This window comes from Oceanisphaera submarina (assembly GCF_046521305.1).
Classification (GTDB): domain Bacteria; phylum Pseudomonadota; class Gammaproteobacteria; order Enterobacterales; family Aeromonadaceae; genus Oceanimonas; species Oceanimonas submarina.
In genome coordinates, this window is record NZ_JBKGFN010000011.1 from 57,672 (window position 1) to 113,747 (window position 56,076).

Below are 56,076 nucleotides of genomic sequence, written 5' to 3' on the forward strand. Positions count from 1 at the left end.
CCAGTATTTTAGCCATTGTCTTGCGATCCGGTGTCAGATCCCCAAAAGAAGATAGCCCCGATGTTGAGTAACGACTGAAGAGGTACCCCAGCGCCATCAAGGTAACGACACTTTGTGCTGTTACTGTGGCGATGGCTGCCTCATCCGTTTTCCGGATGGGTGAGGTGGGTCATGTCACGTATAAGCTGGAACCTTGATCAACTGGAAGCCTTTGTGACGGCGGCGCAAACCGGATCATTTACTGCGACAGCGCGTAAGCTGGGCAAGGCGCTGTCGCGCATCAGTACCGCGATTGCCAATCTGGAGGCCGATCTGGGCTTCTCGTTGTTTGATCGAGCCGGGAAGTACCCGACCTTAAGCGATGATGGTCAAAAAGTGCTGCATGATGCGGTTTCGGTATTAACACAATGTCAGCGGCTTCAGTCGCGGGCGTTGTCTGTATCATCTTCCAGCCCGGTACAGCTCACCATTGCCATGGATGAGACGGTGCCGATCGAAAATTTTGCAGTGCTCTATGCCAGGCTGGCAAATCAATATCCGGATCTGAGCGTGACGCTGTTAAATGGTTCCCAGGAAGATATCGCCAGTTGGGTTGACGAGGGCAGGGCGGACATGGGCTTTATTTTACAGGACCATGTGTTGCTGGACTCGCCGGAGCGCTTTACGATTGTCCGCAGTGATCAGGCATTGATTGTATCGGAAAACATCCACTGGCGGCGATTCCGGCCCCGACAGAAATCCAGCTCATTGAACACCGGCAACTGGTTATCCGGGACCGAATGGGCAATGCGCTGGGTAAACCGCTGTCGCCCAGTTACTGGCACGTGGACAGCTTCTACCTGATATCCTCTCTGGTGATGCGTGGTATTGGCTGGGCCTTTGTTCCCGAGCACGTGGCGAAAACAGACTGGTATGAAGTCAAGACGCTGTCGACGGAAAACATTCCTTATCAACAGGATTTCATGCTGTCTGCCATTAAACGAAGAGATGTGGGGTGGAACGTGGTACTGGAGTGGATGTTGACGGAGGCTCAGAGGGTGTTTATGGAATAACACCGCCGGCAGCGTGGTGTCTTGGGTTTGCTTATTGAACGAAGCAAACGTCAGGATCCATATCTTTTCGGGTCGTCAATGTCGAAAACATTCGACAAATAGCATGCTGGCGTGAGCCTTTTCATGGTTCATACAAAGAAGATTTTACATGACTACATGACCGGGTTACTTCCATCATCGTAACCGCTGAAAGCGGCTATCCTCTTCTATCATCACCGGCAATGTCATGAGTTTGCCCGCTCGCAGCAATGTCACCCGAATTTCGGTGCCGGGTCGGGTTTCGGCAATCTTGTCCATGGCATGGCGCATGTTGCGAATAGCCTCATCACCGAGCCTCAGCAATACATCCTCCGGCTGAATGCCCGCCTTGGCTGCGGGCCCTTGCTCGTTGACTCTCTCCACATAGATTCCGGTGCGATCTTCCAGTTTAAGCAGCTGCGCCTTCATCGGCGGAATATCGGCACCGCTGATGCCAAGATAACCACGTATCACCCGACCGTTGACGATCAGCTCCTGCATGATGCGGTGGGCCAGGGCATAGGGAATAGCGAAGTTGATGCCATAGCTTTCCTGATGGGCCAGGCTCTGAAAGGAAGCTGTATTGATGCCGACCATCTCGCCGTAGACGTTGACCAGGGCACCGCCGGAGTTGCCGGCATTGATGGCGGCATCGGTCTGCAGCAAATCCTGACGGCCGTTGCTGTCTGGCCCCATGCTGGACAGGCCGGTGCGCCCGGTGGCACTGATAATGCCCTGGGTAATGGTCTGGCCCACGTTGTAGGGATTACCAATGGCCAGCACAATATCGCCGACCTGAGGTGAGAGCTCGTCATCCTGAGGGATCACCGGCAACTGGCCGGCGGTAATTTTAAGTACTGCCAGATCCGTGGGTACATCGAAACCGGTGACGTCACCGGCGAGAATGCGACCGTCCTGCAACGCGACTATGACCTGGTCCGCATCGGCAATGACATGATAATTGGTGAGCACATAACCCAGATCCGACATGATGACGCCTGAGCCCAGACCGGTGGCGCTGAGTTCGGGTGACTCACTGCCTCGTTGGAAACTGCGGGTATAAATATTGACCACGGCGGGACCAGCCCGGCTGGCGGAATAGGAAAAGCTGGACACACCCACCTGCTGGTTGCGCCACCAGTGCTCGAAAGGCTGGGTCTTTAGTTGCGGAAACAGCAATAGCAGGATCAGGGCCATCAGGACGCCTAAGGCCCCGGCCTGAAGCAGAAACTTGAGAGAAGAGGCTAGCCGCATGGGATGTTGTGATTGTTGTCGAATGACTACAGCATAACATATTGGACCATGAGGAGTGAGAGGTGAGGCGTGAGGGGGCAAGCCCCCTCACGCCATGCTGAATTACCTGAGTACCAGATAGATGGAAGAGTTGCCGCGCTGTATGTTGAGCGCCAGTACTTCCGGCTTGTCCTGTACTATCTGACGCAGATCGTTCAGGTCTTTTACCCGCTGGCGATTGACGCCTATGATGATGTCACCTTTTTCCAGACCGGACATGGCCGCAGGAGAGCGGGAGGTCACCTCGGCTACCTTGACGCCCTGCACTTTGTCTTCGGCGTCGGTCTGGGCCAGGAGGGCGCCTTCCAGCGATTCATTCAGGGTATTGGCTTGAATACTCTCTTCATCGGCCCGGGACAGGGTCACTTCGATCTTCTGCTCTTTACCATCGCGGAACAGTCCCAGAGTGACGTTTTTGTCGGCGCCCATGGTGGCCACCTTGGCGCGTAACTCACCGAAGGAACGGATGGGTTTACCATCCAGGCTGATGATGATATCACCCGCTTGCAAACCTGCCTTGGCGGCGGAAGAGTTTTCCAGCACCTGGCTGACAAAGGCGCCGTGCTGGCTGCGGTAACCGAAGGTTCGTGCCAGCTCCGAGGTCAGTTCCCCCCCCATGACGCCCAGCACACCGCGGCGGACTTCGCCGTATTCGAGGATTTGATCGGCCAGGCTCTTGACCATGTTGGAGGGAATGGCGAAGCCGATACCGATATTACCGCCGCCCGGGCCGAGGATGGCGGTATTGATACCGACCAGCTTGCCGTCCAGATCCAGCAGGGCGCCACCGGAGTTACCCGAGTTGATGGCTGCATCGGTCTGAATGAAATTTTCCAGATTCTCCACGTTCAGGCCGGAGCGTCCCAGGGCGCTGATAATGCCGGAAGTAACGGTCTGTCCCAGACCGAAGGGATTGCCGATGGCGATGGCAAAGTCACCCACCCGGAGCCGGTCGGAGTCGGCAAATTCGACTTCTACCAGGTTCTTGGCATCGACTTTTAACAGCGCTATGTCGCTCTGTTTGTCGCGACCGATCAGCTCTGCTTCGTATTCCTGACCGTCTGTCAGGGTGATGATTATCTTGTCGGCGTCTTCGATGACGTGGTTATTGGTAATCACGTAGCCTTTTTTTGCATCGATGATCACGCCTGAGCCCAGCGCCTGAAAGGGCCTTTCCTGCATCTGATCACCGGGAATACCGGGGCCGAAGAAAAAACGGAAGGGCTCGGGCAGTGCCTGGCGGCTGACCTTGCTGCCGGACACCGAAATATTAACCACGCCGGGAGTGACTTTTTCCAGCACCGGAGCCAGGCTGCGGATGTCGCTACCGGCACCGAATGGCAGAGCGGCCTGAGCCTGGGGCAGTGTGGCCAGACCCAGGCTCAGAGCCAGGACGGATACCAGGGGGAGTCGACGTTTCATGCAGATGCTCCTAAATCGATGGGTTCTTCAAGAAAGAGTTCATTCTGACCTTCGTCATGGAACAAGAGTTCCGATTCGGTCTGTATTATTTATTGTGGTTTTTGCTGGCGAGATCAAGTCCCGGTCTCTGGCAGCGCTTGCCCGGACAGGGATGGCGCCTTTACACTGGCGGTCACCACACGTTATTAGCCAAGTTGCTATATACCCTAATGACCCCGAGTAAAAAGTACCAGTCCGACCTCAGTCGCCACGATTTTGTCCGCGATCCGGCCCAGGCCCTAGCGGTGTCGCATCTGCAGCGGCTGTTTGATGAGCTGATGGTTCCGCCGCCGGATCAGCCCAGGCTCAGCCTGTGGCAGAAACTGATCGGCAACAAAGCTGCGCCGGTGAGTGCCGTTCAGGGGCTTTACTTCTGGGGGGGCGTCGGCCGGGGCAAGACCTATCTGGTGGACACCTTCTATGATTGCCTGCCCTTCGATAACAAGCTCAGGGTGCATTTTCATCGCTTCATGGTGCGGGTGCATGACGAGCTGCAGAGTCTGAAGGGACAGGAGGATCCGCTCGAGCTGGTGGCCGAGCGTCTGGCCCGGGAAGCCCGGGTGATCTGCTTCGACGAATTCTTCGTGTCCGACATCACCGACGCCATGATACTGGGCACCCTGTTCCAGTATCTGTTCGGTCATGGGGTTATCCTGGTGGCGACCTCCAACATTCCGCCGGACGAGCTGTACCGCAATGGCCTGCAGCGGGCCCGCTTTCTGCCAGCCATCGCGCTTATCAAACAGCATTGCGAGGTCGTCAACGTCGACTCGGGGGTGGATTACCGGCTGCGGACCCTGGAGCAGGCCGAAATCTATCATTCACCGCTCGATGCCCAGGCTCAGGCCAATCTGGAGCGGTATTTCGATCGGCTTACCAGCGAGCCCGGAACCAGAGGAGCCGAGATTGAAGTCAATCATCGCCGGCTCAAGACCCTCGCCGAAGGCGATGGCGTGCTCTATATCGATTTTCAGCAATTATGTTGCACGGCGCGTTCCCAGCTGGACTATATCGAGCTGGCTCGCTGCTATCATTCGGTACTGCTGGCCAACGTGGTACCCATGGGTCAGGGCAGCGATGATGCAGCCCGGCGCTTTATCGCCATGGTCGATGAATTCTATGAGCGGCATGTCAAGTTGATCATCTCGGCGGCGGTGCCGATGACGGAACTCTACGGTCAGGGCCGGCTCGGTTTCGAGTTCAAACGTTGCCTGTCGCGACTGACTGAAATGCAATCCCACGAATATCTTGCCAGAGAGCACCTTCCTTAGTCACAATAGCCGCCCCGGTATCAGGGCATGATGCCGGGAAGGGGCGGGCGGGCCTACTAATTTTAATGGGCATTAAAATTAGTAGGTGATTTTTACGGCAACTTTACCTATAATCGCCCGGCCCACGTTACACAGCTGTCGATGAGACAGCATCACTGTAAGCAGACTGGTGCTCGAAGGGGTACAGGTCTTGTCGTGTTTTGCGCATGTGCGCAAGTGTATGATTCATTTTAAGTAATTTGGGTTTATCCATGAAAACTTTTGTTGCTAAGCCAGAAACCGTAAAGCGTGACTGGTATGTTGTTGATGCAGAGGGCAAAACTCTGGGTCGTTTGGCCACCGAGATTGCTAGTCGTCTGCGTGGTAAGCATAAGCCGGAATATACTCCGCACGTTGACTGTGGCGATTACATCGTCGTGATCAATGCCGAGAAAATTCAGGTAACCGGTAATAAAGCCGAAGGCAAAATCTACTACTCTCACTCCGGTTTTCCGGGTGGCCTGAAGTCAATCAGCTTCGAGAAGCTGATTGTACGCAAGCCCGAGATGGTAATTGAGTCTGCCGTTCGCGGCATGCTGCCCCGTGGCCCGCTGGGTCGTGCTATGTTCCGCAAGATGAAAGTCTTTGTCGGCGGCCAGCACAACCACGCTGCGCAACAACCTCAAGTACTGGACATCTAAGGCGGGATTAGGCAAATGGCAGAAACTCAATACTACGGTACCGGTCGTCGCAAAAGCTCTACTGCACGTGTATTCGTGAAGCAGGGCAGCGGTAACATCGTTATCAATAAGCGTTCACTGGATCAGTACTTTGGTCGCGAAACCGCCCGCATGGTGGTTCGTCAGCCTTTAGAACTGGTTGAGATGACCGATAAATTCGATCTGTTCATCACCGTTGCCGGTGGTGGCATTTCTGGTCAGGCTGGCGCTATTCGTCACGGCATTACTCGTGCCCTGATGCAATACGACGAAACCCTGCGCGGCTCGCTGCGCAAGGCTGGCTTCGTGACTCGTGACGCTCGTCGCGTTGAGCGTAAGAAAGTCGGTCTGCATAAAGCACGTAAGCGTCCTCAGTTCTCCAAGCGTTAATTGGGATTGCGTTTATATCAAAGCCCGGGTTTACCCGGGCTTTTTTATATTTGAAAGAAATGGATCATTTTTATTAATAATTCCTTGTTTGATAACAAGTTATGTTGTGAAACAGTGAGTTGTTGACCCTTTACCCGTCCTTGTAAAAGACCGTGCTTTTCTTTAGAATTTCGGGGTTTTTTCGTGGCAATTGAAACCATAATATCCGCCGCAGTTGTCACAAGCCGTCTCGAAGCATGGAATGAACAATAAACAGGCGGAGACCAAATGGGAGAGTTTTTGGATGAGCAATGCGCCAGTTGATACCGGTCGCCGCAGATTTCTGACCTGGTCAACCACAGCTGTGGGTGGGGTCGGAGCTGCTTTTGCCGCTGTGCCTTTTATCGCGTCGTGGAACCCCAGCGCCAAAGCGAAAGCGGCAGGGGCCCCGGTAGAAGTAGATGTCAGTAAAGTCGAGCCCGGTCAGTTGATCCGGGTAGAATGGCGTGGAAAGCCGGTCTGGATAGTCCGTCGTCCCCAGGAAGTCCTGGACGCCCTGCCCAAACATGATGACCAGCTGCGGGATCCTGCTTCAGAGCAGCCGCAACAGCCCGGCTATGCCCAGAACGGTTACCGTTCTATCAAACCCGAGCTGTTTGTCGCGGTGGGGCTCTGTACTCACCTGGGCTGCTCACCGACCTATTTGCCCGATACTTTCGGCGAGCAGGTTCAGGGTGTCAGTTCCGGTTTCTTCTGCCCCTGTCACGGCTCCAAGTTCGATATGGCCGGTCGCGTCTTCCAGAGCGTACCGGCCCCGCTGAACCTGGTGATCCCCCCTTATTACTATGTCAATGATGCCACCATTCTGGTTGGTGCCGACAAGGAAGGAGCCTAAGCATGCTGGGTAAACTCGTAGCCTGGATTGACGAACGGATTCCGATGACGGCGACCTACAACAAGCACGTAGGTCAGTATCCGGCACCGAAAAACTTCAATTTCTGGTACTTCTTTGGCTCTCTGGCCATGCTGGTACTGGTCAACCAGATACTGACCGGTATCTGGTTGACCATGAACTACAATCCGTCCGGTGAAGGCGCCTTCGCCTCTGTCGAATACATCATGCGTGATGTGGATTACGGCTGGCTGTTGCGTTATATGCACAGCACCGGTGCATCCGCCTTCTTCGTGGTGGTGTATCTGCACATGTTCCGCGGCCTGATCTACGGCTCTTATCAGAAGCCCCGTGAATTGCTGTGGCTGTTCGGCATGCTGATTTTCCTGGTGCTGATGGCCGAAGCCTTCATGGGGTATTTGCTGCCCTGGGGTCAGATGTCTTACTGGGGGGCTCAGGTTATCATCTCGCTGTTCGGTGCCATTCCGGTGATCGGAGACGATCTGACCCTGTGGATCCGGGGTGACTACGTGATTTCCGGTGCCACCCTGACCCGCTTCTTTGCACTGCATGTTATTGCCTTGCCGCTGGTGCTGGTGATTCTGGTGTTCCTGCATATCGTTGCATTGCACGAGGTTGGCTCCAACAACCCAGATGGCATCGATATCAAGAAGCACAAGGACGAAAACGGCTGGCCGAAAGACGCTATTCCGTTCCACCCTTACTACACCGTCAAGGACGTGGTGGGCGTGGCCGGCTTCCTGTTTTTCTTTGCCTTCGTGATATTTTTCATGCCTGAAGGTGGTGGTTACTTCCTGGAAGGGCCCAACTTCGAAGCGGCCAACGGTCTGAAAACCCCGGAACACATAGCACCCGTGTGGTATTTCACCCCCTTCTACGCCATTTTGCGGGCGGTGCCTGACAAGTTGACCGGCGTTATCCTGATGGGTCTGTCCATTGCCGTGCTGTTCGTGTTGCCCTGGCTGGATCGTTGCAAGGTGCGTTCGTTCCGCTACCGCAGCAAGCTGCACCTGCTGAACATCATTCAGTTCGTGATCTGCTTCATCATTCTGGGTGTTCTGGGGGCCTTGCCGTCCACCTCGCTGCTGACGCTGCTTGCCCAGATTTGTTCGTTCGGCTACTTCGCCTTCTTCGTACTGCTGTTCTTCTACAGCAAAAACGAGAAAACCAAGCCGCTGCCAGAGAGGGTCACATTCAAATGAAGAAGTTAATCATTGCTGTATTTGCCTTTTTGCCGGCGCTGGCGATGGCCGCGGGTGGCAGTGTACACCTGGATAAAGCCGATTATGATCTGAGCGACAAGGCGTCACTGCAAAATGGTGCCAAGCTGTTCATGAACTATTGTTCCGGCTGCCACAGCACCCAGTATCAGCGCTATAATCGCGTGGCCGAAGATCTGGGTATTCCGGAAGATATCATGCAGGCCAACCTGAATTTCACCGGTGTCGGTATCGGTGAGCTGATGGAAAATGCCATTCCCGAAAAAGACGCTGCCAGCTGGTTTGGCGCACCGCCGCCCGACCTGACCCTGGTGGCCCGGGTACGTGGAGCCGACTGGCTGTACACCTACCTGCGCTCCTTCTACAAGGATGACAGCCGTCCGTTCGGGGTGAACAATCTGGTATTCCCGTCCGTGGGTATGCCCCATGTACTGGAGCCGCTGCAGGGTAGTGCAAATCTGAAAACCGTGATGCACACCGTGGACGGCCATGAGGTGGCAACACCTGTGGGTATCGAGACCGAAGGTAACGGCGAGCTGACCACGGAAGAATACGACAATGCAGTACTGGATATTGTCAACTTCCTGGTCTACTCCGGCGAGCCGGTCAAGCTGGAACGTCAGCGCATGGGCTACTGGGTTCTGGGTTTCCTGGTTATCTTCTTTATCTTTGCCTACATGCTGAAGAAAGAATACTGGCGTGACGTACACTGATTAGACATCGTCTAAGCCAGGCAGGGGAGCGGCAATGGGGCGAATATGCTTCCATTGCCGTTCCTATTTATGATTTGCGGAGGATTCAATGGCAGTTGCAGCTAATAAGCGTTCCATCATGACGCTGTTTTCAGGGGCTGAAGATATTTACAGCCACCAGGTGCGTATCGTCCTGGCAGAAAAAGGGGTGAGTGTCGAGATCAGCCATGTTGAACCTGACAGCCTGCCCGAGGACATGCTGGAGCTGAACCCCTACGGTACCCTTCCGACCCTGGTTGACCGGGAGCTGGTGCTTTACGAATCTCATATCATCATGGAATACCTGGATGAGCGCTTTCCTCATCCGCCGCTGATGCCGGTATATCCGGTTGCTCGTGGTACCAGCCGGTTGATGATGCATCGTATACAGCAAGACTGGTACTCGCTGGTCAAGCGTATCCAGCGTAATGAAAAAGCGGACGATGCACGTAAGGAACTGCGTGAGGCCCTGCTGGCCATAGCGCCGGTATTTGCCGAGTATCCCTACTTCATGAGTGAGGAATTCAGTCTGGTCGATTGCTACATGGCCCCCTTGCTGTGGCGTTTGCCGTCACTGGGTATCGAGTTGTCCGGTCGTGGCGCCAAAGAGCTCAAGACCTATATGATCCGTCTGTTCGAGCGAGAGTCCTTCCAGGCTTCCCTGACCGAAGACGAACGTGATATCGGCGGTAAGGTCTGAGCATGGACAAGATGACGCCCAGCCGGCCCTATTTGCTGCGCGCTTTCTATGACTGGCTGCTGGATAACGAGTTGACGCCTCATCTGCTGGTCAATGCCGAGGTGGCGCATACCACGGTGCCGCACCAGTATGTGCAGGACGGACAAATAGTGCTGAGTATCGCTCCCCAGGCGGTGGTCGGTTTGCATATGGATAACGAAGCGGTCACCTTCAGCGCCCGCTTCGGCGGCTCACCGTTCCAGGTGTACGTTCCGATGGCGGCGGTGGTATCGATTCAGGCGCGGGAAAATGGCGCCGGTACCTTCTTTCCGCCGGAGCCGGCCTATGAGGCCTGGTTGGCAGGTGCTGACGAGGCAGCGGCCGATGAAACGGACGTGCCGCCAGCACCGGAGCCCGTTGCTTCTGTGCCGAAGAAAGGCAAGCCCACCCTGAGGGTGATTAAATAAAAAAACGCAGCCGGCTGGCTGCGTTTTTTATGTGCCGATATCTCCAACCGGCTGCTTAACGGGTGCGAAAGCTGCTAATAATCCCTGTAAGTTGCTGCGTCAGTTCAGCTACTTCGTAGCTGGTTCGCATGTTCGCCTGTGCGTGACCAGACGTACTTTCAGCGGACTGACTGATCATATGAACCTTCTCGCTAATGTCACCCGACACGATGGATTGCTCTTCCGCGGCACTGGCAATCATTATGTTCAAGTCATTAATCATGCTGATATGCTGTGTGATTTGTTCCAGAGAAACTTCAGAGGTTTTTGTTTGTTCAACCGCATTATTTGCCAGCGTGGCGCTTTCGGCCATCACATCTACGGCTTTACGCGTCGTGTGCTGCAAGCGTTCTATAGTCTTTTCAATCTCGGCAATAGAGCCTTGAGTACGTCCGGCGAGGCTACGGACTTCATCGGCAACCACAGCAAAACCACGCCCCTGTTCGCCGGCACGAGCCGCTTCAATCGCGGCGTTTAATGCCAGCAAGTTGGTCTGTTCGGCAATATTACGGATGACCGTCAAGACAGTACCTATCTGGTCGCTGTCTTTCTCTAGTGATTCAATAATTTTCTTGGTTTTCAGTATATTGCTGGCCAGGGCTGAAATCTGTTCGCTGGTACGGTGGACATGACCTAGTCCCTCCGTTGTCATCTGGGTAGCTTCATTCGTACTGGTCGATGCCTCAGTGGTGTTTGTTGCAACTTCAGAAACGGTTGATGTCATTTCTTCCATCGCTACCGCTATCTGATCAATCTCCTGTTTCTGACGGCTAATTTCGGCTTGCGTAGCGGTCATTGATTGTTCCGACCGGCTTGCCTGGCCGACGAGCTCATCGGCGGCGTCACCCACCCGCCCTAGAGCGGTTTTCAGTTTTGCCTGCAGCACCTGAATGGTCAGCTGCAGTTGGCCGATCTCATCTTGTCGACCGGTGTAGATCAGCGTTGCCAGTTCATTATCGATCACGGTACGAGAGCTGCGCACCAGGTTGCGTAGTCCGGCGGTGAGATAGCAGATCCCGAACCAGGTGCCCGACAGGGTGATGGCGAATCCGACACCCAGTGCAATAAGGTTCTGTGGCATGACCAGAGTTAGACCACCAAAAACAGCGGCATACAGCACCGTCATCATGCTGCCGATTTTGCCGTGCAATCCGAGACGCGGCCATGGGTTGCGGTGTTTCGGCTTCGTTTTATTCGCTCCGGTTACGGCCAGCTTCGGATAGATTTTTTTAGCGCGTTCAACACATTCCGGCTTTGGCTCCGTGCGGATCGAATCGATCCCGACAAGCTTGCCCCCGTCATATTTAGGTGTGAAGTAAACATCGGCCCAGTAATGCTCGCCATTACGGCAGCGGTTTTTAAGAATCGCGATATAGGCCTGGCCTGCCTGCAGCGAAGCATATAAATCGGCAAAGACAGAAGAGGGGACGACGCCTGCACCCAGTTGCATCTGCGGCTGACCGATTACTTCCGCTGCGGAATAACCGGTGAAGTCATAGAGTTGCTCATTACAATAGGTGACCTTTCCTTCCAGATTACTACTGGAGATCAGTACGCCCGCTTGACTAATGGTGCGCTCCGTACCAGTGAGGCGCTGCCTGAGACGTCATAAAGGAAACTCCGTTTAATATTTTTTGCCTGCGCCGTGTGCCGTGAGCAAAATCGAGTGGGAGAACTGGCCGCTGTCGTACCAGGATACAGTCCACCCCAAGCTTGTATCCATACAAGGCTACAGTTACATATCTGAAATGTATAAATCAAGCCTTAACATGGGCAGCAATCAACGGAAATAAAAGACCTAAAACCGCCTTCTTGTTTATTCCAGCCTGCACACTTCCATTTGTACACGGGCCCTGTTGTCGCTGGATATTCGAGACAACAAAGCTGAACTGATGCTTAATCAGATGCGATTAAGGTGCTGCCTGCACAAATTCGAACACGGTGATCACGCGTTTCACACCGCTGATATTACGAGTCAGTTGTACCGAAATATCGGCTTCCTTGCGGGTGACGAGACCAATCAGAAACACTTCGCCGTTCTCGGTGACCACCTTGATTTTGGTGCCATCGAGGTTTTTTTCGGCCAGCAGGGTGCTCTTGACCTTGGATGTCAGCCAGGTGTCCTGACTGCGGCCCGCGAGCTCGACCGGTTGGCCGATACGAACCTCGTTGAATACCTCCGATACCCCGGGTACGCCCCGGACTATGTCCTCTGCCTGCTGACGATAAACGTCGGTCGGAGTCTGACCGATCAGCAGGCTCTTGCCGTTGGTGGTGATGACCGCGAACCGGCTGTCATCCCACAGCGGCTTGGTGGCGCCGAGGCGATGCAGGGCGCGCATATCGATGGTTTGATCGCTGATCTGGGTGCCGAAGGTTCTGCGGTCGGTGACGGAACCGACGCCGGTACCGGTGCCGACCAGCATAGCGCCGGCGCAGCCCTGCAGCAGCAGCGCCGAAGTCAGTATCAGCATATATCCTTGTTTCATCATTCATCTTCCTGTTGGGGGAACAGAGTGCGGTCGATCAGATCGCACAGGCAATGCAGGGTCAGCAAATTGACCTCATGAATACGCGGTGCCCGTAGCGCCGGGACCCGGATTTCCACATCGTTGGGGCCGAGCAGGCCCGCGAGCTCGCCGCCGTCACCGCCGCTCAATGCCACTATGGTCATGTCCCGGCTGAGCGCAGCTTCTGCCGCCTTTATCAGGTTACGGCTGTTACCGCTGGTGGAGATCACCACCAGCACATCGCCGGTCTGCCCCAGGGCCCGGATCTGGCGGGCGTAGGCTTCATCGAAGTGCTGATCGACCGCAATGGCGCTGATGCTGCTGGTATCGAGGGTCAGACAGAGGGCGGGCAGGGCCGGGCGTTCGGTTTCGTAGCGGTTGATAAGCTCGCTGACAAACAGCTGTGCCAGGGCATTGGAGCCGCCGTTGCCGCAGACCAGCAACTTGTTACCGTTGAGCAGACACATCACCATCATCTGGGCGGCGGCGAGAATATCGTCCGGTAGCGCTTCGGCGGCGGCGATTTTGGTCTGGATGCTTTCGGTAAAACTGGCTTTGATTTCTTCCTGCATGGGATTCCTTAAAATGCGTTGGGTATCCAGTGAACATTATTTCCTTCACAGGCGACCAAATCGAATCGACAGGACTGCCGTGATTCATTCAGTCCTTTTGATTGCATGTAACTGTGGGCCGTTCGTCGTAATCGCTGCTGTTTGGCCGGGGTCACCGAGGCGGCGGCGCCGCCGAAGTGGCTGTTCTTGCGATAACGGACCTCGATGAAGATCAGGGTGCTGCCTGTGTTCATGATCAAGTCAATTTCACCGAGCTTGCACTGGTAGTTGCGCTCGAGCAGGCAGAGCCCCTGCTCGAGTAAAAACTGCTCGGCCCGGCGTTCGAATTCATCGCCCCGGGCGCGGCTAGTCGCTGTCGGCTTGCCATTCGCCATCACGATACTCCATCCATTGCAGCCGGCGCTGTACCACGCCGCCTTCGCTCAAGGAAAGCTCGCCGGTCAGTGCCGGTACGGCCGGCGCACCATCTCGCAGCTGGGCCAGTTGCGGGATCAGGGCCAGGGCATCGTAGCCAAAGGCGAACAACCGTAGCCAGCTCGCCCCGACGGTGGGCCACAGGGTCTCTACTTCTTCCATCAACTGCGGTGCCCCGCCGAACAGCCAGGGCATATCGGCCAGTTGCAGGCCGTTCAGTTCGCTCATCGATGCTTCACCGCCGGGCACATAGCTGCGCGAAGTGACATAGGTCGGCAGCCGGGCGGCTCGACTGTCTCGGACGAAATCGAAATAAGGCAGAATAAAGCGGGTTTCGGTGGCATTGCTCACCATAAACACCGAGTCGATGGGGCCTGACGGTGGTGCTGTTTCGATGCTGCCTCTGATCACGCCGATACCCGCCGCCACAGCGGCGTTGCCATTTTTAAGGGCTCGCCGCACGTCGGACTCGACGGATTGCTGGTTGTTGAAATAGGCCAGCCGGGCCTGCTGCCCGCTCAGTTGTTGCCACCGGGTCCTGAACTCGGCGGCGACCCGCCGACCCAACTCGTTGCCGGGAGCGAATACCAGCGGCTGGCGGTGGCCCTGTTCCCACATATGAAGTGCCGCTTCGGCTGCTTCCGCTTCCGGTGACAGAGAGAAATAATAGCGGTGCGGCAGGTTCGGCTGATAGGCAGGCCTGTTGAGGGCGAACACCGGAATGACCGGATCCAGGCTGGTCAGGGCGTCGATGTCTTCTTTCAGCAAAGGACCCAGAATAAAATCGACTCCGGCCTGCTGAAGTTGTTGATAGAGAGTGGCCATGTCCCGGCCGTTGGTGTCGAAGAAGCTGAGGCGTGACGACTGACCCTGGTGAGCGCTCAGCATACCGTTGCGAATGGCATCCGCCTGCTCAGCCAACTGGCCGCTGAGCGGTAACAAGGCAGCGATATGAGCTGGCCGGAAGTCGTCCAGGGTGATGCCGGGCTCGATGCTGTCGGACAGATAACGGTGTCCGGGGTGATCCGGATAGGCCTTGCGCCAGGATTGTAGCTGCCAGCGACGCTGACCCGGGTCGGCATCCGTATTGTTCAGAATCGCCATCAGCCGCAGCCAGCCGTTGACCGACTCACTGTTGCCGGTATTCTGCGCCTTGCGCAAGTCCCGTGGTGATGATTGGGACAGCAGTTGATAAATGCGCTCCAGAGCGGCACTTTGCTCCTGAACGGCCAGTGTTTCATGGCGTTTAATCAGCATCCTGGCGGCGTCGATCGGCTGTTGTTGCTGTTCAAACCGATTGGCCTGCAGCAAGAAGTAATAACCGGCCGCGCCAGGAGAGAGGGCGTTGGGGTCAATCGCGGCCAGCCGCTGGCTGGCCAGCCCGGTATTGCCGCTCGCTAGGGCGGCGGCACCGTCCAGCAAGGTGAGCACCGGCTGTTGTGCCAGCGTGGCTTGCTGCCGCAGATGTGTCAGTTGGGGCTCGGCGGCGCCGACATTGCCCTGTTGCAGCCAGGCCCGAATGGCCAGTACCCGCCAGGAAAAGGCGTCCGGCTCGGGGGCTTGCTCGGCCTGGGCCAGATATAGCTCGGCACTGCGGTCTGTTATGCCGAACATGTCTGGTGCCGGCTCTAACGGCACCTTTTGCAGCGGGCCGATACCACAGGCCATCAGGACCGATGAAAGCACCAGGGTGCACAGCAGTCGTGTTACACTGTTACGTTGAATTTGTGTCGCCAATCCCTTTATCCCAAGCTGTGTCATTCTGGTCCTAAGTGTAATAGGGCCATGACGGTGAAACAATTGCTTGCACAGGAGTCCCTATGAGCCAAGCGGCTGCACTTTATATTGTGCCTACCCCTATCGGCAACCTGAATGATATCAGCCAGCGTGCACTGGACACATTACAACAGGTTGATTTAATTGCCTGTGAAGATACCCGTCATACGGCGAAACTGCTATCTCATTACCAGATTACTACCTCGACCTGGGCGCTACATGACCATAATGAGCAATATAAGTCCGAGCAGCTGGTAACGCGTTTGCTGAGCGGTCAATCGGTGGCCCTGGTGTCGGATGCCGGTACTCCCTTGATCAGTGACCCGGGTTATCACCTGGTCAACAGCTGTCGTGATGCGGGTGTTCAGGTTATTGCCTTGCCCGGCCCCTGTGCGGCGGTGACGGCATTGTCGGCCGCCGGTTTGCCCACGGATCGCTTTGCGTTCGAAGGTTTTTTACCGGCGAAAGAAAAAGCCCGGTTAGACAAGATCGAGAGCCTGAAGGACGAAACCCGCACTCTGGTGTTCTATGAGTCTCCCCGTCGGCTGCTCGACAGCGTGGCGGCGTTGATGGCGGTGCTGGGCGACGAACGTCGCCTGGTGGTGGCGCGGGAGCTGACCAAGACCTTCGAAAGCATTCATAGCCTGCCTGCCGGGGAGATGCTGGCCTGGCTGCAGCAAGACAGTAATCGCAGCCGGGGTGAAATCGTACTCATGGTTGCCGGCTACCGGCCCGACAGCGATGATGAACTGTCGGCCGAGGTATTGCGCACCCTGACCCTGCTGCGTGGCGAGCTGCCGTTGAAGAAGGCAGCGGCGCTCACAGCCGAGATCCACGGGGTGAAGAAAAACGCTCTCTACAAGTACGGGCTGGAATACCTGGAGTCCTGCCGATGACTGGTGTACACTCCGCCGCGGAGTTGGCCGGGTAATCGCTGCTTCGTCGTTGTGTCTTCGGGCATACGGGCGGAGGGGAGGAAAGTCCGGGCTCCACAGGGCAGGGTGCCAGGTAACGCCTGGGGGGTGTGAACCCACGACCAGTGCAGCAGAGAGTAAACCGCCGATGGCCCGCAAGGGATCAGGTAAGGGTGAAAGGGTGCGGTAAGAGCGCACCGCGCGACTGGCAACAGTTCGTGGCACGGTAAACTCCACCCGGAGCAAGACCAAATAGGCCTCCTACAGGCGCGGCCCGCGCTGGAGGCGGGTAGGTTGCTGGAGCCAGTGAGCGATTGCTGGCCTAGAGGAATGATTACTAATCGAGCTTGCTCGATACAGAACCCGGCTTACAGGCCAACTCCCACTATCTTGTAAAACGCAGCTTCGGCTGCGTTTTTTGTGTACAGAGCTCGCCGAATTGGCTGCATCCTTTTATTTCTTCCTCTCTTTTAACTCCATATCGGTTCAGGCTGTCATTTATACCGCTGTTAATACCCATCACGGACCTGATCATCAACTTTCTCTTCTTCGCTTGCTTGAAAAGCGTGACTCTGCTCCTTACACTTGAGCCGGGTGGGAAAAAGTGGTTTTTTGTGGAATAAAGTAGATCTTGAGGATTCTGAATGCTGCGTGGTGCTCACGCCATCAGCCTGGATACCAAGGGCCGGTTGGCAATACCGACACGATTCCGGGAATCTTTGCGCGATGAATGTGACGGTCTACTGATCTGTACTATCGACATCAGCAATCCCTGTCTGCTGCTTTATCCCCTTGCCGAATGGGAATTGATAGAAAAAAAACTGCGGGCCCTGTCGAGTACCAATCCGCTGGAGCGGCGCCTGCAACGAGTATTACTGGGACATGCTGCGGAATGTGAGCTGGATGCTCAGGGCCGATGTTTAATACCCGGTCCTCTCAGGCAACATGCGGGACTCGAAAAAAAAATCATGCTGGTGGGGCAACTCAACAAATTCGAAATATGGGGTGACACCCGCTGGCAACAACAAATCAACGATGACTTACTGGCGCTCCCCGAGGAAGGCTGGGAATCATCGGAACGACTGCGGGACTTCGCGCTATAACATGAGTCAACAACAGACACATATCACAGTACTGCTGCACGAAGCCGTGGACGGCTTGAATATCAAGCCGAATGGCATTTATGTCGACGGTACCTTCGGCCGTGGCGGACACTCTCGTCATATCCTGTCTCAGCTGGGACCAGATGGGCGCCTGCTGGCGATCGATCGTGACCCTCAGGCCATCGCCGAAGCGGGCAAGATAGCTGACCCGCGCTTCCAGATACTGCACGGTCCCTTCTCCCGTCTGGCGGAGATGGTGGAAGAGCAGGGGCTGACAGGGCGCATCGATGGCGTCCTGCTCGATCTGGGCGTGTCTTCTCCCCAGCTGGATCAGGCCGAACGCGGCTTCAGCTTTCAGAAAGACGGCCCTCTGGATATGCGTATGGATCCTACCAGTGGCCAGAGTGCCGCCGAATGGCTGGCCCGTGCCGATGTGGATGATATTGCCTGGGTGCTGAAAACCTTCGGTGAAGAGAAATTTGCCAAGAAAATAGCCCGCGCCATCGTACATGACAGAGTCACTGAACCTTATACCCGCACTCGTGCCCTGGCAGAGATGATCGCCCGGGTCAGCCCCAGCCGGGATAAACACAAGCATGCGGCGACCCGCAGCTTTCAGGCGATTCGCATCTATATCAACAGCGAGCTGGAAGAAATCGAGCAGGCGTTGAATGGTGCCATGCAGGTACTGGCGACGGGCGGACGGCTATCGGTGATCAGCTTTCATTCGCTGGAAGACCGACTGGTCAAACACTTCATCCGCAAGCAGGAAAAGGGCCCCGAGGTTCCGCCCGGCCTGCCGCTGACCGAGGCCCAGCTGTCAGGCGGCCGCCTGTTGAAGAGTATCGGCAAGGCACAAAAGCCGTCGGCTGCCGAGGTGGATGCCAATCCGCGCTCACGTAGCTCTGTGCTGCGAGTCGCCGAGCGGCTGGATACACCGGCGTGATAGCCGGGCGCATCAACCTGGCCAAGGAGATTGGCCAGGATTTGCTGCGGCACAAGTGGCAGCTGCTGCTGACGCTGGTGACACTGAGCTCGGCCTTGCTGGTGATCGTCATTACCCAGGGAACCCGGCAGATGACCAGTGAATACAACGAACTGATGGCAGAACAGGACCGACTGGATATCGAGTGGCGGCATTTGCTGCTGGAGCAAAGCACCCTGATGGAGCATAGCCGGATAGAGGCGCTGGCCCGAGACAAGCTCGGCATGCAACGGCCGGCTCCGGCCCAGGAAAAACTGGTGACGCAACGATGAGACGGCGCAAGCAGAATAAAAAAGAACCCATGCTGACCGGTTGGCGTTTCTTGACCGTCTGTGGGGTGATCCTGTTCGCCTTTGTCGCTCTGTTTGCCCGGGCAGCCTGGATTCAGGTGGTGTCTCCGGACCGGTTACGGCTGGAAGGCGACATGCGATCGCTGCGTACCACAGTCAGCAGCACCACCCGCGGCATGATCATGGATCGCAACGGTGAAGAGCTGGCGGTGTCGGTGCCGGTACAGGCGGTATGGGCCGATCCCAAGCAGGTGCATACCGAGCTGAGCCTGGAAAAAGGGCAGGCCTGGCAGGCGCTCGCCGACGTGCTGGGTGTTCCGCATGAAACCTTAATGAAACGGGTCGAGAATCCCAGGCGCCGCTTCGTCTATTTGCAGCGTCAGGTGACGCCGGCGGTGGCGGAGTATATCCGCAAGCTGCGGCTACCCGGCGTGCATCTGCGCCCGGAAGAGCGCCGCTTCTACCCCACCGGTGAAATCAATGCGCATCTGGTGGGGTTGACCAATATCGACGGCGCCGGTATCGAAGGCATAGAGCGGGGCTTCAACGAGTGGCTGACCGCCCAGGCCGGCGAGCGCCGGGTACGCAAAGACAGAACCGGTCGGGTGATCGAGGATCTGGGCGTGGTCTCCGAGGCGCGGGAAGCGAACAATATTCAGTTGACCATCGATCAGCGTATCCAGGCGCTGGCCTACCGTTCGCTCAAGCGGGCCACCGAATATTACCGCGCCACCTCTGCCTCTCTGGTGATGCTGGACGTGAAAACCGGTGAAGTGCTGGCCATCGTCAACAGCCCCTCCTTCAATCCCAATAACCGCAGTCAGTATCAAAGCTTTCGGGCGCGCAACCGGGCGGTCACCGATACCTATGAACCCGGCTCTACCATCAAGCCGCTGATCGTGGTCAGTGCCCTGGAGAACGGCGTGGTTAAAGCCGACTCCATCGTCGATACCAGTCCCGGCTGGATGCGTCTGGGGGGCAAGCGGGTGTCCGATACCCGCAACCTGGGCCCCATCAGCGTGCAAACCGTGCTGCAACGCTCGTCCAACATGGGGATGGTGCGCATGGCGCTGCAGGAAACCCCGGAACAGCTGCTCGACACCTTGTATCGCTTCGGGCTGGGCATCGACTCGGGCATGGGGCTGGTGGGAGAAAGCACCGGCCTGGTGCCTCAGCGTCGGCGTTGGTCCGACATAGAAAGGGCGACGCTGTCGTTCGGTTATGGCCTGACGGTCACGCCGCTGCAACTGGCCCAGTCCTATGCGGTAATAGCCAATGGAGGCGTGCGTTATCCGCTGACCATCATCAAGCGCAGCCAGCCTCCGGTGGGCGAGCAGGTGGTACCCGAGCAGCATGCGGATGCGGTGTTGCACATGTTGGAAGCCGTCGTAGGGCCAGGGGGCACCGCCGGTAATGCGGCCATTCCCGGTTACCGGGTAGGCGGCAAAACCGGTACCTCGCGCAAGGCCATCGCCGGCGGTTACGGCAGCGATTATGTGGGCTTGTTTGCCGGTGTCGCGCCGATCAGCAATCCGCGCCTGGCCATGGTGGTGGTGATAAACGAACCTCAGGGCGATAAGTATTATGGCGGACAGACTGCGGCCCCGGTATTTGCCGAGGTCATGAGTGGTGCCCTGCAATTATTGAATATTCGTCCGGATGCGGCGACGCAGGAACAGTTCCAGCTGGCAGGTCAGGAGGCAAAACGTGTCCCTCACACTTAGAGATCTGGCGGTACCGCTGGGCCTGTCGGCCCCGGCCATCGGCATCGATGCCATGACCCTCGATAGCCGGGCCGTTACGCCCGGCGCCTTGTTTGTTGCCGTTAAAGGTCATAGCGTCGACGGTCGTCGTTTTATTGAATCCGCCCTGAGCAAGGGCGCGGCGGCGGTGCTGTTCGAGGTGGACAGTCCGGAGCAGTCCGGCCTGGATCATCGTGATCATCGCCTGTTGGGGGTGTACCGCCTGTCCGAAAGCCTGTCGCTGCTGGCCGGTGTGTTTTATGGCGATCCGTCGACCGGGCTGCAGCTGATTGGCGTGACCGGCACCAATGGCAAGAGTACCGTTACCCAGCTTATTGCCAACTGGAGCTGCCTGCTGGGTACTCAGGCCGGGATCATGGGCACCCTGGGTAACGGGCTGTATGGCCAGCTGCAGGAAGCGGTCAATACCACGGGATCGGCGCTGGAGGTTCAGCATCAGCTGGCCGAGCAGCGGCGGGCGGGAGCCCGGCGGTTGGCGATGGAAGTGTCTTCCCATGGATTGCATCAGCACAGGGTGGCTGCGCTGAATTTTGACGTGGCGGTGTTCACCAACCTCAGCCGGGATCATCTGGACTATCACGGCACCATGGCCGCCTACGGTGAGGCCAAGCGGCAGTTGTTCGAGTTGGGTCGCCAGGCCCGTGTCATCAATGCGGATGACCCGCTGGGACGGCGCTGGCTGAGCCGGTATACGGACGCCATCGCCTATGGTCTCCATGGGCGACTGAGTGATTTCGGCGGCCGTCAGCTGGTGGCGGAAACCGTTCACTTTTATAGCGAAGGGTTGAAAGTGACCATTAACTCCGACTGGGGGAATGGTGTATTATCCGCCCCCCTGATGGGCCGCTTCAACGTGTCCAACCTGTTGGCGGCCATGGCCGCCCTGTTGGCGCTGGGTGAATCCTTTGAGCGATTACTGGAAACGGCGCCACAGCTCTCCGGGGTGGCCGGACGAATGGAGCCTTTTACCGCCCCCGGCCGGCCGTTGGTGGTGGTGGACTATGCCCATACCCCCGATGCGCTCGAGCAGGCATTGCAGGCGCTGCGTCAGCACTGTAAGGGCCGGTTATGGTGCCTGATCGGTTGCGGCGGCGACAGAGACAAGGGCAAGCGACCGCTGATGGCGGCGGCGGCACAAGCCGGCGCAGATGTGGTGATACTGACCGACGATAACCCGCGTACCGAGTCGGCCGAGGCCATTGTCGAAGACATGCGCCAGGGCCTGGACGATCCCGACTCCGTCCTGGTTATCCACCGGCGAGCGGAGGCCATTGGTCATGCCATCGGGCAGGCGGATGCGGAAGATATTATTTTGGTGGCCGGCAAGGGCCATGAGGATTATCAGATAGTGGGTACCGACAAGATGCATTACAGCGACCGGGAAACCGTGTCCGCCCTGTTGGGGCTGAATACATGATACCGCTCAGTCTCGACCAGCTGGCTCAGGCTTCCGGCGGTGAACTGCGCGGTGCCGATGGTCCCATAGTGGCGGTAACTACCGACAGCCGTCAGGCGCTGCCCGACGGGGGCCTCTTCGTGGCCCTGAGTGGCGAACGCTTCGACGGCCATGACTTCGCCGCGGCGGCACAGCAGCAGGGGGCGACCGCACTGCTGGTAGAGCGCTGGCTGGAGCTTGATCTTCCCCAGATCAGGGTGGCGGATTCCCGTCTGGCACTGGGGGTACTCGGTGGCCTGGTACGGGAGCTGAGCCCGGCGCGGGTGCTGGCCATCACCGGCAGCTGTGGCAAGACCACGGTCAAGGAAATGGCGGCGTCCATTCTGCGCCAGAAAGGCAAGGTACTGGCCACCAGAGGTAACCTCAACAACGAAATCGGTGTGCCTCTTACTCTCTGTGAATTGACGTTGGATACCGAGTACGCCGTGGTCGAGCTGGGTGCCAACCATATTGGCGAGATTGCCTGGACCTGCTCTCTGACCAGGCCCCATGCGGCCCTGATCAATAATGTGGAAGCCTCTCACCTCGAAGGCTTTGGCTCACTGGAGGGCGTGGCCCGGGCCAAGGGCGAGATCTACGATGGCCTTGCAGACGGCGGCGTGGCCATCGCCAATGGCGACAGTCCCTTCTGCACCCTGTGGCGTCAGCAACATGATCTGGTGTATTTCGGTGAACAGCGGGAATATCAGGCACGCCAAATCAGCCTCGACAAGTCGGGATGCGCTCACTTTCGTCTGCTGACACCGCGCGGCGAAGTGACGGTGCAATTGCCAATCCCCGGTAAACACAACGTGTCCAATGCCCTGGCCGCCGCCGCCGGTACCGAGGCGTTGGGCGCGAGTCTGGAAGACATTGCCGTCGGTCTGAGTCAGTTTGGGTCGCCTGCAGGACGGCTGCAGGTCTGGACGCGACCCGGACTGACGGTGCTGGATGATACATATAATGCCAGCGTCGCCTCTGTACTGGCGGGGCTGGATACCCTGGCCAGTCTGCCCGGTTACCGTGTCTTCGTATTCGGTGATATGGCGGAGCTGGGTGAGTACAGCAAGGAAATGCATATTCAAGTGGGCGAGTACGCCCGCAAGCTGGGTATCGATCGGGTATTGACCGTGGGTCGAGACAGCAAACATACGGCGAGTGCGGCCCAGGGCCTGCACTTCGACCAGAAACAGCAATTACAGCCCGTCCTTTTCGAGGTGCTGTCACAACATAATAAGGTAGTGGTTTTGATCAAGGGCGCGCGTAGTGCACGGATGGAAGAGATAGTCAGGGCCATTCAGGAGGATGAAGCATGCTAGTCTGGCTGGCGGAGTGGCTGACCCCTCATTTCAGCTTTCTGAACGTCTTTTCCTATCTCACCTTCAGGGCGGTGATTTCCATTCTCACCGGTCTGGTGGTCTGTCTCTGGATAGGCCCGCGGTTGATCCGTCGGCTGCAGGCGCTGCAAATCGGTCAGGTGGTGCGCAACGACGGGCCCGAGTCCCACTTCAGCAAGGCTGGAACCCCCACCATGGGTGGTCTCATGATACTGGTCTCCATCTTCGTTTCGGTATTGCTGTGGGCGCGGCTGGACAACCCCTATGTATGGGTGGTGCTGTTCGTGCTGGGCGCCTTCGGTGCCATCGGCTTTGTCGATGACTACCGCAAGGTGGTACGCAAGAACACCGATGGCCTGGTCGCACGCTGGAAGTACTTCTGGCAATCGGCGGCGGCATTGGCGGCGGCCATCTTCGTGTACTGGATAGCCAAGGATCCGGCCCAGACACAGCTGGTGGTGCCTTTCTTCAAGGACGTCATGCCCCAGCTCGGCCTCTTCTTCATCGTACTTAGTTACTTCGTGATCGTCGGCTCCAGCAATGCGGTCAACCTGACCGACGGCCTGGACGGCCTGGCCATCATGCCTACCGTCATGGTGGCGGCGGGTTTTGCCCTGGTGGCCTGGGCCACCGGCAACGTCAACTTTGCCGCCTACCTGCATATTCCCTATGTGGCCCATGCGGGCGAGCTGACCGTGGTCTGTACCGCCATGGTGGGCGCGGGGCTGGGGTTTCTCTGGTTCAATACCTTTCCGGCCCAGGTGTTCATGGGCGATGTGGGCTCGCTGGCTCTGGGGGCGGCGCTGGGCGCCATCGCCGTGCTGGTGCGGCAGGAGTTTCTGCTGGTGATCATGGGCGGTATCTTCGTGATCGAAACCCTGTCGGTGATCCTGCAGGTGGGCTCCTACAAGTTGCGTGGCCAGCGGATTTTTCGCATGGCCCCCATTCATCACCACTACGAACTCAAGGGCTGGCCCGAGCCGCGGGTGATAGTACGCTTCTGGATTATTACCCTGATGCTGGTGTTGATTGGCCTGGCCACCCTTAAGGTGAGATAAGCGCATGCTACCCGAGCGTATCCTGATTATTGGCCTGGGGCAGACCGGACTTTCCTGTCTGCGTTACTGCCTGCAGCGGGGCGTCAGCCCCGTGGTGATGGATACCCGTGTCCGGCCTCCGGGCGCCGAGCAGTTACCCGCGCAGATTGAGCATCATTTCGGTGACCTGAGCCTGGCGCCGATACTGGCGGCCGAGCTGATTATCGTCAGCCCCGGCGTACCGCTGACCACTCCGGAACTGCAGCAGGCGCTGGCCGCCGGCATCGAGGTGGTCGGCGATATCGAGCTGTTCGTGCGCGAGTGTGCGGCTCCCATCGTTGCCATTACCGGCTCCAATGGCAAGAGCACCGTCACTACCCTGGTGGGTGAGATGGCGGCCGAGGAGGGGATCCGGGTCGGAGTGGGCGGTAATATCGGCATACCGGCGCTGGACTTGTTGCCGCAGCAGGCTGAGCAACCGCTGGAGCTGGCGGTACTGGAATTGTCCAGCTTTCAGCTGGAAACCACCCCCGGCCTGCGGGCCTGTGCCGCCACCGTGCTCAACATCAGCGAAGACCATCTGGATCGTTACGACTCTCTGGCTCATTACAGAGACACCAAGCTGGGCATTTATGCCGGCGCCCGGCTTGCGGTATACAACCGGGAAGACGACCAGACTCGTCCGCCGAAAGAGCAGGCAGCCGTCAGCTTCGGTCTCGACTCGTCCGAGTATGGTCGCATGGAGCATGAAGGCCAACTCTGGCTCAGCCGTTTCGGCGAACCGGTGTTGCCGGTGTCGGCGCTGAACATTATCGGTGCTCACAACCAGCTCAACGTCCTGGCGGCGATGGCGCTGGCGGACAAGGCCGGTATCGCCCTTGATGCTCAGCTCAGGGTGTTGCGTCGCTTCGGTGGTCTGGCGCATCGCTGCCAGTTTGTAGCCGAGAAAAACGGCGTGCGCTGGGTCAACGACACCAAGGCCACCAATGTGGGAGCCACCCTGGCGGCCATCGCCGGTATCAATGAGGCCGTCGATGGCCGGCTGTGGCTGATCGCCGGTGGCCAGGGCAAGGGGCAGGACTTCGGCCCCCTGGTGCCGCTGCTGGACGGTGCCGTTGCCGGCATGGCCTGCTTCGGGCAGGACAGGGCCCGTTTGCTGGCGCTTGCCGACAACACCCATGAGGTGGCGACCCTGGACGAGGCGGTAGCCTGGTGTGCAGAACAGGCTAGCCCCGGCGACTGGGTGCTGCTGGCGCCAGCCTGTGCCAGCCTGGACATGTATCCCAGCTATCAAAAGCGGGGCGAGCACTTCATCGCCCTGGTGGAGTCCCTATGAAGTGGTGGCCTTCCTTCGGCAGCGGCTGGTTGCTGCGACCCTCCCAGGGGCTGATCTACGACCGGCAACTGGTGATATTGTCGTTGTCGCTGATGGCCATTGGCTTGGTGATGGTGTCATCTGCATCCATCGCCGAAGGTATCAATCTCGGCGATGATCCCTTCTATTTCGTCAAGCGGCACGGCGCTTTCCTGCTGATTTGCCTGATGCTGGCCAGCCTGATGCTGCAAGTGCCCATGGCGCGCTGGCAGCAATTCAACACCGGTTTTCTGGTGCTGGCGATAGTACTGCTGCTGGTGGTGTTGGTGGTGGGACGTGAAATCAACGGCAGTCAGCGCTGGTTGCCACTGGGGCCGCTCAACGTGCAGCCGGCGGAAATCGCCAAGCTGGCACTGTTTACCTTTCTGGCCGGTTATCTGGTTCGCCGGCAGGATGAAGTGCGGGGCCAGTGGAAGGGCTTTCTCAAGCCGCTGGCGGTAATGGGCCTGATGTCGGTACTGTTGCTCAAGCAGCCGGATCTGGGCTCTGTGGTGGTGCTGTTCGTTACCACCCTCGGCATGCTGTTTTTGGCCGGGGCCCGGCTCAGCCAGTTTTTAAGCCTGGTGGGGCTGGGGGCCGGTCTGCTGACTTTCCTGATCCTCAGTGCGCCTTACCGCATACGGCGGGTGACCTCCTTTCTCAACCCCTGGGAAGATCCCTTCGGCAGCGGCTATCAGCTGACTCAGTCGCTGATGGCCTTCGGTCGGGGCGGCTGGTTTGGCGAGGGGCTGGGCAATTCGATTCAGAAACTGGAATATCTGCCCGAAGCCCATACCGATTTCGTGTTCGCGATTCTCGGCGAAGAGCTGGGTTTTACCGGTGTCTTGCTGGTGTTGTTGCTGCAGGCCTGGCTGGCGTTCAAGGCGCTGCATATCGGCCAGAAAGTATTGCTGGGCGGCCGTCAGTATGAAGGCTACCTGGCCATGGGCATCGGCATCTGGTTCAGCTTTCAGACGGTGGTTAATGTGGGGGCGGCCTCGGGCATGCTACCCACCAAGGGCCTGACTCTGCCGTTGGTCAGTTATGGCGGTTCCAGTCTGCTAGTGATCACGACCGCCGTGTGCATCTTGGTGCGCATCGACTTCGAGTGGCGACGGGACCATATGCAGGCCCGGCAGCGGGAGGCGATATGAGCGAGTCCAGGACCCTGCTGGTGATGGCCGGTGGTACCGGTGGCCATGTTTTCCCCGGACTGGCGGTGGCGGATCGGCTGCGGGCCGAAGGCTGGGATATTCACTGGCTGGGCACCGCCGAGCGGATGGAAGCACAGCTGGTGCCGAAACACGGTTATCCGCTACATACCATTGCCATTGCCGGGGTGCGCGGCAACGGTCTCAAGCGAAAGCTGATGGCGCCCTTTCAGATCCTGAAGGCGGTCTGTCAGGCTCGGCGGATTTTGCAAGAGGTCAAACCTCAGGTGGTGCTGGGCATGGGCGGTTTTGCCGCCGGTCCCGGTGGCGTAGCGGCACGTCTGACAGGCATTCCGCTGGTGCTGCACGAGCAGAATGCCGCCGCAGGCATGACCAACCGATTGTTGGCACGCATCGCCCAGCGGGTGTTGATGGCTTTTCCCGGTGCCTTTGCCGAGGGCAAGAACACCGCCGTGGTCGGCAACCCGGTACGACCGGAAGTACTGGCATTACCGGCACCGTCCGAACGCATCTCCATCGAGCCCCGGCCGCTGCGGCTGCTGGTGGTAGGTGGCAGTTTGGGCGCCAGAATATTGAACGAAATTGTACCTGTAGCGGTGGCCAAAGCCGGGAATGTCCGGGTGAGACATCAGACCGGAAAGGGTAATGCCGAAACGGTGCTCCTGGCCTATCAGGCGCTCGGTATCGAAGCCGAGGTGAGTGATTTTATCGACGACATGGCGGCGGCCTACGGCGCGGCGGACCTGGTGGTCTGCCGGGCGGGAGCCCTGACGGTGTCGGAAGTGGCCGCGGCCGGGGTGGGGGCGCTGTTTGTGCCGCTGCCTCATGCGGTGGACGACCACCAGACCAAAAACGCCCGCTCCCTGTCCGACAGTGGTGCGGCATTGCTGCTGCCTCAATCCGAGCTGAGTGCAGAGGGATTGGCGGCACAGTTACAACAACTTGGCGATAACCGGGGGCAACTGCTGGCCATGGCCAGCAGAGCCCGGGCGCTGGCGATTACCGATGCCGCGGAGCGGGTGGCCGAGTGCCTGCGCGCCGTGGCGAAATAAACGAGAGAATGGCATGACCAAGGTTGAACTGGCAAAACTCAGAAGCACAGTCCCCGAGATGAGACGGGTACGACGTATCCACTTTATCGGCATCGGCGGTGCCGGTATGGGCGGTATTGCCGAGGTGCTGGCCAACGAAGGCTATGCCATTTCCGGCTCCGATATTGCCCATAACCCGGTCACCGACCGGCTGGCGGCCATGGGGGTCACTATTTATCTGGGCCATGCTCCGGAGCAGGTCGCCGACGTCAGTGTGGTGGTAGTCTCCACCGCCATCAAGGCCGACAACCCCGAGCTGGTTGCCGCCCGCGAGCTGCGCATACCTGTGGTGCGCCGGGCCGAAATGCTGGCCGAGCTGATGCGTTTTCGTCACGGGGTGGCCGTTGCCGGTACCCACGGCAAGACCACCACCACCAGCCTGATTGCCAGCATCTATGGCGAGGCGGGCATGGATCCGACCTTTGTTATCGGCGGTCTGCTCAACGGTGCCGGTTGCAACGCCCGCCTTGGCTCCAGCCGTTACCTGATCGCCGAGGCCGACGAGAGCGATGCCTCCTTCCTGCATCTGCAGCCGATGGTGTCCATCGTCACCAATATCGAAGCGGATCACATGGACACCTATGGTGGCGACTTCAGCAAACTGGAAGCCACCTTCATCGATTTTCTGCACAATCTGCCGTTTTACGGTCTGGCGGTGCTCTGTGTCGACGACGAAGTGGTGCGCGAGCTGATGCCGCGCATCGGCCGTCAGTTTGTCACCTACGGTTTTGCCGAAGATGCGGACTACCGGATCGAGGCATTCAGCCAGCAACGGGATCACAGCCGTTTCAAGGTGTGCCGTCCCGATGGTGCTTGTCTGGAGGTGCAGCTCAACCTGCCGGGCCGTCACAATGCCCAGAACGCCGCCGCGGCCATTGCCGTGGCCTGTGAAGACGGCGTGGCCGACGACGCCATACTGGCGGCACTGATGAAATTTGAAGGTGTCGGTCGCCGCTTTCAGCAATACGGCGAATTCGAGACCGGCCGCGGTCTGGCCAAGCTGGTGGACGACTATGGCCATCACCCGAGCGAAGTGCGTGCCACCCAGAATGCGGTACGCGCCGGCTGGCCCGAGCGTCGCCTGGTCACCATCTACCAGCCGCACCGTTACAGCCGGACCCGGGATCTGTATGAAGATTTTGTCGAAGTGCTGTCGAAAAGCGATGTACTGATCTTGCTGGAAGTGTACAGTGCCGGCGAAGCGCCCATCCCCGGTGCCGACAGCCGTGCCTTGTGCCGTTCCATTCGCAGTCGTGGTCATATGGAGCCTATCTATGTGGCCAATCCCGACGAGGTGCCGGCAGTGTTGGCGGAACTGCTGCAAGACGGCGATCTGGTACTGACCCAGGGGGCCGGTAATGTGGGTGGACTGGCCCGCAAGCTGGGCCGGTTACGGCTATCGATTGAAGCGATGAAGCAACAGGGAGAGCAGGCATGACACAGTTCGGTAAAGTCGCGGTATTGTTCGGTGGCCATTCCGCCGAGCGGGAAGTGTCGTTGCGTTCCGGTGCGGCGGTACTGGCCGGTCTGCAGCGGGCCGGGGTGGATGCCCATGGCATCGATACCCGGGATTACCCCCTGGCCCGGCTGAAAGCAGAAAACTTCGAACGGGCCTTCATCGTGGTCCACGGCCGGGGTGGCGAAGACGGTACCCTGCAGGGCGCGCTGGAACACCTGGGGCTGCCCTATACCGGCTCCCGGGTGCTGGGGGCGGCGCTGGCGATGGACAAGGTCCGCACCAAACAGGTGTGGCAGGCGATGGGATTGCCTACCGCCGACTTTCGCGTGGTGCACAAGAGCACCTTCAAGGCCGAGGATGCGGCGGCGCTGCTGGCGCAGTTTGACGGTCCCGTGTTCGTCAAGCCCTCCCATGAAGGGTCCAGCATCGGCATGACCAAGGCGGCCGATGCCGAGACCCTGGCCCGGGCCGTCGAAGAGGCCTTCAAGTTTGACGACGAAGTATTGATCGAGCGCTTCATCGAAGGCGATGAGTATACGGTCAGCATTCTGGGTGAACAGGCGTTACCGGCGATCCGGCTGCGTACTAGCCACGACTTTTATGACTACTCGGCCAAGTACCAGTCCGGCGACACCGAATATCTGTGCCCCTGTGGCCTGAACGATGCCGATGAACAGGCGTTGGGGGCATTGAGCCTGGCGGCCTTCAGGGCCGTGGCCGCCAGTGGTTGGGGCCGGGTCGATTTGATGCAGGATAAACAGGGCCGATGGTGGCTGCTGGAAGTAAATACGGTGCCGGGCATGACCGAAACCAGCCTGGTTCCCAAGTCTGCCAGGGTGGCCGGCCTGTCGTTCGATGAGCTGGTGGTGGCGGTACTGGCGATGGCGTACTGATATGAGCGCTGTCGTGATCCGTACCCGACTGGCCTTTATTGGCGGTCTGACCTTCTTTCTCGTGGTGCTGTCGGCGCTGCTGTGGGGTCTGTGGTTGTTGGTGATATGGATGACGGCGGCCAATCAGGTACCGGTCAACAGCCTGATGATTCAGGGAGAGCAGCACTATCTCAGCCGGGAAGAGGTGCGTCAGTCGGTGCTGGCGCTGCCGGAAGTCGGTAACTTCTTTACCCTGGAGGTGGACCGGGTGCAGCAGCAACTGCAGTCGCTGCCCTGGGTTTATCAGGCGTCGGTGCGCAAGCAATGGCCCGATATTCTGCGGCTTTACATCGTGGAACAGCCGGTGGCAGCTCAGTGGAATCAGGATGCCATGGTGAATACCCATGGCGAGATTTTTCGGACTCGCCATGAGGATCCGGAGCTGGTGTCCCTGTCGGGGCCGGATGAAGAATCGAACAGGGTGCTGGAGGAATATCGCAGTGCGCAGAAATTATTACAGCCCAGAGGTTATCGGATTGAGCGGGTTCACCTGACCCCTCGACGTTCCTGGGAACTGACCCTGTCGGACGGGGTCACGCTGTTGCTGGGTCGCGAGGATCTCGGGGCCCGTTTGCAACGATTTATTGATGTCTATCCGGGCATTGCGGAGCAGGAACGAGTGGCTTATCTCGATCTGCGTTACGATACCGGGCTGGCAGTGGGATGGAAGCAGGACGAAGAGACAGATAATGACAAAAAGCGCGGAACGAAATCTGATCGTCGGGCTTGATATCGGCACGGCTAAGGTCACGGCCCTGGTCGGGGAAGTGTTACCGGATGGCGATCTGAATATCATCGGGCTCGGCAGCCATTCCTCGAAGGGAATGGACAAGGGCGGTGTCAACGACCTCGAATCTGTGGTCAAGTCGCTGAAGCGGGCGGTCGATGAAGCCGAGATGATGGCGGATTGCCAAATCACCTCCGTCTACCTGGGCTTGTCGGGCAAGCATATCGAGTGCCGCAACGAGACCGGCATGGTGCCGATTTCGGACGAAGAAGTTACCCAGGAAGACGTGGACAGCGTGATCCATACGGCCAAGTCGGTACGACTGTCCGATGAACACAGGGTGCTGCATGTGTTGCCGCAAGAATACTCCATCGACTTTCAGGAGGGGATCAAGAACCCCATCGGGCTGTCGGGGGTGCGGATGCACGCCAAGGTGCATCTGATCACCTGTCACAACGACATGGCGCGCAATATCGAAAAGTGTGTGGAACGTCTGGGACTGCGTGTAGACCAGTTGATTTTCAGCGCCCTGGCATCGAGTTATGCGGTGCTGACCGATGATGAGAAAGAACTGGGTGTCTGCGTAGTTGATATCGGCGGTGGCACCATGGACATGGCGGTGTTTACCGGCGGCGCCTTGCGTCATACCAAGGTGATCCCCTATGCGGGCAGCACGGTGACCAGCGACATCGCCTACGCCTTTGGCACGCCGCCGCTCGACGCGGAAGCGATCAAGGTGCGTCACGGTGGCGCCTTCAGCCGACTGGTCAGCAAGGAAGACACCATAGAAGTGCCCAGCGTGGGCGGCCGACCGGCTCGCAGTCTGCAGCGACAGACCCTGGCCGAGGTGATAGAGCCACGCTACAGCGAGCTGCTCGGCATGATCAACCAGGAGTTGAGCCAGGTACAGGGCGAGCTGAAAAAAGCCGGGGTCAAGCATCAGCTGGCCGCGGGCCTGGTATTGACCGGCGGTGCCGCACAGATTGAAGGCCTGGTGGAATGTGCCGAGCAGATTTTCCAGTGTCAGGTGCGTATCGGCCAGCCGGCCGGGGTAAAAGGTTTATCCGATTACGTTGAAACACCGGTGTACTCCACCGCCGTCGGCTTGTTGCATTACGGCAAGGAGCATCAATCGATGCCTCAACAGGACTATAAAAACAAATCCAGCGTCACCGGGCTGTTGAAGCGGGTCGGTAACTGGCTGCGTGGCGAATTTTAACCTTGGCAGTATTTGATACTGAGAGTAAGTAACCAAGAGCAAAGCGGAGAGAGCCTTATGTTTGAACTAATGAATGATCACGAGCAGGAAGCCGTCATTAAAGTGGTTGGTGTCGGTGGCGGCGGCGGCAATGCCGTCGAGCACATGGTGCGTGAAAACCTGGAAGGCGTCGAGTTTCTGGCCATCAATACCGATGCCCAGGCCCTGCGTAACTCCAGTGCATCACGCACCCTGCAGGTGGGTGGCGATATCACCAAGGGACTGGGTGCCGGCGCCAACCCGGAAGTAGGCCGGGATGCGGCCCTGGAAGACAGGGATGCCATTCGCGATCTGCTGGACGGCGCCGATATGGTGTTTATTGCCGCCGGTATGGGGGGGGGCACAGGTACCGGTGCCGCCCCCGTGGTGGCTGAAGTGGCCAAGGAACTGGGTATTCTGACCGTGGCCGTGGTGACCAAGCCGTTTGCCTTCGAAGGCAAGAAACGGATGAATTATGCCCAGCAGGGTATCAATGAGCTGGCCAAGCATGTCGACTCCCTGATCACCATTCCCAACGACAAGCTGCTGAAAGTGCTGGGCCGTGGCATCTCACTGCTGGATGCCTTCAAGGCTGCCAACAACGTGCTGCTGGGGGCGGTACAGGGTATCGCCGAACTGATTACCCGCCCGGGCCTGATCAACGTCGATTTCGCCGACGTGCGCACCGTGATGCGGGAAATGGGTACCGCCATGATGGGTACTGGCAGTGCCACCGGAGAAGACAGGGCCGAGGAAGCGGCCGAAAAAGCCATCTCCAGCCCGCTGCTGGAGGATGTGGATCTGGCGGGCGCCCGGGGCATCCTGGTCAACATTACCGCCGGTCTGGACATGACCATCGAAGAGTTTGAAACCGTGGGTAATGCGGTGAAGGCCTTCGCCTCCGAAAATGCCACCGTGGTGGTGGGTACGGTACTGGATCCGGAAATCAGCGACGAGCTGAGGGTGACAGTGGTAGCCACAGGTATCGGTGCCGAGCGCAAGCCGGACATCACCCTGGTCAAATCAGGCACCAGCAACCGCGACGACAACGGCATGCGTCAGGTGGAAGCCCCGCGTGAAGAGCAGGCGGGAAAACTGGTGGTGAATGCCGACGCGACTCAGGCCAAGTCCGATATGGATTACCTGGATATTCCGGCGTTTTTGCGTAAGCAGGCCGACTGAGAAAGGCTCTCAATTGGCGATGGCGGATTATTGTGCTAACATATCGGACCATTTGAATTCGGTTCGAATCGGGCCTTTTTGACTTGCGGACAACCTTATGATTAGACAACGAACTTTGAAAAATACCGTGCAGGCTACCGGAATCGGCCTGCACTCCGGACACAAGGTGCAAATGACATTTGTGCCGGCGCCGGCCAATACAGGTATTGTATTTCGTCGTACCGATCTGGACCCGCAGGTCGACATTCGAGCCGATGCCGCCCTGGTCAAGGACACCATGCTCTGTACCGCACTGGTCAATGAGCAGGGGGTTCGGGTCTCGACCATAGAGCACCTGTCGGCGGCCTTGGCGGGGCTGGGCATCGACAACCTTGTTATCGAGGTGGATGCCCCCGAGGTGCCGGTGATGGACGGCAGTTCGCACCCCTTTATCTATCTGCTGCAGTCCGGTGGTATTCGCGAGCTGAACGCACTCAAACGCTTCATTCGCATCAAGCAGCCGGTACGGGTAGAAGACGGCGACAAGTGGGCGGAATTCCGGCCTTATCGTGGCGGCTTCAAGATGGATCTGACCATCGACTTCAAACATCCGGTGTTTGAAGGTCAGAGTCAGCATCTGGTGCTGGATTTTTCCGGTGCGGCCTTCGTCAAGGAATTGAGTCGGGCCCGGACCTTCGGGTTTATGCGGGATATCGAATATCTGCATTCCCAGAACCTGGCCCTGGGCGGCAGCCTGGAAAATGCCGTGGTGCTGGACGACTACAAGGTGCTTAACGACGACGGTTTGCGTTATCCCAACGAGTTCGTCAAGCACAAGATGCTGGATGCCATCGGTGATCTCTATATGTGCAATCACAGCATTCTGGGTGAGTTCTGTGCCTACAAGACAGGTCATGCTCTGAACAACAATCTGCTGCGCGCCATGCTGGCCAATACCGAAGCCTGGGAAATTGTCACCTTCGGTGAACAGGGTGCCGAGTCGCCGATTCGTTACTACGATACCGCGTTCAGCCCCGCCTGAACTCACTGAAAACACGCCGGCATCCTCTCCGCGCCGGCGTGTTTTATTTTCTCTTCTGTAGCGTACACCATGAACCGTCCCGCACCCCTTGCTGGCGCCAACGCCAGGTTTCGTTTGTCCGATTACCGACTTTTTTTGCTGCTGGCCGTGTTGCAACTGCCGGTAATACTGTATCTGTACAGCCAGTGGCAAAATGCCGAGCAGCAACAGTTGCAGCTCGGTCGTCAGCTGGAGCAGCAACAGCGCAGCCAGCAGCGTCAGCTGGGTCGTATCGGGCAGCGCCTGGGCCAACTGCAGGCCGAACTGGGACAATTGAGCGCGGTAGGGCAACGGCTGGTCAGAGACTACGATCTGGTCGATGAGTTGCCGCTGCAACGGCTCGACGCCAACCCGCTTCAGCGGCCCTTCAATGGTTTTGCCGGCCTGCATCTAGCCCTGACCCAGGTCTCGGAGCAGACGCGGGCCTACGGCATGACGCTGGCTGCTCTTGAATCTTTACTGCTTAGCCTCCATATCAATGAAATTACCCAGATCCAGGGCCACCCGGTACCGGGTGGCAGCCGGATGAGCTCGACCTTCGGCCAACGCCGGGATCCTTTTACCGGTCGTACCCGTTGGCATCGTGGGCTGGATTTCACCGGCAAGCTGGGCCAGCCGATTGCTGCGACGGCGACCGGTGTGGTCAGCGTGGTGGAACAACACCCGGATTTTGGTGGCCTGGTCGAGATTAATCATGGTCAGGGCTGGACAACCCGGTATGCTCATCTGGACACGCAACTGGTTCAGGTGGGTGAGCGTGTCGACAAGGGGCAGTATGTTGCCCTGATGGGGCGAACCGGTCGGGCGACCGGCGTCCATTTGCATTACGAAGTATTAAAAGGGAATAAACAGCTGGATCCGGCCCGTTTCTTGCCTAATTAGGGTCTGTTGACCTTTCGAGATGATTTTTGCAGCAGTTTGTGGGGCCTTGATACAAGGCAGCGCTTATGCGATGTAGTCACTCTACATAAATAAGCGATAATGCAGTAGCAAGCCCCCACAAGCGCTGCCCTGCGGGTTCGGCTAAACGCGTTTTTCTCTTTGTTGAGAGGGCTTTGCTTAGAATGGCTAGGCTACACCCCATACGCTCGATAAAAACGCGTTTAACTCGAACAAAATATCACCGCGAAAGGTCAACAGACCCTAGAGTTCGGCCCCACACGGGGTTTTATCTTCCATCATCATTATTGGCCAAACATGATTACTAAACTTTTCACCATGATAATCGGTAGCCGTAACGACAGAACGCTCAAGCGGCTACGTAAAGTTGTAAACGAAATCAATGCGATGGAGCCGAAATTCGAGGCGCTGTCCGATTCCGAACTACAGGCCAAGACCGTCGAGTTCCGCAGCCGGCTGGAGCAGGGCGAAACACTGGAGCAGCTGTTGCCGGAAGCCTTCGCCACGGTACGAGAAGCCTCTCGCCGGGTGTTCGAGATGCGTCACTTCGATGTGCAGCTGATCGGCGGCATGGTGTTGCACAACAATCAGATCGCCGAAATGAAGACCGGCGAGGGCAAGACCCTGACCGGCACCCTGCCGGTTTACCTGAATGCTCTGACCGGACGCGGTGTTCACGTGGTGACGGTGAACGATTATCTGGCCCGCCGCGATGCGGAAGCCAACCGACCCCTGTTCGAGTTTTTGGGGCTGACCGTAGACTGTAACCTGCCGGGCATGGATTCGGCACAAAAGCACGCCGCCTATGCAGCCGACATTACCTACGGCACCAACAACGAGTTCGGTTTCGACTATCTGCGCGACAACATGGCGTTCTCGCCCCAGCAGCGGGTACAGCGGCCGCTGTATTATGCGCTGGTGGATGAAGTGGATTCGGTGCTGATCGACGAGGCCCGTACCCCGCTGATTATCTCGGGTCCGGCAGAAGACAGCTCCGAACTCTATATCCGCATCAATACCCTGATCCCCAAGTTGATCAAGCAGGACAAGGAAGACACCGAAGAGTACACGGGTGACGGCCACTACACGGTGGACGAGAAGAACAAGCAGGCGCTGCTGACCGAAAATGGCCAGATTTTCGTGGAAGAGGAATTGAAGCGCATGGGGCTGCTGCAAGAGGAGGACTCGCTGTTCTCTGCCGGCAACATCACCCTGCTGGCCCACGTCAACGCCGGCCTGCGCGCCCATACCCTGTTCGAACGCAACGTCGATTACATAGTGCAGGACAACGAGGTGATCATCGTCGACGAGCACACCGGCCGTACCATGCCGGGGCGTCGCTGGTCCGAGGGCCTGCATCAGGCGGTGGAAGCCAAGGAAGGGGCGAAAATTCAGAACGAAAACCAGACCCTGGCTTCCATTACCTTCCAGAATTTCTTCCGTCTGTACGACAAGCTGGCGGGCATGACCGGCACCGCCGATACCGAAGCCTTCGAGTTTCAGCATATCTACGGTCTGGACACGGTGGTTATCCCCACCAATCAGCCGATGGTGCGCAAGGACATGGGTGATCTGGTCTATCTGACCGCTCCCGAGAAATACCAGGCTATTGTTGCGGATATCAAGGACTGTGTGGAGCGGGGCCAGCCGGTACTGGTCGGTACCGTCTCCATCGAAAACTCCGAGTTGCTGTCGGGTATCCTAAAGCAAGAAGGCATAGCGCACCGGGTGTTGAACGCCAAATTCCACGCCAGCGAGGCGGAAATTATTGCCGAAGCGGGTCAGTCCGGCGTTGTCACCATCGCCACCAACATGGCCGGTCGCGGTACCGATATCGTACTCGGTGGCAACTGGCAGGCCGAAATCGAAGCGCTGGATACTCCGAGTGCCGAACAGGTTACTGCCGTCAAGGCCGCATGGAAACAGCGCCACGACGCGGTGATTGCCGCCGGTGGTCTGCATATCATAGGTACCGAGCGCCATGAGTCCCGCCGTATCGACAACCAGCTGCGTGGCCGGGCCGGTCGTCAGGGGGATCCGGGCTCCAGCCGTTTCTATCTGTCGATGGAAGATGCCCTGATGCGTATCTTCGCCTCCGACCGGGTGACCGGCATGATGAAGAAACTGGGCATGGAAGAAGGCGAGGCCATCGAGCATCCCTGGGTGAGCCGCGCCATCGAAAACGCCCAGCGCAAGGTGGAAACCCGCAACTTCGATATCCGTAAGAACCTGCTGGAATTCGATGACGTGGCCAATGATCAGCGCAAGGTGGTGTACGAGCAGCGCAACGAACTGCTCGACTCGGGGGATATCAGCGACACCATCGCCGTGATCCGTGAAGACGTCCTGAACGGTATTATCGATGAGTACATTCCACCCCAGTCACTGGAAGAGATGTGGGACGTGCCAGGGCTGGAACAGCGACTGCAGGCCGACTTCGGGCTGGAAGTGCCGGTTGGTGCCTGGCTGAAAGAAAACGAAAAGCTGCACGACGAGCAGTTGCGCGAGCAGATCCTGGAAGCCGCCGCCAGGGCCTATGCGGACAAGGAAGAAGTGGTGGGCGCCGAGGTGTTGCGCCAGTTCGAGACCTCCGTGATGCTGCAGACCCTGGATACCCTGTGGAAAGAGCATCTGGCGGCGATGGATCATCTGCGCCAGGGTATTCATCTGCGTGGTTATGCCCAGAAGAACCCCAAGCAGGAATACAAGCGTGAATCCTACGAGCTGTTTACCCAACTGCTGGACAATCTCAAGCGGGAAGTGGTCAGTATCCTGAGCCGGGTGCGGGTGCAGAGTCAGGAAGAAGTGGAAGCGGCAGAAGCGAAACGGCGCGAGGCGGCGGAAAGCCTGCCCCAGAGTTACAGTCATGCGGTGGCAGACAGCCTGCTGGAAGAGGAAGGTGCGGCTTCCTCTTCCGGCGGTGAGTCGGCGCCCTTCGTGCGCGAAGGTCAGAAGGTAGGACGTAACGATCCCTGTCCCTGTGGCTCGGGCAAGAAATACAAACAGTGTCACGGTAAGTTGAGCTGAACGGATTATTGCCAGACATCAAAACCGCCCTTAGGGGCGGTTTTTTTATGCGGGAGTTTCGCCGTATCGAGGGGCATCTCACACTGACTCTGTTGTCAATGACTTTCCAGTCGTACTCATTCAGCTTAAGTTGCATTCATTTAATTGAATTTTCGTATTAAATATCGTTTACAATATTATTGTTTATTTGCGACATTTTTTTTTGCGTCTGGAGTGCCTCTATGCATAATAATTTGACCTTGAAGGCGGTCATACGCCTGGTGTTTCTGGTGGTCTTGGCGTTGGCGCTGGCTTTGGGAGGTGCACTCTATCTGTTGCTGCAATCTCAGAAGGGAGTGAACCAGACTCAGGAAACGCGTTACCGGTATTTCAATTCCGCCAATATGCTGCGGCTAAGCTCCAACGAAATGTCGGCCCATATCCGCAGCTATGTAGCCACGGGCAATCGAGACAAACTTAACGCCTACCAACGGGTGCTGGCGATTACCGAAGGGCGGGCACCGTGGGCCGACGGCCGTAGCCTGTCTAATCAGGACATGTTGGCCGAGATGGAACTGATGCCGGCCGAACTCAAACAGCTGGAGCTGGGGCACCAGGCTACTTTGACAATGATCAAGCTGGAACAGGAAGCGATTGCCCTGATGAACGCCGGGAGGCAGGACGAAGCCAGAGATCGGGTGCTGGCGCCTCAGTATGACAAAGCAGGGAAAGATCTGAATGAATCGGTGAATACCTTTGTTTCACTGTTGCTCGCTCGTCAGGCGGAACAGATTAATGCTGCCCAACAACGCAATCATCTGATGGTGGTGCTGATGGTGTCACTGGTGGTTTTGTTGGTCGGGCTCAGCCTGCTGCTGGGCTGGACTCTCAAGCGAATGGTGCTGCAGCCGCTGGGGGCCGAGCCGAGCGAGATGGAGCGAGTGGCATCCCGCATTGCCGATGGTGATTTGAGCCTGAAGTTTGGCTCCAATACCCAGGGGGTTTATGCCAAGCTGCACCATATGACCGACAAGCTGCGCGAGCTTATCGGTCATATTCATCATTCCAGCACCAGCCTGTCGGCGGCGGCGGAAGAAACCTCGGCGGTGTCGTTGCAGACCAGCGCGAACCTGAGCCGCCAACAGCAGGATACGGATCAGGTGGCCGCAGCCATCAACGAGATGTCGGCGACGGTGCAGGAGGTGTCCCAGAACACCAGCCTGGCGGCGTCCTCGGCTCGTTCGGCCAACGAAGCGGCGGAGCAGGGTAAAAAGGTGGTACAGCAGACGGTGTCTTCCATCAGTCGACTGGCGGATGACGTCGCCTCCACCGGTCTGGTGGTACAGTCGCTGGCCGACAGCAGTACCCAGATAAGTTCTGTGGTACAGGTGATACAGGAGATTGCCGACAGAACTAATCTGCTGGCGCTGAATGCCGCCATCGAGGCGGCGCGTGCCGGAGAGCAGGGGCGGGGTTTTGCGGTGGTCGCCTCCGAAGTGCGCAATCTGGCGGAGCAGACGCAGCAGTCTTCGCAGGAAATAGTGTCCACCATCGCCAAGTTGCAGGCCGATGCGGAACAGGCCATGTCCGCCATGGCGGGCGGTCGTCAGCAGGCAGAGCTGACCGTGAGCCAGGCCCGGGAGGCCGAGCAGGCGCTGGAACTGATCGGCGCGGCGGTACAGACCATTCACGATATGAATACCCAGATTGCGACCGCGGTGGAAGAACAGGCGACCGTGACCGAAGATATCAGTCGTAATCTCACCGGCATTCACGAAATGGGTGGCGAAACGGCCGCCGGCGCCGAGCAGACTGCCAGCGCCAGCCGTGAGTTGTCCGAACTGGCAGCCGGGCTGCAACAGCTGGTACAGGGCTTCAGGCTGGAGTCGGAAGCTCCGGGCCACCGGCGCTGATCCGGCGCCGAATGTCGCAAGGTGCTGATGTTTTAGGTTTATTATTTTCGAGCACATAACCCAAGGCCCGGCCGCTGTCGATCAGCGGCCGGGCCTTGTTCCTTGTGGGTCTGCTCAGTATACTGCCGTCTCTCAAAACACGAGGTGTGTTCATGTTAAAGCTGTTGCGGCTGTTCTTGCTGGCCCTGGCCATGGTTGTTGTTTTCGTACTTGGTTCCCTGGTGTGCCTGCTGCGTCCCCGTCACCCCAATAACGTCCACCTGCTGGGGCGTTTGTTTAACAAGGCCTGTCCGCTGGTGGGACTCAAGGTACGGTTTCGGGGTTATGAGCATGTCAAGGATCTGCATTCGGCGGTGTATATCGCCAACCATCAGAGCAACTGGGATATCATCGCCTTGCCCGGTGCCGTGATGCCGCGTACCGTGGCCATCGGCAAGAACAGCCTGTTCTGGATACCCTTGTTCGGCCAGTTGTTCTGGCTGAGTGGCAACTTGCTGATTAACCGTGAGAACAAGGCCAAGGCCGCCAGTACCATAGGTACAGTGGTCGACAAGATTCGCCAGCGCAACATGTCGATCTGGATGTTTCCCGAAGGGACCCGCAGCAAGGGCAAGGGGTTGTTGCCGTTCAAGACCGGCGCCTTTCATATTGCCCTGCAGGCCGGTGTACCCATAGTTCCCATCGCCTGCTCCAGCTATTTCGGTCAGGTTGACCTGAACCGCTGGGACAACGGTGAGCTGATCGTCGAAATTATGCCACCGATTGCGATCGAGGGTTATGCGCCTAATCAAATCAGAGACTTGCTCAAGCACAGCCGTCAGCTGATTGCCGAACGTATTACCGAGCTGGACAGTGAAGTCCGTCGTCCCTAATTCCGTTATCCGGCCAAGGAGCCACCCATGACTGAACAGCAAGACTGGCGGGAAGAAACCCGTGAAATCATAACCTCCCTGCTGGAAGACGGCAGTAACCCGGATGTGGAATACACCATAGAGCATCATTTTTCCGGTCAGGACTTCAGCCGGCTCGAAAAAGCCGCGGTCGATTGCTTCAAGGCCGAATTCGAGGTGACCGATGCAGAAGAGCTGACTCTGGAGCGAGGCCAGACCATACTGTGTTTTGATGCGGTCAAGGAAGGTCCCCTGACCGAGGAGGCCATCATGGCGCAGATTGAACAGTTGCTGCCGATCGCCCGGAAATACGGCATCGAATACGATGGTTGGGGCACCTACTTCGAAGAATAATACCCAGTACTTCAAAGAGTCATAGCTGGCCCAGGGGCAGTATCAGGGTGATTTCACAATCATGATGCCCGGTGCTGCCCAGTCGTTCGCAGGGCGCGAATCCCAGTTTTTGATACAGTGCCAGCGCCTCGGGCAATAGCGCCGTGGTTTCCAGGTAACAGTATCTATATCCCAGCAGGCGTGCCTGCTGCAATACATGCAGCGCCAGCCTGCGGCCTAGTCCCATCCCCCTGGCAGATGCTGCCAGATACATTTTCTGCAGTTCGCACACGCCATCGTAACCGGCCATCGGGCCCAGGCCGCCGCCGCCGAGCAAGCCCCCGGCGTTATCTTCCAGCACCCAGTAGCCGGCTCCCTTTTGCCGGTATGCCTCACTCAGTCTGTCCAGGCCGGGGTCGGCCACACTGAACCCTTTATCGGCGGTCAGGCCATATTCCGCCGATACCACCCGGATCAATGCCGCCAACGGCGCGTTGTGGTGGTGTTCGAGCAAGATTATCCGTTCGGGAGCCGGGCCCCCTTCAACTGCTTCTACTCCGTTTTCAGGCGCGTTAATCATGGCGTTCTCCTCTTCTGCCGACGAGACCATAACCGCTGCTACCGTGGATGCAACGCTTTTTTTCTCCGCTATGCTTAGCTCAGAGGTGACGCGATATGAATAAAAAAAGCAGACGTTGGTGGTGGCTGTTGCCACTGGTGTTGTTACCGCTGTTGATGCTGGGTTGGAGCGAACTGCAGGCAAAACTGGGTCGACACCTGTTGTCGGATCCTCCCGAGCTGGTGGTAGAGGCGTTGCCACCGGGTTACGATCCAGCCGCGCCAAGGCCCGTTTATGACGGGCCTCATGCTGCCCGGGTGCAGCTGGATTTATCCGTCTTTGATTTTCCTGTCAGCCCCGGGCAAACCGGCCCGGTGGATTTCTCGCTCGGCCCGCTGCAGTATCCCTTTGCCTGCAATACCGAAGAGGTCGGACTGGGCCAGCCGTTGGTGGATAACCAGCAAGGCATCGGCACTCCAGTGTACGCTGAGCTCGACGGCATGAAGGACAAGAGCCGGCTGCTCGGTCATAGCAAGGACTGTCTGTTGCAGACCCGGGTCGACTATTTCTACAAGGTGGAGGGACGGGACGATTATTACCTCTGGCCCGAGAGCGGAGAGCCGTCAGATCTGGCCTGGCTGGATTGGCAGGGCAGCACCATTCCCTTCGTGCTTAGGGTGGAGCGGGGCACCATTAATCGCTTTATTTATGTGATCGCCATGCTGGCCGACCCTATGGCGCCGGTGACCGATACCCGGAGTCCTTATTGGAACAACAAACTCATCTATCACTTCAAGGGCGGCGTGGGTATCGGCAAGCGTCAGGGCAAGATGAGCCTGGGGAGGGTCGCCTCACGCCTGACCAAACAATTGGCTGAGGGTTACGCCCTGGCGGGCTCCGGCGGCAACGTGACCAGCAATCATTACAACATGTGGCTGGCGGCCAACACCGCCGAGATGGTCAAGGCCCAGTTTGTGGCCCGCTATGGCAAGCCGGACTACACGGTCGGCATCGGTGGCTCCGGCGGCGCGGTGCAGCAGTATCTGATCGCCCAGAATAAACCGGGAATGCTCGATGCCATTATTCCCCAATACAGTTATCCGGACATGATCACCCAGAGTATCTGGGCGCTGGACTGTGAACTGCTGGAGTATTATTTCGATGTCACGGCACGGGACAATCGACGCTGGCAGGTGCAGGAAAACCGGGGCCAGGTGATGGGCGTGGCGGCGAGCAGCGATGTGGAGCACGAGTTCAAGAAGTATTATCGCTGGGCCCGGGTCGCCGGCCTGGGGCTGACCTTGCCGGCCCTGCCGCCGGGGGCCACAGAGTGCTCGAAGAGCTGGCGCGGGCTGGCGCCGCTGACCAACAACCCCCGCTACTTTCATCGGATGCATCACTATGCGCCGGCCGTGGCCAGGGCCGATCGCTTCAGTCACTGGCACGATCTGGCCGCGTTCTACGGGGTGGGAGAAGACGGTTTTGCCCACCGCACCCATGATAACGTCGGGGTCCAGTATGGCCTGGAGGCGCTGAAACTGGGGCAGATCAACATGGCCGAATTTCTCCACCTCAACGCCAACATCGGCAGTTGGAAGGCATCGAAGGACATGGCGCAAGAGAGGCTGTGGGTGCTGACCGGAGACGACAGCCTGGCGGATGTATCCATCTGGAGTGACCATAATATGCAGAAGACGCCGGGCCGTCCGGTGCCGTTGCGGGTGTTTGAGCGCAATCAGGTCGACTTGATCAAGACGGCACCCCGCAGCCGGGGGCACGACGGCGCCATGGCGGCGGCCTATTATTCCGGTCATGTTTTTCTCGGCAACATCGACATTCCGGTGATCGACCTGCGTCACTATCTGGATAGCCAGCTCGACATGCACCACTCCTATGCGACCCTGTCATCCTGGTTGCGTATCAGCCAGGCCCGGGGGCAGGCGGACAACATGGTTATCTGGCAAAGCGGCAAACCCTATGATCCCAGCGATCGTGCCTTTGTGCTGCTCGACGAATGGCTGGCCACGGGCCGACGCCCGGCGGCGGCAAAAGACGCCTGCTGGACCGACAAGGGAGAATTGATCGCCGAGGGCAGCGGGGTCTGGAACGGTCCCTGGCGAGGTGATGCCGACATGGGTACCTGCCTGGAGCACTATCCGGCCTACCGGTCACCGCGCAATGCCGCCGGCAGCCCGCTGACCGGTAACCTGTTCAAGTGCGCACGGGTGCCGGTGGCCGAGGCGGTGGCACAGGGCTTCTATCATCCCCAGGAGGTAGAGCCCTACAGCGCCATGCTGGAAGCGGTGTTTCCCGATGGCGTATGCGACTATCGACAGGGAGATATGGCGCGACCTGCGGATGCCGAGTTGGGTCTGACTCCCGTGCTATAGTGGCGCAAACAGGAGTCAAGGAGCGCTCAAAATGTACCATCGGTACGATCCGCATGTTCTGCTGTGGGATGAATACAAGTATCGTCACGACCACATCTGGCAAAAGCTGTTTCAGATCACCATCGCCGTGGTGTTGTTGGGGGCGGTACCTTATCTCAAACCCGAGATTACCCAGGTGCTGAAAGGCTGGATCCTGATAGCACCTCTGCTTGGCACCGTGCTGTCGTTGATCACCCTGGTGCTGATGCACTTCGAACTGATGCTGTTTGCCAAGATAGCCTCCGCCCATCGCAGCCACCAGGAAAGGCAGGGGTTGATCAAGCACAGCCGGCATAACTATTTTCGTTATCTGGTCATGACCTATGTCGGCTTTCTGCTGCTGGTCAGTATCGCCAATGTCGCCGTGGTTCGCTTGTTGTGGCTGGGCCCGGTCGCCTGAATCCTCCCGCCGAGTCACCCCGGAAACAGGGCGACAGTGTCAGGCACAAGCCGGTTTCGAGGACGAGCCGTTTGCGAGTAAAGTGGTTACACTAAAAGTGTATATATGTGGAGAACATTCACCTGAGCGAGGTAACCATGAAGACGTACAACGGCAAAATAATGGTAGTGGGGCTTACGGCAGTCCTGCTGCTTGGGTTGTCTGCCTGCAGCAACATGTCGGATCGGGATCGTAATACCGCCATCGGCGCCGGTGCCGGCGGCGTGGCGGGCTCTGTGCTCACCGGCGGCAGCACCATGGGCACCATAGGCGGCGCCGTGGTCGGCGGTGTCATCGGTAACCAGGTCGATAAAGACAAGAAATAACAATGCTATGAGCCAAAACGGAAGGCCTGGTCTTCCGTTTTAATAGGCGGCCTCACCCAGGTAGCTACCCGACATGATTTCTTTCCTCCTTCCAGTCCTTGATGCCATCCAGCTCATCATAAAATCCGAGTGTGCCCAGAAACAGATCTTCACCAAAACCGGAGCCCTGGTCATGCCATCGTTACGAATATGGCGATGAGCATCGAGCGGGCTTGTGTTCATGTCGGTGGCCTCTGTTGCCGCCGTATCGGCCTGTAGTCAGAGCTTCTTTTTGGCCTTGCTCCAGGGTAAAAGTCGCCGGCAGAAGACGCCATTTTTTCGGTCGGTGACCTGCTGTGGCATCGAATGGTTTGGAGTATCCAGAAGCTTGTTTTTACTCTACTCTGTAAGTTCCAGCAACCAAAGGATTGGTTTGAATCCGCTTTATGACATCATGTTAAATGCCTGGATCAGGGAGAATATTTTATGTTCACCAGTACAAAGCTAAAGCGAGAGCTGCTGCAGAGCCAGGAGCAAAATCAACAACTGCTGACACTGCAGCGGGCCATCCGAGAGCATGTAGCGGTTATTGAGTTTACGCCCGAAGGCGAGATTCTGGATGCCAATGAAGACTTCCTGCAGGCGGTGGGATATTCATTGGAGGAAGTAAAGGGAAAGCATCATCGCATGTTTTGCGAAGCCGAGCTGGTGGAGTCTTCTGGATATCGGATCTTCTGGCAGCGACTTCGTGAGGGGGAGCACCAGGAAGGCACCTTTCTCAGAGTCACCCGGGATGGCCGCAAGGTTTGGCTGCAGGCGACTTACTTTCCCGTGCAGGATGAGTCTGGCCGGGTTTTAAAAATATTGAAAATTGCCAGTGATATTACCGAAAAACAGCATCAGCTTAACCGTCAGCAAGCGGTGCTGGCTGCACTGGATCGTTCTATGGCGGTGATTGAGTTTTCGATGGATGGCACCGTACTCACCGCCAATGAGAATTTCCTGTCACTGATGGGATACCGCCTCCAGCAGGTGGTGGATCAGCATCATCGTCTGTTTTGTGATGACGATTTCTACCGGGAACATCCAGACTTCTGGGAAGAATTGTCGGCCTGCGAGCACAAGTCCGGCCGCTTTCGGCGCCTTGACGCCAATGGGCAGGAAATCTGGCTGGAGGCAACCTACAATCCCATTCTTGATGAACTGGGGCGGGTGGAGCGGGTGGTCAAGTTTGCCAGCAACATCACCCGGCGAGTACAACAGTCCCGCAGAAACCAGCTGGCATCGGAGCAGGCCTGTGATATAGCGGTAAAAACCTCCCAAATTGTAGAGCAGGGTAATACAACCCTGCAGGCTTCGGTACATCTATCGACCCGGGTCTCCAAGGATCTGGAGCAGGCTATGGAAGTTATCAACCAGCTGAATGAGCAGGCTCGTAATATCGAAGATATAGTCGCTACTATTAGCAGTGTGGCGGAGCAGACCAATTTGCTGGCCTTGAATGCGGCGATTGAGGCGGCGCGAGCCGGTGAAATGGGACGGGGCTTTGCGGTGGTTGCCGACGAAGTCAGGCAGCTGGCCGGGCGCACCAGCAAGGCAACAACGGAAATCGGTCAGGTGGTGCAACAAAACCGTGAACTGACGGCAAAGGTATCGGCGGCAATCATAGACGTTACCGGTGTGGCTGAGCAGGGTAAACAGCAGGCTCAGAAAGTGGAAACTTTCATGCACGAGATACACGAAGGCGCCGTAGCGGTGCAGCAAACGATGGCAGTACTGTCGTGAGTACGATGCAAACATAGCGCACCCCGAATCCGAGACATGGTACATGTCGGTGCTTTTGTGTGATGATTAATTTGGAGTACAGATGGGCTATGTGCTCCGGCTGTTTGGCCCTTGGTCTGGGTTGTTTCATCGGTCAGACCAGCTCGGCAGAGACCATGACTCAAAACGGAAGGCTTGGCCAAGCCTTCCGTTTTAATAGGCGGACTCCCCCAGGTAGTTACCCGGCGGGTAGTAGTTGCACACCAGAATCATGTTGTTGCTACAGACAGAGATAGCGCAGCCCAGCTCCCGGGTGGCGGGCCAGATCATCTGGGTATAGTGCCCTACTCTGGGGGCCAGGCTGCGGCTCAGCGGTTGGCCGTTATAATCCCGCTTTTCTTCTTCCCAGGCCTTGACGCCATCCAGCTCGTCATAGAATCCCAGGGTTCCCATAAACAGGTTTTCACCGAAGCCGGATCCCTGGCTGTGCTCTATGTCGCAGCGCCCGGCTAATACCCGGGCCCAGCGCTCGGCCTGGGCGCTGGCGGCTGCGGACCAGCGCAACGGCGGTGTACCTACCTCGGCCCGTACCCGGTTATGGTAAGCCAGCAGTCCTTGCCGTTCATCGACCGAGAGCGAACCGGTCACCGTCCCGCTGCTCACCGGCCGCATGGTGGCGTCGGGCAAGCCGGTCCCATAATCGGGCAGGCGACCGGACTCGACACCGGGTCCGTAGCAGCCCTGCAGCAGGCTCAGGCCCGCGAGGGTCATCGTCTTCTTCATTTGTCACCCCTTTCCGTGATGGCTTCCCTTAAGAATGGCATAAATCCCCGCTTGTTCCGTCGCGTCGACCCATGGTCGACGGCAACCTTCAGGATCCGGTGAGCTGGATGCACCCTGGGCTCCCGCCTTATATAGTGAATAACAGGCTGGCTGCAGTTTTTTTTGTTTTATCTATGGGGGGGACTGACCAATGTTTAGCCCGATAACAGGCGGATGCTTGTGTGGTCATGTCCGCTACCGCATTGACTGTGCCCCGCTCGATGCAGGATATTGCCATTGCCGATGCTGCCAGAAATCAAGCGGGGCGCCGGTGTTAGCCTGGCTTACCGTGGTGGCGAAGGGGGTTTCCTATACAGGGGGGCGCCGTCGGTATATAGGTCGAGTCGGAGTCATCATCGCGAGTTTTTCCCCCATTGCGGCACCCAGTTGATGTTTCGCCGCAGCATGACACCCGAAACCATCGATGTGACGCTGGCTTCCCTCGACGATCCTTCGGTTATCGCTCCCCAATACCATATCTGGATGCAGAGCAAGATAGACTGGTTGCGGATAGACGATACCCTTCCGTGTTTTGATGATGGGGGCCCGGCTGCCAGCCCGGACGGCTGCTAGAGTTAAAGTCATCGAGTCGGGCGCCCTGGCCTTGGTCGTGCCAGACATCGCCAGTCAATCAGAGAGACCCTGAACACATGATACAGAACAACAACTACACCATCAGGACCATGACCCGGCCGGAAATCGACATCGCCATCGACTGGGCGGCGGCGGAAGGATGGAATCCCGGTTTGCACGATGCCGACTGCTTTCATGCCGCCGATCCCCATGGCTTCCTGATCGGCCTGCTGGGGAATGAACCCATTGCGGTAATTTCGGTGGTGAAATATGGCGGCTCTTTCGGCTTCCTTGGCTTTTACATCGTCAAGCCCGGCTTTCGTGGCCAGGGTTACGGCATACAGATATGGAATGCCGGCCTGGCGTATCTGGGGGGCCGTGATATCGGCCTCGATGGGGTGGTCGCCCAGCAGGCCAACTACAACAAGTCCGGCTTTACCCTGGCTTACAGCAATGTCCGCTATCAGGGGAGCGGTGGTGGGGAATATCCGGCCCATGCGGGAATAGTGCCGCTGGCTTCAATGTCCTTTGCCGATATATGTGCCTACGATACCCCGTTTTTCCCTGAGCCTCGCCTGCAATTTCTGCGCTGCTGGCTTAACCAGCCCGGGAGTTCGGCCCTGGGCATACGGCAGGATGGCAAGCTGGCCGGCTACGGGGTCGTGCGTCAATGCCGTAGCGGCTACAAGATAGGTCCCCTGTTTGCCGATAGCGCAGAGTTGGCCGAGCCCTTGCTCCTGGCGTTGAAGTCCCGTGTCCCCGAAGGGGAGCCCCTGTTCCTGGATACGCCGGCGGTGAACCGGGCGGCGGTCGAGCTGGCCCAGCGGCACCAGATGAGCATATCTTTCGAGACGGCCCGCATGTACCGGGGCCAGAGTCCCGATCTCCCCATCGAGCGGCTGTTCGGCGTGACCAGCTTCGAGCTGGGATGAGCCAGATTAAAGTCAGTGAAGCCGTGCGCCACTTATACCAGTTACATTAATCGCCTGAGCAAGACTTTGGCCTGCTAACACCGTCGCCTCCCACGACACGTTACGGACAGCGAGTGTCATTCGTCTGAAGCGGATCGGCGGAGCCCGAGATTGGTATGACAGTCAAAAAGATCGAATGTTTAATGCGATGATGACCCAAAGAAAAAGCCAGCCTCTTCAGGCTGGCTTCTTGGTCTGACTCGGCGAGTCGTCTTACAGGCTGGCGATTTGCTCGTGTTGTTGCTGCAACTTGGCCAGTGTCGCTTTGTAGTCGGCCAGTTTTTCCTGCTCCTTGGCGACTACATCGGCGGGCGCCTTGGCGACGAAGCCGGCGTTGTTCAGCTTGCCTTCCAGCCGCTTGATTTCACCGGATACCTTGCCCAGCTCCTTCTGCAGTCGGGCCAGCTCGGCGTCTTTGTCGATAAGGCCTGCCATCGGCAGCAGCAGCTCGGTGTCGCCGATCAACTGTTTGCTGGAGGTCGGGGCCGCTTCATCTGCCGCCAGCTGGGTGATGGCATCCAGCTTGGCCATGGCCTTGAGGAAGGCATCGTTGTCGGTGGCGCGGCGGGCGTCGTCGGTCGTTGGGCGCAGCAGTACCGACAGGGCCTGACTGGGCGGAATGTTCATCTCGGCCCGCAGGTGGCGGATGGACACGATAAAGCGCTTCACCCATTCCAGATCCGCCATGGCCTGTGCATCTTCCTGGGTTGCATCCACTTGTGGGTAGGCGGCCAGCATGATGCTATCGCCGCTGCGGCCGGCCAGCGGAGCCACCCGTTGCCAGATCTCTTCGGTGATGAAAGGCATTATGGGGTGCGCCAGACGCAGCAGGGTTTCCAGCACCTCGATCAGCGTCTTGCGGGTGGCCCGCTGCTCGGCTTGTGAGCCATGCCACAACACCGGCTTGGTCAGCTCCAGATACCAGTCGCAGAACTGGTTCCAGATAAACTCGTACAACGCATTGGCAGCCCGGTCGAAGCGGTAGCTGTCGAGTGCATCGCGTACGTCCTTGATGGTGACCTGCAGCTGAGCCTGGATCCAGCGATCCGCCAGCGAGAACTTGAGCTCGCCGCCATTCAGGCCGCAGTCCTGCTCTTCGGTGTTCATCAGCACGTAGCGCGAGGCATTCCACAGCTTGTTGCAGAAGCTACGGTAGCCGTCCAGGCGTGTCATGTCCCAGTTGATGTCGCGACCGGTCGAGGCCATCGCCGCCAGGGTAAAGCGCAGGGCGTCGGTGCCGTGCGCCTCGATGCCGTCGGCAAATTCCTTGCGGGTGTCCTTCTCGATTTTGGCGGCCAGCTTGGGCTGCATCATGTTACCGGTGCGCTTGGTGACCAGAGACTCCAGATCGATGCCGTCAATCATGTCCAGCGGATCCAGCACATTGCCCTTGGATTTGGACATCTTGTCGCCGTTTTCGTCACGGATCAGACCGGTGACATAGACCGTCTTGAAGGGCACCTGAGGCTTGCCGTTTTCATCTTTGATGAAGTGCATGGTCATCATGATCATGCGCGCCACCCAGAAAAAGATGATATCGAAGCCGGTGACCAGCACGCTGGACGGATGGAAGGTCGCCAGCTCCGGGGTTTTCTCGGGCCAGCCCAGGGTAGAGAAGGTCCACAACGCCGAGCTGAACCAGGTGTCGAGTACGTCTTCGTCCTGGCTGAGTGCCACGTCGGCACCCAGCTTGTAGTTGGCGCGCACTTCGGCCTCGTCACGCCCCACATATACCTTGCCGTCGGCGTCGTACCAGGCGGGAATCCGGTGGCCCCACCACAGCTGGCGCGAGATGCACCAGTCCTGGACGTCGCGCATCCAGGAGAAATACATGTTTTCGTACTGCTTGGGCACAAACTCGATGTCACCGTCTTCCACCGCCTGGGTGGCGACCTTGGCCAGGGGGCCGGCGCGCACATACCACTGGTCGGTCAGCATAGGTTCTATCACCACGCCGCCCCGGTCGCCGTAAGGCACGGTCAGGTCGTGATCCTTGACGCCGTCGAGCAGACCCAGTTCATCCAGGGCTGCCACAATGGCGTTGCGGGCCTCATAGCGCTCCATGCCCTGGAACCGGGCCGGCAACTCGGCGGAATAAGCGGTGCTGGGTTCCCCCTTGGTGGTAAAGACTTCGGCTTCGGTACGAATATCGGCGTTCAGGGTCAGCACGTTGATCAGCGGCAGCTGGTGGCGCTTGCCGACCTCGGCATCGTTGAAGTCGTGGGCCGGGGTGATTTTCACACAGCCGGTGCCCTTTTCCATGTCGGCATGCTCGTCGCCGACGATGGGAATGCGACGGTTGACCAGCGGCAGCAGGATGAAGTTGCCGATCAGATCCTTATAGCGGGGATCTTCCGGGTTCACCGCCACGGCGGTGTCACCCAGCATGGTTTCGGGACGGGTGGTGGCCACCACCAGGTAGTCTTTGCCGTCGGCGGTTTTGACACCGTCGGCCAGCGGATAGCGGAAGTTCCACATGTGACCTTTGACGTCACGGTTTTCCACTTCCAGATCCGAGATGGCGGTGTGCAGCTTGGGGTCCCAGTTCACCAGGCGCTTGCCGCGGTAGATGAGGTCGTCTTCATACAGCTGCACGAAGACTTCCTTCACCGCGTTGGACAAGCCCTCATCCATGGTGAAGCGCTCGCGTTCCCAGTCGACCGAGGCGCCCAGACGGCGCAGCTGTTTGGTGATGGTGCCGCCGGACTCTTTCTTCCAGTCCCAGATCTTGTCGATGAAGGCATCGCGACCGTAATCGTGACGGTTTTTGCCTTCTTCGGCGGCGATCTTGCGTTCAACTACCATCTGGGTGGCGATACCAGCGTGGTCGGTACCGACCTGCCACAGAGTATTTTTGCCCTGCATGCGCTGGTAGCGGATCAGGGTATCCATGATGGTGTCTTGAAAAGCATGCCCCATGTGCAGGCTACCGGTCACGTTGGGCGGCGGTATCATGATGCTGTAGGGGTCTTTGCTGGTGTCGCCGTGGGCCTTGAAGTAGCCCCTGTTTTCCCATTGCTGGTACAGGGCCTGCTCTATGGCGTTGGGATTAAAGGTTTTTTCCATGATGTTATTCGTCTTGAGTTTGGGATGGTACAGGGGCGGTCGTGAGTTCAAAACCGGCCTGACGATAGGCTTTGAAGCGTTCCCGAGCCTGTTGCTTGCCCTCGTCATCGGAGGGTACGAAGTCAATCAACTGCTTGAAACGCCGGGCAAAGGGCGGCGCCTCGGGCGCCAGGTTGATCAGCACGGCGCGGCCGCTGTGCGGCGCCTGCCAGCCGATGATAACCGGCGCACCCTGGCGGGGGCCTTCGCCCTGAAGGTTGTGCGCCACGAAGCCGTCGGGGGGCTGTTGCCACAGTCGTTCATCCAGCGCCTCGGCCTGAGCCTGGTCGCGGGCATGAATAAAGACGCCCAGCCCCTGGCGGTAACAGTCGGTGGTCAGTTGACACACCAATTGCTCCTGTAGCTCGGGGCCGGAAGAGTCCGGCAGCAGATAAAAACAGCCCTGGCTCATGCTCACTCTTCGATGTTGTTGACGCCGGCCCGGTTCAGCAGAAACTGGGTCAGCAGCGGCACCGGACGGCCGGTGGCGCCTTTGTTCTTGCCGCTGTTCCAGGCGGTGCCTGCCACGTCCAGGTGAGCCCAGTTGTACTTCTTGGTGAAGCGACTGAGGAAACAGGCGGCGGTAATGGCGCCTGCCGGACGGCCACCTATGTTGGCCATGTCGGCGAAGGGGCTTTCCAGCTGCTCATTATACTCGTCGCTCATCGGCAGACGCCAGGCGCGATCGCCGGCCTGTTCCGAGGCATTGAGCAACTCGTGGGCCAGCGGGTTATGGTTGGCCATCAAGCCGGAGGTATGATGGCCCAGGGCGATGATGCAGGCACCGGTGAGGGTAGCCACATCGACCACCACTTCCGGCTCGAACCGCTCGACGAAGGTCAGTGAATCGCACAGCACCAGTCGGCCTTCGGCATCGGTGTTGAGTACTTCGATAGTCTGGCCTGACATACTGGTGAGAATATCACCCGGGCGGTAGGCATTGCCGTCGGGCATGTTTTCACAACCGGCGATAATGGCCACCACGTTCACCGGCAGCTGCAGTTCGGCCAGCGCATGCATGGTGCCCAGTACCGAGGCCGCACCGCCCATGTCGTATTTCATCTCGTCCATGCCGTCGGCAGGCTTGAGCGAAATGCCGCCCGCATCGAATGTCAGGCCCTTGCCCACCAGGGCGAGGGGGCGAGCGTCGGGATCCGGGTGCCCCTTGTATTCGATCACCGACATCATGGCTTCGTTGTGGGAACCTCGGGCCACGGCCAGATAGGCATTCATGCCCAGCTCGGCCATTTCTTCCTCACCGATCACCCGGGTGCTGATATTATCCCAGGCGTCGGCTAGTTGGCGGGCCTGAGAAGCCAGATAGGCGGGGTTACACACGTTGGGCGGCATATTGGCCACATCGCGGCACACCTTGACGCCCTTGGCCACGGCCAGGCCGTGCTGGATGGCTCGCTCGCCTATGGTCAGCTCCCGTCGTGTGGGCACGTTGAATACCAGCTTGCGCAGCGGACGACGCGGCTCGGCCTTGTTGGTCTTGAACTGGTCGAAGGTATAGAGACTGGCCTTGGTGGTTTCCACCGCCTGGCGTACTTTCCAGTAGGTGTCGCGCCCCTTGACGTGCAGCTCGGTCAGAAAGCAGACGGCTTCCATCGAGCCGGTGTCATTCAGGGTGCTGATGGTGTTGCGAATGATCTGCTTGTACTGGCGTTCGTCGAGCTCTCGCTCCTTGCCACAACCGACCAGTAATACCCGCTCGCTCAGTACGCCGGGTACCTGGTGCAGCAGCAGCATCTGGCCGGCCTTGCCTTCCAGGTCACCACGGCGCAGCAGGGAACTCAGGTAACCGTCGCTGATTTTATCCAGCTGTTCGGCGACCGGAGACAGACGGCGGGGTTCAAATACGCCAACCACGATACAGGCACTGCGCTGTTTCTCGGGGCTACCACTTTTAACACTGAACTCCATGGATTCTCCTACAGCTTGAAGACAATGAGCGTCAGATCAACGATAATGGTGTCCATCGCTAAAAGACGCCGAACTTCGCGTACTTAATATGCGAAAATCGTAATTTTACGCTTATTCTTAAGCGTTTCCATTAAAAAGACAAGTTTACACTGGGATTAACGGTGATTGCATTCCGCTATTTGTTTTGGGAAACCCTGAAGACACAGCTGGCCGTGTTGTTCGTGCTGTTGTTGATCTTCGTCAGCCAGAATTTTATCGAGGTGTTGGGCGAGGCCGCCAGCGGCAAGATACCCGGAGCCCTGGTCGGTAAGTTGCTGCTGCTGAACCTGCCGGATATGGCTACCCTGATGCTGCCGATCAGCCTCTTTATCGGCATTCTGTTTGCGCACGGCAGGCTCTATGCCGAGAGCGAGATGACGGTGATGCGGGCGGTGGGCATAGGGCCGGGCAAAATCATGCATACTACCCTGATGCTGGCCCTGTTCTGGACCGGGGTGGCTTTGTTTAACTCGCTCTGGCTCAATCCCTGGTCCAAGGGCCAGGTCTATCAGCTGCTGGAGGAGGTGAAGGCCGATCCGGGCTTTGCGGTACTGCGTGAAGCACGCTTCATGAGCCTGGACGGAGGCCGCATCGTGGCCTACGTGGAAGAGCTGGAGGCCGAAGATGAGGGGAACCGCCTTAATCGGCTGTTTGTGGTGCAGCGGGGCCAGGCCCAGCAGGCTCCCAGCATAGTGGTGGCCGATGGTGGCCGGCTGCACGAGCGCAGTGGCGGTCAGTGGCTGACGCTCGATCAGGGCCGTCGCTACAGCGGAACCCCCGGCAGCAGGGAGTTTGACGTGGCCGAGTTCGACGAATACAGCGCCTATATTCGCGCCTCCGAGGTCGGTGAAGCCGAACGTAAAGAAGCGTCGACCAGTAGTGTGGCCCTCTGGCAGTCGGACGAACTGATGGACAGGGTAGAGTTACAGTGGCGACTGGTGTTGCCATTGTCGATGCTGGTGTTGACTCTGGCGGTAGTGCCGCTGGCGGTGGTAAACCCTCGTCAGGGACGTTATGCCAAGTTGCTGCCGGCCATTCTGCTGTATCTGGCCTATTTCCTGTTGCAAAGCGCCTCCCGTTCTGCGGTTGAAGGAGGCGAGCTGCCGGTGTTGCCCGGCCTCTATACGGTGCCACTGCTGTTCTTGCTGCTGGTGACAGTGCCGCTCAATCTGCTGGAAACGGCCTGGTGGAACCGGACCCGGGAACAATTCAAACGGAACAAGGCGGCCTGATGCTGACAATTCTCGATCGTTACATCGGCCGTACCGTGCTGATGTCCATCCTTTTGTGTGAACTGACGCTGGTGGGGTTGTCCGCCATTATTCGCTATGTGGAACAGCTGCGCAGCGTGGGCGAGGGCAGCTATACCCTGCTGACGGCGTTTTATTATGTGCTGCTGTCGATGCCCAAGGAAATTGTGCTGTTCTTTCCCATTGCTGCCCTGCTGGGGGGCTTGATCGGGCTGGGCCAGCTGGCCAGCAGCAGTGAACTGGTGGTGATGCAGTCTTCAGGCAGCTCTCGTTTCAATATAGTTACCAGTG

Annotated in this window: 54 protein-coding genes and 1 other RNA gene (2 of these 55 running past the window's edge); 42 read left to right on the top strand and 13 right to left on the bottom strand. The window is 58.1% G+C overall.

Going from position 1 to position 56,076, the window contains the following annotated elements; translation table 11 throughout:
* On the bottom strand, positions 1-16 hold the start of the coding sequence (locus tag ACLEIV_RS11665; protein WP_410456820.1) for an MATE family efflux transporter. It extends 638 nt beyond the left edge of the window; 16 of the gene's 654 nt are visible here — the first part of the coding sequence; the start codon lies at positions 14-16; its stop codon lies beyond the left edge, outside the window.
* A gap of 155 nt (positions 17-171) precedes the next feature.
* Between ACLEIV_RS11665 and ACLEIV_RS11670 the strand changes: the two genes are divergently transcribed.
* Together ACLEIV_RS11670 and ACLEIV_RS11675 are read left to right on the top strand one after the other, a co-directional pair.
* Positions 172-843 (top strand): LysR family transcriptional regulator, encoded by a 672-nt coding sequence (locus ACLEIV_RS11670; RefSeq protein WP_410456821.1) that lies wholly within the window; start codon positions 172-174, stop codon positions 841-843.
* Positions 825-1,052, top strand: coding sequence for a hypothetical protein (locus ACLEIV_RS11675; RefSeq protein WP_410456822.1), 228 nt, complete (start codon positions 825-827; stop codon positions 1,050-1,052). The genes ACLEIV_RS11670 and ACLEIV_RS11675 overlap by 19 nt, the downstream gene beginning before the upstream one ends.
* Positions 1,053-1,226: 174 nt before the next feature.
* On the opposite strand, the gene degS is transcribed toward ACLEIV_RS11675, so the two are convergent.
* Positions 1,227-2,324: an outer membrane-stress sensor serine endopeptidase DegS gene (degS, locus tag ACLEIV_RS11680; protein WP_410456823.1), complete on the bottom strand. Its 1,098-nt coding sequence runs from the start codon at positions 2,322-2,324 to the stop codon at positions 1,227-1,229.
* A gap of 102 nt (positions 2,325-2,426) precedes the next feature.
* On the bottom strand, positions 2,427-3,785 hold the full coding sequence (locus tag ACLEIV_RS11685; protein ID WP_410456824.1) for a Do family serine endopeptidase: 1,359 nt from the start codon (positions 3,783-3,785) through the stop codon (positions 2,427-2,429).
* A gap of 209 nt (positions 3,786-3,994) precedes the next feature.
* On the opposite strand from ACLEIV_RS11685, the gene zapE reads away from it, so the two are divergent.
* The 8 genes from zapE (at position 3,995) to ACLEIV_RS11725 (ending at position 10,172) form a co-directional block, all read left to right on the top strand.
* The gene (gene zapE, locus ACLEIV_RS11690) at positions 3,995-5,095 is read left to right on the top strand and encodes a cell division protein ZapE (RefSeq protein WP_410456825.1); all 1,101 of its coding nucleotides are present in this window, start codon (positions 3,995-3,997) and stop codon (positions 5,093-5,095) included.
* A gap of 251 nt (positions 5,096-5,346) precedes the next feature.
* Positions 5,347-5,775 carry a 50S ribosomal protein L13 gene (gene rplM / locus ACLEIV_RS11695; RefSeq protein WP_410456826.1) on the top strand — a complete coding sequence of 143 codons (429 nt, stop codon included), beginning with the start codon at positions 5,347-5,349 and terminating at the stop codon, positions 5,773-5,775.
* A 15-nt stretch (positions 5,776-5,790) separates the two neighbouring features.
* Positions 5,791-6,183: a 30S ribosomal protein S9 gene (gene rpsI, locus ACLEIV_RS11700; protein WP_104485933.1), complete on the top strand. Its 393-nt coding sequence runs from the start codon at positions 5,791-5,793 to the stop codon at positions 6,181-6,183.
* A gap of 283 nt (positions 6,184-6,466) precedes the next feature.
* Positions 6,467-7,057, top strand: a complete 591-nt coding sequence (petA, locus tag ACLEIV_RS11705) for a ubiquinol-cytochrome c reductase iron-sulfur subunit (protein ID WP_410456827.1) — start codon at positions 6,467-6,469, stop codon at positions 7,055-7,057.
* A gap of 2 nt (positions 7,058-7,059) precedes the next feature.
* Entirely contained in the window at positions 7,060-8,277 is a 1,218-nt protein-coding gene (locus ACLEIV_RS11710; protein WP_410456828.1) for a cytochrome b, read from the top strand.
* Positions 8,274-9,008: a cytochrome c1 gene (locus ACLEIV_RS11715; RefSeq protein WP_410456829.1), complete on the top strand. Its 735-nt coding sequence runs from the start codon at positions 8,274-8,276 to the stop codon at positions 9,006-9,008. The genes ACLEIV_RS11710 and ACLEIV_RS11715 overlap by 4 nt, the downstream gene beginning before the upstream one ends.
* 88 nt (positions 9,009-9,096) lie before the next feature.
* A complete protein-coding gene (gene sspA, locus ACLEIV_RS11720; RefSeq protein WP_410456830.1) occupies positions 9,097-9,726 on the top strand; it encodes a stringent starvation protein SspA in 630 nt (209 codons plus the stop codon).
* Positions 9,727-9,737: 11 nt separating this feature from the next.
* A complete protein-coding gene (locus ACLEIV_RS11725; RefSeq protein ID WP_410456898.1) occupies positions 9,738-10,172 on the top strand; it encodes a ClpXP protease specificity-enhancing factor in 435 nt (144 codons plus the stop codon).
* A gap of 55 nt (positions 10,173-10,227) precedes the next feature.
* Here the strand turns inward: ACLEIV_RS11725 and ACLEIV_RS11730 are convergent, their stop codons facing one another.
* From ACLEIV_RS11730 to ACLEIV_RS11750, 5 genes are all read right to left on the bottom strand, one after another.
* Entirely contained in the window at positions 10,228-11,781 is a 1,554-nt protein-coding gene (locus ACLEIV_RS11730) for a methyl-accepting chemotaxis protein (protein ID WP_410456899.1), read from the bottom strand.
* Positions 11,782-12,121: 340 nt separating this feature from the next.
* A complete protein-coding gene (dolP, locus tag ACLEIV_RS11735; RefSeq protein ID WP_410456831.1) occupies positions 12,122-12,703 on the bottom strand; it encodes a division/outer membrane stress-associated lipid-binding lipoprotein in 582 nt (193 codons plus the stop codon).
* Entirely contained in the window at positions 12,700-13,293 is a 594-nt protein-coding gene (locus ACLEIV_RS11740) for a D-sedoheptulose-7-phosphate isomerase (RefSeq protein ID WP_104485926.1), read from the bottom strand. The genes dolP and ACLEIV_RS11740 overlap by 4 nt, the downstream gene beginning before the upstream one ends.
* 8 nt (positions 13,294-13,301) lie before the next feature.
* A complete protein-coding gene (locus ACLEIV_RS11745) occupies positions 13,302-13,667 on the bottom strand; it encodes a YraN family protein (protein ID WP_410456832.1) in 366 nt (121 codons plus the stop codon).
* Positions 13,639-15,444, bottom strand: coding sequence for a penicillin-binding protein activator (locus ACLEIV_RS11750; protein ID WP_410456833.1), 1,806 nt, complete (start codon positions 15,442-15,444; stop codon positions 13,639-13,641). Before ACLEIV_RS11750 ends, ACLEIV_RS11745 begins: the two co-directional genes overlap by 29 nt.
* Positions 15,445-15,527: 83 nt before the next feature.
* Here ACLEIV_RS11750 and rsmI point away from each other — a divergent pair, with 83 nt between their 5' ends.
* The 23 genes from rsmI (at position 15,528) to rraB (ending at position 41,624) form a co-directional block, all read left to right on the top strand.
* Positions 15,528-16,379, top strand: coding sequence for a 16S rRNA (cytidine(1402)-2'-O)-methyltransferase (rsmI, locus tag ACLEIV_RS11755; RefSeq protein ID WP_410456834.1), 852 nt, complete (start codon positions 15,528-15,530; stop codon positions 16,377-16,379).
* A gap of 19 nt (positions 16,380-16,398) precedes the next feature.
* Positions 16,399-16,784: RNase P RNA component class A (gene rnpB, locus ACLEIV_RS11760), an RNA gene on the top strand.
* A gap of 257 nt (positions 16,785-17,041) precedes the next feature.
* Positions 17,042-17,500, top strand: coding sequence for a division/cell wall cluster transcriptional repressor MraZ (gene mraZ / locus ACLEIV_RS11765; protein ID WP_410456835.1), 459 nt, complete (start codon positions 17,042-17,044; stop codon positions 17,498-17,500).
* A gap of 1 nt (position 17,501) precedes the next feature.
* Positions 17,502-18,446 carry a 16S rRNA (cytosine(1402)-N(4))-methyltransferase RsmH gene (rsmH, locus tag ACLEIV_RS11770; protein ID WP_410456836.1) on the top strand — a complete coding sequence of 315 codons (945 nt, stop codon included), beginning with the start codon at positions 17,502-17,504 and terminating at the stop codon, positions 18,444-18,446.
* On the top strand, positions 18,446-18,757 hold the full coding sequence (gene ftsL / locus ACLEIV_RS11775; protein ID WP_410456900.1) for a cell division protein FtsL: 312 nt from the start codon (positions 18,446-18,448) through the stop codon (positions 18,755-18,757). The genes rsmH and ftsL overlap by 1 nt, the downstream gene beginning before the upstream one ends.
* Positions 18,754-20,499 carry a penicillin-binding transpeptidase domain-containing protein gene (locus tag ACLEIV_RS11780; protein WP_410456837.1) on the top strand — a complete coding sequence of 582 codons (1,746 nt, stop codon included), beginning with the start codon at positions 18,754-18,756 and terminating at the stop codon, positions 20,497-20,499. Before ftsL ends, ACLEIV_RS11780 begins: the two co-directional genes overlap by 4 nt.
* Positions 20,483-21,955, top strand: a complete 1,473-nt coding sequence (gene murE, locus ACLEIV_RS11785) for a UDP-N-acetylmuramoyl-L-alanyl-D-glutamate--2,6-diaminopimelate ligase (protein ID WP_410456838.1) — start codon at positions 20,483-20,485, stop codon at positions 21,953-21,955. The genes ACLEIV_RS11780 and murE overlap by 17 nt, the downstream gene beginning before the upstream one ends.
* Positions 21,952-23,292: a UDP-N-acetylmuramoyl-tripeptide--D-alanyl-D-alanine ligase gene (locus ACLEIV_RS11790; RefSeq protein WP_410456839.1), complete on the top strand. Its 1,341-nt coding sequence runs from the start codon at positions 21,952-21,954 to the stop codon at positions 23,290-23,292. Before murE ends, ACLEIV_RS11790 begins: the two co-directional genes overlap by 4 nt.
* Positions 23,286-24,368, top strand: a complete 1,083-nt coding sequence (mraY, locus tag ACLEIV_RS11795) for a phospho-N-acetylmuramoyl-pentapeptide-transferase (protein ID WP_410456840.1) — start codon at positions 23,286-23,288, stop codon at positions 24,366-24,368. The genes ACLEIV_RS11790 and mraY overlap by 7 nt, the downstream gene beginning before the upstream one ends.
* 4 nt (positions 24,369-24,372) lie before the next feature.
* Entirely contained in the window at positions 24,373-25,683 is a 1,311-nt protein-coding gene (gene murD / locus ACLEIV_RS11800) for a UDP-N-acetylmuramoyl-L-alanine--D-glutamate ligase (RefSeq protein WP_410456841.1), read from the top strand.
* The gene (gene ftsW / locus ACLEIV_RS11805) at positions 25,680-26,855 is read left to right on the top strand and encodes a cell division protein FtsW (RefSeq protein WP_410456842.1); all 1,176 of its coding nucleotides are present in this window, start codon (positions 25,680-25,682) and stop codon (positions 26,853-26,855) included. The genes murD and ftsW overlap by 4 nt, the downstream gene beginning before the upstream one ends.
* A complete protein-coding gene (gene murG / locus ACLEIV_RS11810; RefSeq protein WP_410456843.1) occupies positions 26,852-27,925 on the top strand; it encodes an undecaprenyldiphospho-muramoylpentapeptide beta-N-acetylglucosaminyltransferase in 1,074 nt (357 codons plus the stop codon). The genes ftsW and murG overlap by 4 nt, the downstream gene beginning before the upstream one ends.
* A 13-nt stretch (positions 27,926-27,938) precedes the next feature.
* Complete coding sequence (gene murC, locus ACLEIV_RS11815) at positions 27,939-29,402, top strand: UDP-N-acetylmuramate--L-alanine ligase (protein ID WP_410456844.1); 1,464 nt, start codon at positions 27,939-27,941, stop codon at positions 29,400-29,402.
* Positions 29,399-30,316, top strand: coding sequence for a D-alanine--D-alanine ligase (locus ACLEIV_RS11820; protein WP_410456845.1), 918 nt, complete (start codon positions 29,399-29,401; stop codon positions 30,314-30,316). The genes murC and ACLEIV_RS11820 overlap by 4 nt, the downstream gene beginning before the upstream one ends.
* A gap of 1 nt (position 30,317) precedes the next feature.
* A complete protein-coding gene (locus ACLEIV_RS11825; protein ID WP_410456846.1) occupies positions 30,318-31,085 on the top strand; it encodes a cell division protein FtsQ/DivIB in 768 nt (255 codons plus the stop codon).
* Positions 31,045-32,301: a cell division protein FtsA gene (gene ftsA, locus ACLEIV_RS11830; protein ID WP_410456847.1), complete on the top strand. Its 1,257-nt coding sequence runs from the start codon at positions 31,045-31,047 to the stop codon at positions 32,299-32,301. Before ACLEIV_RS11825 ends, ftsA begins: the two co-directional genes overlap by 41 nt.
* A 57-nt stretch (positions 32,302-32,358) precedes the next feature.
* Positions 32,359-33,501, top strand: coding sequence for a cell division protein FtsZ (ftsZ, locus tag ACLEIV_RS11835; protein ID WP_410456848.1), 1,143 nt, complete (start codon positions 32,359-32,361; stop codon positions 33,499-33,501).
* Positions 33,502-33,598: 97 nt separating this feature from the next.
* Positions 33,599-34,522, top strand: a complete 924-nt coding sequence (lpxC, locus tag ACLEIV_RS11840) for a UDP-3-O-acyl-N-acetylglucosamine deacetylase (RefSeq protein WP_410456849.1) — start codon at positions 33,599-33,601, stop codon at positions 34,520-34,522.
* A gap of 69 nt (positions 34,523-34,591) precedes the next feature.
* Entirely contained in the window at positions 34,592-35,443 is an 852-nt protein-coding gene (locus ACLEIV_RS11845) for a M23 family metallopeptidase (protein ID WP_410456850.1), read from the top strand.
* 315 nt (positions 35,444-35,758) lie between these two features.
* Positions 35,759-38,488, top strand: coding sequence for a preprotein translocase subunit SecA (secA, locus tag ACLEIV_RS11850; protein WP_410456851.1), 2,730 nt, complete (start codon positions 35,759-35,761; stop codon positions 38,486-38,488).
* A 221-nt stretch (positions 38,489-38,709) separates the two neighbouring features.
* Positions 38,710-40,380: a methyl-accepting chemotaxis protein gene (locus tag ACLEIV_RS11855; RefSeq protein ID WP_410456852.1), complete on the top strand. Its 1,671-nt coding sequence runs from the start codon at positions 38,710-38,712 to the stop codon at positions 40,378-40,380.
* Between the two features lie 152 nt (positions 40,381-40,532).
* The gene (locus ACLEIV_RS11860; RefSeq protein ID WP_410456853.1) at positions 40,533-41,252 is read left to right on the top strand and encodes a 1-acylglycerol-3-phosphate O-acyltransferase; all 720 of its coding nucleotides are present in this window, start codon (positions 40,533-40,535) and stop codon (positions 41,250-41,252) included.
* A gap of 27 nt (positions 41,253-41,279) precedes the next feature.
* Positions 41,280-41,624, top strand: a complete 345-nt coding sequence (gene rraB / locus ACLEIV_RS11865; RefSeq protein WP_410456854.1) for a ribonuclease E inhibitor RraB — start codon at positions 41,280-41,282, stop codon at positions 41,622-41,624.
* A gap of 19 nt (positions 41,625-41,643) precedes the next feature.
* Here the strand turns inward: rraB and ACLEIV_RS11870 are convergent, their stop codons facing one another.
* A complete protein-coding gene (locus ACLEIV_RS11870) occupies positions 41,644-42,183 on the bottom strand; it encodes a GNAT family N-acetyltransferase (protein WP_410456855.1) in 540 nt (179 codons plus the stop codon).
* A gap of 95 nt (positions 42,184-42,278) precedes the next feature.
* Here ACLEIV_RS11870 and ACLEIV_RS11875 point away from each other — a divergent pair, with 95 nt between their 5' ends.
* The 4 genes from ACLEIV_RS11875 (at position 42,279) to ACLEIV_RS11890 (ending at position 47,120) form a co-directional block, all read left to right on the top strand.
* Complete coding sequence (locus tag ACLEIV_RS11875) at positions 42,279-44,552, top strand: DUF6351 family protein (protein WP_410456856.1); 2,274 nt, start codon at positions 42,279-42,281, stop codon at positions 44,550-44,552.
* A 31-nt stretch (positions 44,553-44,583) separates the two neighbouring features.
* Complete coding sequence (locus ACLEIV_RS11880; RefSeq protein ID WP_410456857.1) at positions 44,584-44,991, top strand: hypothetical protein; 408 nt, start codon at positions 44,584-44,586, stop codon at positions 44,989-44,991.
* Positions 44,992-45,128: 137 nt separating this feature from the next.
* Complete coding sequence (locus ACLEIV_RS11885; RefSeq protein WP_410456858.1) at positions 45,129-45,356, top strand: glycine zipper 2TM domain-containing protein; 228 nt, start codon at positions 45,129-45,131, stop codon at positions 45,354-45,356.
* Between the two features lie 465 nt (positions 45,357-45,821).
* The gene (locus ACLEIV_RS11890; RefSeq protein WP_410456859.1) at positions 45,822-47,120 is read left to right on the top strand and encodes a methyl-accepting chemotaxis protein; all 1,299 of its coding nucleotides are present in this window, start codon (positions 45,822-45,824) and stop codon (positions 47,118-47,120) included.
* Positions 47,121-47,312: 192 nt separating this feature from the next.
* Here the strand turns inward: ACLEIV_RS11890 and ACLEIV_RS11895 are convergent, their stop codons facing one another.
* Positions 47,313-47,882: a CAP domain-containing protein gene (locus tag ACLEIV_RS11895; RefSeq protein ID WP_410456860.1), complete on the bottom strand. Its 570-nt coding sequence runs from the start codon at positions 47,880-47,882 to the stop codon at positions 47,313-47,315.
* Positions 47,883-48,072: 190 nt separating this feature from the next.
* Between ACLEIV_RS11895 and ACLEIV_RS16880 the strand changes: the two genes are divergently transcribed.
* The 3 genes from ACLEIV_RS16880 to ACLEIV_RS11905 all read left to right on the top strand — a co-directional run bounded on the left by ACLEIV_RS16880 (position 48,073) and on the right by ACLEIV_RS11905 (position 49,426).
* Positions 48,073-48,312: a GFA family protein gene (locus ACLEIV_RS16880; RefSeq protein WP_477529389.1), complete on the top strand. Its 240-nt coding sequence runs from the start codon at positions 48,073-48,075 to the stop codon at positions 48,310-48,312.
* Positions 48,201-48,494 (top strand): GFA family protein, encoded by a 294-nt coding sequence (locus ACLEIV_RS11900; RefSeq protein ID WP_477529390.1) that lies wholly within the window; start codon positions 48,201-48,203, stop codon positions 48,492-48,494. The genes ACLEIV_RS16880 and ACLEIV_RS11900 overlap by 112 nt, the downstream gene beginning before the upstream one ends.
* Positions 48,495-48,571: 77 nt before the next feature.
* Positions 48,572-49,426, top strand: coding sequence for a GNAT family N-acetyltransferase (locus tag ACLEIV_RS11905; protein WP_410456861.1), 855 nt, complete (start codon positions 48,572-48,574; stop codon positions 49,424-49,426).
* A 252-nt stretch (positions 49,427-49,678) separates the two neighbouring features.
* Here the strand turns inward: ACLEIV_RS11905 and ACLEIV_RS11910 are convergent, their stop codons facing one another.
* Genes ACLEIV_RS11910 through pepA form a run of 3 tightly spaced genes read right to left on the bottom strand, consistent with a single transcriptional unit; the run spans position 49,679 to position 54,496 of the window.
* Entirely contained in the window at positions 49,679-52,531 is a 2,853-nt protein-coding gene (locus ACLEIV_RS11910; protein ID WP_410456862.1) for a valine--tRNA ligase, read from the bottom strand.
* Between the two features lie 4 nt (positions 52,532-52,535).
* Positions 52,536-52,982 (bottom strand): DNA polymerase III subunit chi, encoded by a 447-nt coding sequence (locus ACLEIV_RS11915; protein ID WP_410456863.1) that lies wholly within the window; start codon positions 52,980-52,982, stop codon positions 52,536-52,538.
* 2 nt (positions 52,983-52,984) lie between these two features.
* Positions 52,985-54,496, bottom strand: coding sequence for a leucyl aminopeptidase (pepA, locus tag ACLEIV_RS11920; protein ID WP_410456864.1), 1,512 nt, complete (start codon positions 54,494-54,496; stop codon positions 52,985-52,987).
* Positions 54,497-54,657: 161 nt separating this feature from the next.
* On the opposite strand from pepA, the gene lptF reads away from it, so the two are divergent.
* Positions 54,658-55,767 (top strand): LPS export ABC transporter permease LptF, encoded by a 1,110-nt coding sequence (gene lptF / locus ACLEIV_RS11925; RefSeq protein WP_410456865.1) that lies wholly within the window; start codon positions 54,658-54,660, stop codon positions 55,765-55,767.
* On the top strand, positions 55,767-56,076 hold the start of the coding sequence (gene lptG / locus ACLEIV_RS11930; protein WP_410456866.1) for an LPS export ABC transporter permease LptG. 761 nt of this gene lie beyond the right edge of the window; the window shows 310 of its 1,071 coding nt (coding positions 1-310); its start codon is at positions 55,767-55,769; its stop codon lies beyond the right edge, outside the window. Before lptF ends, lptG begins: the two co-directional genes overlap by 1 nt.

What these genes read in the sequence shown, in the direction of transcription:
- ACLEIV_RS11670 (WP_410456821.1), top strand. Translation starts at nt 172, where the DNA reads ATGTCACGTATAAGCTGGAACCTTGATCAACTGGAAGCCTTTGTGACG.
- degS (WP_410456823.1), bottom strand. Translation starts at nt 2,324, where the DNA reads ATGCGGCTAGCCTCTTCTCTCAAGTTTCTGCTTCAGGCCGGGGCCTTA.
- ACLEIV_RS11685 (WP_410456824.1), bottom strand. Translation starts at nt 3,785, where the DNA reads ATGAAACGTCGACTCCCCCTGGTATCCGTCCTGGCTCTGAGCCTGGGT.
- zapE (WP_410456825.1), top strand. Translation starts at nt 3,995, where the DNA reads ATGACCCCGAGTAAAAAGTACCAGTCCGACCTCAGTCGCCACGATTTT.
- rplM (WP_410456826.1), top strand. Translation starts at nt 5,347, where the DNA reads ATGAAAACTTTTGTTGCTAAGCCAGAAACCGTAAAGCGTGACTGGTAT.
- rpsI (WP_104485933.1), top strand. Translation starts at nt 5,791, where the DNA reads ATGGCAGAAACTCAATACTACGGTACCGGTCGTCGCAAAAGCTCTACT.
- petA (WP_410456827.1), top strand. Translation starts at nt 6,467, where the DNA reads ATGAGCAATGCGCCAGTTGATACCGGTCGCCGCAGATTTCTGACCTGG.
- ACLEIV_RS11710 (WP_410456828.1), top strand. Translation starts at nt 7,060, where the DNA reads ATGCTGGGTAAACTCGTAGCCTGGATTGACGAACGGATTCCGATGACG.
- ACLEIV_RS11715 (WP_410456829.1), top strand. Translation starts at nt 8,274, where the DNA reads ATGAAGAAGTTAATCATTGCTGTATTTGCCTTTTTGCCGGCGCTGGCG.
- sspA (WP_410456830.1), top strand. Translation starts at nt 9,097, where the DNA reads ATGGCAGTTGCAGCTAATAAGCGTTCCATCATGACGCTGTTTTCAGGG.
- ACLEIV_RS11725 (WP_410456898.1), top strand. Translation starts at nt 9,738, where the DNA reads ATGACGCCCAGCCGGCCCTATTTGCTGCGCGCTTTCTATGACTGGCTG.
- dolP (WP_410456831.1), bottom strand. Translation starts at nt 12,703, where the DNA reads ATGATGAAACAAGGATATATGCTGATACTGACTTCGGCGCTGCTGCTG.
- ACLEIV_RS11740 (WP_104485926.1), bottom strand. Translation starts at nt 13,293, where the DNA reads ATGCAGGAAGAAATCAAAGCCAGTTTTACCGAAAGCATCCAGACCAAA.
- ACLEIV_RS11745 (WP_410456832.1), bottom strand. Translation starts at nt 13,667, where the DNA reads ATGGCGAATGGCAAGCCGACAGCGACTAGCCGCGCCCGGGGCGATGAA.
- rsmI (WP_410456834.1), top strand. Translation starts at nt 15,528, where the DNA reads ATGAGCCAAGCGGCTGCACTTTATATTGTGCCTACCCCTATCGGCAAC.
- mraZ (WP_410456835.1), top strand. Translation starts at nt 17,042, where the DNA reads ATGCTGCGTGGTGCTCACGCCATCAGCCTGGATACCAAGGGCCGGTTG.
- rsmH (WP_410456836.1), top strand. Translation starts at nt 17,502, where the DNA reads ATGAGTCAACAACAGACACATATCACAGTACTGCTGCACGAAGCCGTG.
- ACLEIV_RS11780 (WP_410456837.1), top strand. Translation starts at nt 18,754, where the DNA reads ATGAGACGGCGCAAGCAGAATAAAAAAGAACCCATGCTGACCGGTTGG.
- ACLEIV_RS11790 (WP_410456839.1), top strand. Translation starts at nt 21,952, where the DNA reads ATGATACCGCTCAGTCTCGACCAGCTGGCTCAGGCTTCCGGCGGTGAA.
- mraY (WP_410456840.1), top strand. Translation starts at nt 23,286, where the DNA reads ATGCTAGTCTGGCTGGCGGAGTGGCTGACCCCTCATTTCAGCTTTCTG.
- murD (WP_410456841.1), top strand. Translation starts at nt 24,373, where the DNA reads ATGCTACCCGAGCGTATCCTGATTATTGGCCTGGGGCAGACCGGACTT.
- ftsW (WP_410456842.1), top strand. Translation starts at nt 25,680, where the DNA reads ATGAAGTGGTGGCCTTCCTTCGGCAGCGGCTGGTTGCTGCGACCCTCC.
- murG (WP_410456843.1), top strand. Translation starts at nt 26,852, where the DNA reads ATGAGCGAGTCCAGGACCCTGCTGGTGATGGCCGGTGGTACCGGTGGC.
- murC (WP_410456844.1), top strand. Translation starts at nt 27,939, where the DNA reads ATGACCAAGGTTGAACTGGCAAAACTCAGAAGCACAGTCCCCGAGATG.
- ACLEIV_RS11820 (WP_410456845.1), top strand. Translation starts at nt 29,399, where the DNA reads ATGACACAGTTCGGTAAAGTCGCGGTATTGTTCGGTGGCCATTCCGCC.
- ACLEIV_RS11825 (WP_410456846.1), top strand. Translation starts at nt 30,318, where the DNA reads ATGAGCGCTGTCGTGATCCGTACCCGACTGGCCTTTATTGGCGGTCTG.
- ftsA (WP_410456847.1), top strand. Translation starts at nt 31,045, where the DNA reads ATGACAAAAAGCGCGGAACGAAATCTGATCGTCGGGCTTGATATCGGC.
- ftsZ (WP_410456848.1), top strand. Translation starts at nt 32,359, where the DNA reads ATGTTTGAACTAATGAATGATCACGAGCAGGAAGCCGTCATTAAAGTG.
- lpxC (WP_410456849.1), top strand. Translation starts at nt 33,599, where the DNA reads ATGATTAGACAACGAACTTTGAAAAATACCGTGCAGGCTACCGGAATC.
- ACLEIV_RS11845 (WP_410456850.1), top strand. Translation starts at nt 34,592, where the DNA reads ATGAACCGTCCCGCACCCCTTGCTGGCGCCAACGCCAGGTTTCGTTTG.
- secA (WP_410456851.1), top strand. Translation starts at nt 35,759, where the DNA reads ATGATTACTAAACTTTTCACCATGATAATCGGTAGCCGTAACGACAGA.
- ACLEIV_RS11855 (WP_410456852.1), top strand. Translation starts at nt 38,710, where the DNA reads ATGCATAATAATTTGACCTTGAAGGCGGTCATACGCCTGGTGTTTCTG.
- ACLEIV_RS11860 (WP_410456853.1), top strand. Translation starts at nt 40,533, where the DNA reads ATGTTAAAGCTGTTGCGGCTGTTCTTGCTGGCCCTGGCCATGGTTGTT.
- rraB (WP_410456854.1), top strand. Translation starts at nt 41,280, where the DNA reads ATGACTGAACAGCAAGACTGGCGGGAAGAAACCCGTGAAATCATAACC.
- ACLEIV_RS11870 (WP_410456855.1), bottom strand. Translation starts at nt 42,183, where the DNA reads ATGATTAACGCGCCTGAAAACGGAGTAGAAGCAGTTGAAGGGGGCCCG.
- ACLEIV_RS11875 (WP_410456856.1), top strand. Translation starts at nt 42,279, where the DNA reads ATGAATAAAAAAAGCAGACGTTGGTGGTGGCTGTTGCCACTGGTGTTG.
- ACLEIV_RS11880 (WP_410456857.1), top strand. Translation starts at nt 44,584, where the DNA reads ATGTACCATCGGTACGATCCGCATGTTCTGCTGTGGGATGAATACAAG.
- ACLEIV_RS11885 (WP_410456858.1), top strand. Translation starts at nt 45,129, where the DNA reads ATGAAGACGTACAACGGCAAAATAATGGTAGTGGGGCTTACGGCAGTC.
- ACLEIV_RS11890 (WP_410456859.1), top strand. Translation starts at nt 45,822, where the DNA reads ATGTTCACCAGTACAAAGCTAAAGCGAGAGCTGCTGCAGAGCCAGGAG.
- ACLEIV_RS11895 (WP_410456860.1), bottom strand. Translation starts at nt 47,882, where the DNA reads ATGAAGAAGACGATGACCCTCGCGGGCCTGAGCCTGCTGCAGGGCTGC.
- ACLEIV_RS16880 (WP_477529389.1), top strand. Translation starts at nt 48,073, where the DNA reads ATGTTTAGCCCGATAACAGGCGGATGCTTGTGTGGTCATGTCCGCTAC.
- ACLEIV_RS11905 (WP_410456861.1), top strand. Translation starts at nt 48,572, where the DNA reads ATGATACAGAACAACAACTACACCATCAGGACCATGACCCGGCCGGAA.
- ACLEIV_RS11910 (WP_410456862.1), bottom strand. Translation starts at nt 52,531, where the DNA reads ATGGAAAAAACCTTTAATCCCAACGCCATAGAGCAGGCCCTGTACCAG.
- ACLEIV_RS11915 (WP_410456863.1), bottom strand. Translation starts at nt 52,982, where the DNA reads ATGAGCCAGGGCTGTTTTTATCTGCTGCCGGACTCTTCCGGCCCCGAG.
- pepA (WP_410456864.1), bottom strand. Translation starts at nt 54,496, where the DNA reads ATGGAGTTCAGTGTTAAAAGTGGTAGCCCCGAGAAACAGCGCAGTGCC.